This window comes from Pseudarthrobacter sp. NPDC058196, from assembly GCF_042882685.1.
Lineage (GTDB): Bacteria > Actinomycetota > Actinomycetes > Actinomycetales > Micrococcaceae > Arthrobacter.
The window spans coordinates 115344-172058 of sequence record NZ_JBHVVN010000003.1 but is presented as its reverse complement, the minus strand read 5'-3'; the positions used below and the strand labels follow the sequence as shown (position 1 = coordinate 172058).

55 protein-coding genes (2 of these 55 running past the window's edge) are annotated in these 56715 nt (G+C 66.8%); 47 read left to right on the top strand and 8 right to left on the bottom strand.

Annotated elements, in window-relative coordinates; genetic code table 11:
- The 26 genes from argS to ACFVVC_RS05720 all read left to right on the top strand — a co-directional run.
- Nucleotides 1–1072, top strand: the 3' portion of a protein-coding gene (gene argS / locus ACFVVC_RS05845; RefSeq protein ID WP_387450123.1) for an arginine--tRNA ligase. Its footprint begins 593 nt before the window's first position; 1072 of the gene's 1665 nt are visible here — the last part of the coding sequence; its start codon lies beyond the left edge, outside the window; its stop codon occupies nt 1070–1072.
- The gene (gene lysA, locus ACFVVC_RS05840) at nt 1069–2547 is read left to right on the top strand and encodes a diaminopimelate decarboxylase (RefSeq protein WP_387450120.1); all 1479 of its coding nucleotides are present in this window, start codon (nt 1069–1071) and stop codon (nt 2545–2547) included. The genes argS and lysA overlap by 4 nt, the downstream gene beginning before the upstream one ends.
- On the top strand, nt 2548–3864 hold the full coding sequence (locus ACFVVC_RS05835) for a homoserine dehydrogenase (protein ID WP_018760135.1): 1317 nt from the start codon (nt 2548–2550) through the stop codon (nt 3862–3864).
- A complete protein-coding gene (gene thrC / locus ACFVVC_RS05830; protein WP_018760134.1) occupies nt 3865–4971 on the top strand; it encodes a threonine synthase in 1107 nt (368 codons plus the stop codon).
- Between the two features lie 2 nt (nt 4972–4973).
- A complete protein-coding gene (thrB, locus tag ACFVVC_RS05825) occupies nt 4974–5948 on the top strand; it encodes a homoserine kinase (RefSeq protein ID WP_387450118.1) in 975 nt (324 codons plus the stop codon).
- Nucleotides 5949–6245: 297 nt separating this feature from the next.
- On the top strand, nt 6246–8390 hold the full coding sequence (rho, locus tag ACFVVC_RS05820; protein ID WP_387450116.1) for a transcription termination factor Rho: 2145 nt from the start codon (nt 6246–6248) through the stop codon (nt 8388–8390).
- A 233-nt stretch (nt 8391–8623) separates the two neighbouring features.
- Nucleotides 8624–9697, top strand: a complete 1074-nt coding sequence (prfA, locus tag ACFVVC_RS05815; RefSeq protein WP_387450114.1) for a peptide chain release factor 1 — start codon at nt 8624–8626, stop codon at nt 9695–9697.
- 14 nt (nt 9698–9711) lie between these two features.
- Nucleotides 9712–10611: a peptide chain release factor N(5)-glutamine methyltransferase gene (prmC, locus tag ACFVVC_RS05810; RefSeq protein WP_387450112.1), complete on the top strand. Its 900-nt coding sequence runs from the start codon at nt 9712–9714 to the stop codon at nt 10609–10611.
- Nucleotides 10608–11360: an L-threonylcarbamoyladenylate synthase gene (locus tag ACFVVC_RS05805; RefSeq protein ID WP_387450111.1), complete on the top strand. Its 753-nt coding sequence runs from the start codon at nt 10608–10610 to the stop codon at nt 11358–11360. The genes prmC and ACFVVC_RS05805 overlap by 4 nt, the downstream gene beginning before the upstream one ends.
- 1 nt (nt 11361) lies before the next feature.
- Entirely contained in the window at nt 11362–12273 is a 912-nt protein-coding gene (locus ACFVVC_RS05800) for a glycosyltransferase (protein ID WP_387450109.1), read from the top strand.
- Between the two features lie 6 nt (nt 12274–12279).
- Nucleotides 12280–13242 (top strand): glycosyltransferase, encoded by a 963-nt coding sequence (locus tag ACFVVC_RS05795; protein ID WP_387450107.1) that lies wholly within the window; start codon nt 12280–12282, stop codon nt 13240–13242.
- A gap of 99 nt (nt 13243–13341) precedes the next feature.
- Nucleotides 13342–15210: a polysaccharide biosynthesis protein gene (locus tag ACFVVC_RS05790; protein ID WP_387450105.1), complete on the top strand. Its 1869-nt coding sequence runs from the start codon at nt 13342–13344 to the stop codon at nt 15208–15210.
- Nucleotides 15207–16232, top strand: coding sequence for a glycosyltransferase family 4 protein (locus ACFVVC_RS05785; RefSeq protein WP_387450103.1), 1026 nt, complete (start codon nt 15207–15209; stop codon nt 16230–16232). Before ACFVVC_RS05790 ends, ACFVVC_RS05785 begins: the two co-directional genes overlap by 4 nt.
- A 99-nt stretch (nt 16233–16331) precedes the next feature.
- A complete protein-coding gene (locus ACFVVC_RS05780; protein ID WP_387450101.1) occupies nt 16332–16814 on the top strand; it encodes a hypothetical protein in 483 nt (160 codons plus the stop codon).
- Nucleotides 16807–17145, top strand: coding sequence for a hypothetical protein (locus tag ACFVVC_RS05775; RefSeq protein ID WP_387450099.1), 339 nt, complete (start codon nt 16807–16809; stop codon nt 17143–17145). The genes ACFVVC_RS05780 and ACFVVC_RS05775 overlap by 8 nt, the downstream gene beginning before the upstream one ends.
- A gap of 81 nt (nt 17146–17226) precedes the next feature.
- Nucleotides 17227–18027, top strand: coding sequence for a F0F1 ATP synthase subunit A (gene atpB, locus ACFVVC_RS05770; RefSeq protein WP_026264239.1), 801 nt, complete (start codon nt 17227–17229; stop codon nt 18025–18027).
- 109 nt (nt 18028–18136) lie between these two features.
- Nucleotides 18137–18355, top strand: a complete 219-nt coding sequence (gene atpE / locus ACFVVC_RS05765; RefSeq protein ID WP_003804776.1) for an ATP synthase F0 subunit C — start codon at nt 18137–18139, stop codon at nt 18353–18355.
- 55 nt (nt 18356–18410) lie between these two features.
- Nucleotides 18411–18962, top strand: coding sequence for a F0F1 ATP synthase subunit B (locus ACFVVC_RS05760; RefSeq protein WP_387450096.1), 552 nt, complete (start codon nt 18411–18413; stop codon nt 18960–18962).
- Nucleotides 18962–19789 carry a F0F1 ATP synthase subunit delta gene (locus ACFVVC_RS05755; protein WP_387450094.1) on the top strand — a complete coding sequence of 276 codons (828 nt, stop codon included), beginning with the start codon at nt 18962–18964 and terminating at the stop codon, nt 19787–19789. Before ACFVVC_RS05760 ends, ACFVVC_RS05755 begins: the two co-directional genes overlap by 1 nt.
- 78 nt (nt 19790–19867) lie before the next feature.
- Nucleotides 19868–21505 carry a F0F1 ATP synthase subunit alpha gene (atpA, locus tag ACFVVC_RS05750; RefSeq protein WP_387450092.1) on the top strand — a complete coding sequence of 546 codons (1638 nt, stop codon included), beginning with the start codon at nt 19868–19870 and terminating at the stop codon, nt 21503–21505.
- Nucleotides 21506–21578: 73 nt separating this feature from the next.
- Entirely contained in the window at nt 21579–22469 is an 891-nt protein-coding gene (locus ACFVVC_RS05745; protein WP_141942080.1) for a F0F1 ATP synthase subunit gamma, read from the top strand.
- Nucleotides 22470–22551: 82 nt separating this feature from the next.
- Nucleotides 22552–24006 (top strand): F0F1 ATP synthase subunit beta, encoded by a 1455-nt coding sequence (atpD, locus tag ACFVVC_RS05740; protein ID WP_018760118.1) that lies wholly within the window; start codon nt 22552–22554, stop codon nt 24004–24006.
- A 1-nt stretch (nt 24007) separates the two neighbouring features.
- A complete protein-coding gene (locus ACFVVC_RS05735) occupies nt 24008–24292 on the top strand; it encodes a F0F1 ATP synthase subunit epsilon (protein ID WP_018760117.1) in 285 nt (94 codons plus the stop codon).
- Between the two features lie 10 nt (nt 24293–24302).
- The gene (locus tag ACFVVC_RS05730) at nt 24303–24734 is read left to right on the top strand and encodes a DUF2550 domain-containing protein (RefSeq protein ID WP_387450089.1); all 432 of its coding nucleotides are present in this window, start codon (nt 24303–24305) and stop codon (nt 24732–24734) included.
- 4 nt (nt 24735–24738) lie between these two features.
- Nucleotides 24739–26067 carry an alpha/beta hydrolase gene (locus tag ACFVVC_RS05725; RefSeq protein ID WP_387450087.1) on the top strand — a complete coding sequence of 443 codons (1329 nt, stop codon included), beginning with the start codon at nt 24739–24741 and terminating at the stop codon, nt 26065–26067.
- Complete coding sequence (locus tag ACFVVC_RS05720; RefSeq protein ID WP_387450085.1) at nt 26049–28634, top strand: phosphatidylglycerol lysyltransferase domain-containing protein; 2586 nt, start codon at nt 26049–26051, stop codon at nt 28632–28634. The genes ACFVVC_RS05725 and ACFVVC_RS05720 overlap by 19 nt, the downstream gene beginning before the upstream one ends.
- Nucleotides 28635–28778: 144 nt before the next feature.
- Here the strand turns inward: ACFVVC_RS05720 and ACFVVC_RS05715 are convergent, their stop codons facing one another.
- The gene (locus ACFVVC_RS05715; RefSeq protein WP_011692441.1) at nt 28779–28982 is read right to left on the bottom strand and encodes a cold-shock protein; all 204 of its coding nucleotides are present in this window, start codon (nt 28980–28982) and stop codon (nt 28779–28781) included.
- Between the two features lie 305 nt (nt 28983–29287).
- Nucleotides 29288–29983, bottom strand: a complete 696-nt coding sequence (gene nucS / locus ACFVVC_RS05710; RefSeq protein ID WP_026264238.1) for an endonuclease NucS — start codon at nt 29981–29983, stop codon at nt 29288–29290.
- Between the two features lie 103 nt (nt 29984–30086).
- On the opposite strand from nucS, the gene ACFVVC_RS05705 reads away from it, so the two are divergent.
- Together ACFVVC_RS05705 and ACFVVC_RS05700 are read left to right on the top strand one after the other, a co-directional pair.
- On the top strand, nt 30087–30434 hold the full coding sequence (locus ACFVVC_RS05705; RefSeq protein WP_387450082.1) for an ATP/GTP-binding protein: 348 nt from the start codon (nt 30087–30089) through the stop codon (nt 30432–30434).
- A 71-nt stretch (nt 30435–30505) separates the two neighbouring features.
- Nucleotides 30506–31303 (top strand): alpha/beta hydrolase, encoded by a 798-nt coding sequence (locus ACFVVC_RS05700; protein ID WP_387450080.1) that lies wholly within the window; start codon nt 30506–30508, stop codon nt 31301–31303.
- A gap of 47 nt (nt 31304–31350) precedes the next feature.
- Here the strand turns inward: ACFVVC_RS05700 and ACFVVC_RS05695 are convergent, their stop codons facing one another.
- The gene (locus tag ACFVVC_RS05695) at nt 31351–32664 is read right to left on the bottom strand and encodes an AI-2E family transporter (protein ID WP_387450078.1); all 1314 of its coding nucleotides are present in this window, start codon (nt 32662–32664) and stop codon (nt 31351–31353) included.
- 234 nt (nt 32665–32898) lie between these two features.
- Here ACFVVC_RS05695 and ACFVVC_RS05690 point away from each other — a divergent pair, with 234 nt between their 5' ends.
- Genes ACFVVC_RS05690 through ACFVVC_RS05675 form a run of 4 tightly spaced genes read left to right on the top strand, consistent with a single transcriptional unit; the run spans nt 32899 to nt 37007 of the window.
- Entirely contained in the window at nt 32899–34560 is a 1662-nt protein-coding gene (locus tag ACFVVC_RS05690; RefSeq protein WP_387450422.1) for a hypothetical protein, read from the top strand.
- A gap of 52 nt (nt 34561–34612) precedes the next feature.
- The gene (locus ACFVVC_RS05685) at nt 34613–35617 is read left to right on the top strand and encodes a co-chaperone YbbN (protein ID WP_387450076.1); all 1005 of its coding nucleotides are present in this window, start codon (nt 34613–34615) and stop codon (nt 35615–35617) included.
- Nucleotides 35617–36714 (top strand): NADH:flavin oxidoreductase/NADH oxidase, encoded by a 1098-nt coding sequence (locus tag ACFVVC_RS05680; RefSeq protein WP_387450074.1) that lies wholly within the window; start codon nt 35617–35619, stop codon nt 36712–36714. The genes ACFVVC_RS05685 and ACFVVC_RS05680 overlap by 1 nt, the downstream gene beginning before the upstream one ends.
- Before the next feature lie 14 nt (nt 36715–36728).
- On the top strand, nt 36729–37007 hold the full coding sequence (locus ACFVVC_RS05675) for a DUF3253 domain-containing protein (protein WP_387450072.1): 279 nt from the start codon (nt 36729–36731) through the stop codon (nt 37005–37007).
- Between the two features lie 21 nt (nt 37008–37028).
- On the opposite strand, the gene ACFVVC_RS05670 is transcribed toward ACFVVC_RS05675, so the two are convergent.
- Nucleotides 37029–38906 carry a Na+/H+ antiporter gene (locus ACFVVC_RS05670; protein ID WP_387450070.1) on the bottom strand — a complete coding sequence of 626 codons (1878 nt, stop codon included), beginning with the start codon at nt 38904–38906 and terminating at the stop codon, nt 37029–37031.
- Between the two features lie 52 nt (nt 38907–38958).
- Between ACFVVC_RS05670 and ACFVVC_RS05665 the strand changes: the two genes are divergently transcribed.
- The 5 genes from ACFVVC_RS05665 to ACFVVC_RS05645 all read left to right on the top strand — a co-directional run bounded on the left by ACFVVC_RS05665 (nt 38959) and on the right by ACFVVC_RS05645 (nt 44329).
- A complete protein-coding gene (locus tag ACFVVC_RS05665) occupies nt 38959–39753 on the top strand; it encodes an ABC transporter ATP-binding protein (protein WP_387450068.1) in 795 nt (264 codons plus the stop codon).
- Entirely contained in the window at nt 39735–41303 is a 1569-nt protein-coding gene (locus ACFVVC_RS05660; protein ID WP_387450066.1) for a transporter, read from the top strand. The genes ACFVVC_RS05665 and ACFVVC_RS05660 overlap by 19 nt, the downstream gene beginning before the upstream one ends.
- 20 nt (nt 41304–41323) lie before the next feature.
- Complete coding sequence (gene nagB / locus ACFVVC_RS05655; protein ID WP_387450064.1) at nt 41324–42103, top strand: glucosamine-6-phosphate deaminase; 780 nt, start codon at nt 41324–41326, stop codon at nt 42101–42103.
- 109 nt (nt 42104–42212) lie between these two features.
- Nucleotides 42213–42551 (top strand): DUF3039 domain-containing protein, encoded by a 339-nt coding sequence (locus ACFVVC_RS05650; protein ID WP_110541018.1) that lies wholly within the window; start codon nt 42213–42215, stop codon nt 42549–42551.
- Nucleotides 42551–44329 (top strand): DEAD/DEAH box helicase, encoded by a 1779-nt coding sequence (locus ACFVVC_RS05645; protein WP_387450062.1) that lies wholly within the window; start codon nt 42551–42553, stop codon nt 44327–44329. The genes ACFVVC_RS05650 and ACFVVC_RS05645 overlap by 1 nt, the downstream gene beginning before the upstream one ends.
- Before the next feature lie 3 nt (nt 44330–44332).
- Here the strand turns inward: ACFVVC_RS05645 and ACFVVC_RS05640 are convergent, their stop codons facing one another.
- Nucleotides 44333–44965: an isochorismatase family protein gene (locus ACFVVC_RS05640; RefSeq protein ID WP_387450060.1), complete on the bottom strand. Its 633-nt coding sequence runs from the start codon at nt 44963–44965 to the stop codon at nt 44333–44335.
- A gap of 9 nt (nt 44966–44974) precedes the next feature.
- The gene (locus tag ACFVVC_RS05635) at nt 44975–46303 is read right to left on the bottom strand and encodes a nicotinate phosphoribosyltransferase (protein WP_387450058.1); all 1329 of its coding nucleotides are present in this window, start codon (nt 46301–46303) and stop codon (nt 44975–44977) included.
- A gap of 126 nt (nt 46304–46429) precedes the next feature.
- On the opposite strand from ACFVVC_RS05635, the gene clpS reads away from it, so the two are divergent.
- The 6 genes from clpS to rdgB all read left to right on the top strand — a co-directional run bounded on the left by clpS (nt 46430) and on the right by rdgB (nt 50732).
- Nucleotides 46430–46813 carry an ATP-dependent Clp protease adapter ClpS gene (gene clpS, locus ACFVVC_RS05630; RefSeq protein ID WP_387450056.1) on the top strand — a complete coding sequence of 128 codons (384 nt, stop codon included), beginning with the start codon at nt 46430–46432 and terminating at the stop codon, nt 46811–46813.
- Nucleotides 46806–47372 carry a DUF2017 domain-containing protein gene (locus tag ACFVVC_RS05625; RefSeq protein ID WP_387450054.1) on the top strand — a complete coding sequence of 189 codons (567 nt, stop codon included), beginning with the start codon at nt 46806–46808 and terminating at the stop codon, nt 47370–47372. The genes clpS and ACFVVC_RS05625 overlap by 8 nt, the downstream gene beginning before the upstream one ends.
- Nucleotides 47373–47477: 105 nt before the next feature.
- Nucleotides 47478–48506, top strand: a complete 1029-nt coding sequence (murI, locus tag ACFVVC_RS05620; protein WP_387450052.1) for a glutamate racemase — start codon at nt 47478–47480, stop codon at nt 48504–48506.
- Nucleotides 48503–49300, top strand: coding sequence for an MBL fold metallo-hydrolase (locus ACFVVC_RS05615; RefSeq protein WP_285247583.1), 798 nt, complete (start codon nt 48503–48505; stop codon nt 49298–49300). The genes murI and ACFVVC_RS05615 overlap by 4 nt, the downstream gene beginning before the upstream one ends.
- A 29-nt stretch (nt 49301–49329) precedes the next feature.
- Nucleotides 49330–50088, top strand: coding sequence for a ribonuclease PH (gene rph, locus ACFVVC_RS05610; protein ID WP_387450050.1), 759 nt, complete (start codon nt 49330–49332; stop codon nt 50086–50088).
- Nucleotides 50085–50732 carry an RdgB/HAM1 family non-canonical purine NTP pyrophosphatase gene (gene rdgB / locus ACFVVC_RS05605; protein ID WP_387450047.1) on the top strand — a complete coding sequence of 216 codons (648 nt, stop codon included), beginning with the start codon at nt 50085–50087 and terminating at the stop codon, nt 50730–50732. Before rph ends, rdgB begins: the two co-directional genes overlap by 4 nt.
- Nucleotides 50733–50810: 78 nt before the next feature.
- Here the strand turns inward: rdgB and ACFVVC_RS05600 are convergent, their stop codons facing one another.
- Nucleotides 50811–51605 (bottom strand): VTT domain-containing protein, encoded by a 795-nt coding sequence (locus tag ACFVVC_RS05600; protein WP_387450420.1) that lies wholly within the window; start codon nt 51603–51605, stop codon nt 50811–50813.
- Between the two features lie 83 nt (nt 51606–51688).
- On the opposite strand from ACFVVC_RS05600, the gene ACFVVC_RS05595 reads away from it, so the two are divergent.
- Nucleotides 51689–52756 (top strand): exonuclease domain-containing protein, encoded by a 1068-nt coding sequence (locus tag ACFVVC_RS05595; RefSeq protein WP_387450045.1) that lies wholly within the window; start codon nt 51689–51691, stop codon nt 52754–52756.
- Nucleotides 52757–52834: 78 nt separating this feature from the next.
- Nucleotides 52835–53314 (top strand): DUF4395 domain-containing protein, encoded by a 480-nt coding sequence (locus ACFVVC_RS05590; RefSeq protein ID WP_387450043.1) that lies wholly within the window; start codon nt 52835–52837, stop codon nt 53312–53314.
- Here ACFVVC_RS05590 and ACFVVC_RS05585 read toward each other — a convergent pair.
- Nucleotides 53295–54380 carry an ADP-ribosylglycohydrolase family protein gene (locus tag ACFVVC_RS05585; protein ID WP_387450041.1) on the bottom strand — a complete coding sequence of 362 codons (1086 nt, stop codon included), beginning with the start codon at nt 54378–54380 and terminating at the stop codon, nt 53295–53297. The genes ACFVVC_RS05590 and ACFVVC_RS05585 overlap by 20 nt on opposite strands.
- A 209-nt stretch (nt 54381–54589) precedes the next feature.
- Here ACFVVC_RS05585 and ACFVVC_RS05580 point away from each other — a divergent pair, with 209 nt between their 5' ends.
- Both ACFVVC_RS05580 and ACFVVC_RS05575 read left to right on the top strand, forming a co-directional pair.
- Nucleotides 54590–55618, top strand: coding sequence for an aquaporin (locus ACFVVC_RS05580; RefSeq protein ID WP_387450039.1), 1029 nt, complete (start codon nt 54590–54592; stop codon nt 55616–55618).
- 57 nt (nt 55619–55675) lie between these two features.
- Nucleotides 55676–56715 carry the 5' portion of an exonuclease SbcCD subunit D gene (locus ACFVVC_RS05575; protein ID WP_387450037.1) on the top strand. The gene runs 139 nt beyond the window's last position, so 1040 of the gene's 1179 nt are visible here — the first part of the coding sequence; its start codon is at nt 55676–55678; the stop codon falls past the right edge of the window.

Here is a 56715-nt window from a genome sequence, read left to right as displayed (position 1 = left end):
CGGGCAGTACATCGCCGACCTCGGCCACGAGGTCCTCACCGCGCACCCGGACATCCGGGAACTCACTGAGGTGGCCGCGCTGCCCGTCATCCGCGCCGCGGCCTACGAAGCCCAGATGAAGGACATCAAGGTCACGCTGGCGGACTTCGGCGTCGAGTTCGACGTCTTCTTCTCCGAGCAGGAGCTGCACGACGCCGGCGCGATCGAGAGTGCCGTGGCGCGCCTGCGCGAACAGGGCCACGTGTTCGACGACGGCGGTGCGGTCTGGCTGCGGACCACGGACTTTGGCGACGACAAGGACCGCGTAATGGTCCGCGCCAACGGCGAGCCCACCTACTTCGCCGCCGACGCCGCCTACTACCTGTCCAAGAAGGACCGCGGCTTCACCGAGAAGATCTACCTGCTCGGTGCCGACCACCACGGTTACATCAACCGGCTCAAGGCGATTGCCGCGGCCGCGGGCGACGATCCCGAGGTCAACATCGAGGTCCTGATCGGCCAGCTGGTCTCCGTCAACGGAGCCAAGCTGTCCAAGCGCGCGGGCAACATCATCGAGCTCAAGGACCTGATCGAATGGCTGGGCAAGGACGCAGTCCGCTACTCGCTGGCCCGGTTCCCGGCCGATTCACCGCTGACCCTGGACCCCGAGCTGCTCAAGAAGCACAGCAACGAGAACCCGGTGTTCTACGTCCAGTACGCCCACGCCCGTTCCCGCGGCGCTGCGCGCAATGCGGTGGCCGCCGGCGTGGAACGCCAGGTGGACGGCCGCGACAGCTTCGAGGCTTCGCTGCTGGACCACGCCACGGAAAACGAACTGCTTTCCTACCTGGGCAGCTACCCGTCCATCGTGGCGAAGGCGGCGGAACTTCGCGAACCGCACCGCGTGGCACGCCACCTCGAAGCCATCGCCGGAGCATACCACCGGTGGTATGACGCGTGCCGGATTGCGCCCATGGGCGACGAACCGGTCACCGACCTCAACCGCACCCGGCTGTGGCTCAACGACGCCACCAGCCAGGTGCTCGCCAACGGACTGGACCTCCTGGGCGTTTCGGCGCCGGAGCGGATGTGAGCACCGTGCCAGTATCCTCGAACACCGCGTCCCCGCTGGCCCCCGAATGGCTGCAGGTCCCGGCCGACCTGAACGCGCTTCACCAGCCCATGTGGGCCGGCAGCGTGGTCCGGAACGCCGGCGGCGCCCTCACTGTAGGGGGAGTGGACGTCCATGCCCTGCAGGAGCAGTTCGGGACCCCGCTGTTCGTCATGGACGAGGCTGACTTCCGCTCCCGAGCCCGGGCCTTCAAGGATTCCTTCGACGCCGCCTTCGCCGATATCTGCGGCGGCGTGGACGTCTACTACGCAGGGAAGTCCTTCCTGTGCACCGCCGTGGTGAAGTGGGTCGAGGAGGAAGGGCTGCGCCTTGATACCGCATCGGGCGGCGAACTGGCGGTGGCAGCACGCGCCGGAATTCCCGGCGAACGGGTGGCACTGCACGGCAACAACAAATCCGACGCCGAGATCCACCGGGCGCTGGACATGAAGCTCGGCCGCATCGTGGTGGACAGCCTGGACGAGCTGGTCCGCGTCGGGGCCATCGCGCAGGCCCGCGGTGAACAGGCCAAGGTCATGCTCCGGCTCACGCCCGGCGTGCACGCCCACACCCACGAGTTCATCGCCACCGCGCACGAGGACCAGAAGTTCGGCCTCTCGATGGCTGCGGACACCACCGCGGAAGCAGGCGTCTCCGCAGCCGAAGAAGCAGTTGCCGCGGCGGCAACCCACTCCGGCATCGAATTGCTGGGCCTGCACTGCCACATCGGGTCGCAGATCTTCGAACCCGACGGCTTCGCGCTGGCCGCCGAAAAACTGCTGCGCTTCCTGGCGGCCATGCAGGACAAATACTCCATCACCATGCCGGAACTCGACCTCGGCGGCGGCTACGGCATCGCCTACACGCCGGTGGACACCCCCCGCCCCGCAGCGGAGATCGCGACCGCGATGGCCGCCGTCGTACGTTCCACCTGCGCCGAGCTGGGCATCGACGCGCCGCGCATCTCGATCGAACCCGGCCGCGCCATCGTGGGCAGCACCACCTTCACCCTGTACGAGGTGGGTACGCTCAAGACGGTTCGCGTGGACGCTCCGGCCGGGTCCGGCGGTGACGGCGGCAACAACGTTACGTATCCGCGCCGGTATGTTTCGGTGGACGGCGGCATGAGCGACAACGCCCGCCCGGTGCTGTACGACGCGGATTATTCGGCCGTCCTGGCCTCCCGGACCTCCGGCGCGGCCCCGCAGTTGTCCCGCGTGGTGGGCAAACATTGCGAGAGCGGCGACATAGTTGTTAGAGATGTATATCTGCCCGGGGACGTGGCAGCCGGTGATCTGCTTGCCGTACCGGGGACCGGCGCCTACTGCTGGGCCCTCTCGAGCAACTACAACTATCTGGCCCGGCCGGGCGTTGTCGCGGTGCGCGACGGATCTGCCCGGCTGATTGTCCGCGGGGAAACCGAAGAAGATCTTTTGAACCGCGACATGGGAGCCTGAATGACGGAAATGCGAACCCTGAAAGTGGCCCTGCTGGGCTGTGGCAACGTAGGGGCCCAGGTTGCGCGGATCCTGCTTGAGGACGCCGACGCCCTTGCCGCCCGCGCCGGGGCACGCCTTCAGCTCAGCGGCATTGCCGTGCGCAACGTCAACGGCCACCGCGACGTCGAACTGCCCCAGGAACTCTTCACCACCGACGCCGGGACCCTGGTCAAGGACGCGGACCTGGTGATTGAACTGATGGGCGGCATCGAACCGGCGCGCACCCTGATCCTCTCTGCGCTGCAGAACGGCGCCTGCGTGGTGACCGGGAACAAGGCCCTGCTGGCGCAGGATGGCCCAACGCTCTACGAAGAGGCAGACAAAGCCGGCGTCCAGCTCTCCTATGAAGCCGCCGTCGCCGGAGCCATCCCGATCCTCCGCCCCATCCGCGACAGCCTCTCCGGCGACCGGATCACCCGGGTGCTGGGCATCGTCAACGGCACCACCAACTTCATCCTCGACCAGATGGATTCAACAGGTGCCCAGTTCGCGGACGCCCTCGCCGAAGCCCAGCGCCTCGGCTACGCCGAAGCGGACCCCACCGCCGACGTCGAAGGGCACGACGCCGCGGCGAAGGCCGCCATCCTGGCGTCGCTGTCGTTCCACACACGGTTCGCGCTGGAGAACGTCCACTGCGAAGGGATTTCCGCCGTCACGGCCTCTGACATCGCCGCGGCCAAAGACGCCGGCTTCGTCATCAAGCTGCTGGCCATCGCGGAGAAACTGACCGGTGCCGACGGCAAGGAAGGCGTGTCCGTCCGGGTCCACCCCACCCTGCTGCCGCGCGAGCACCCGCTGGCGGCCGTGCGCGGCGCCTTCAACGCCGTCTTCATCGAGGCCGAAAACGCCGGCGAGCTGATGTTCTACGGCCAGGGCGCCGGCGGTACTCCCACCGCGTCCGCCGTGATGGGAGACCTCGTTTCCGCCGCACGCCGACTGGTCCTGGGCGGACCGCAGCGCACCGAGACCACCACCGGCCACGTCCCGGCGCTGCCCATCGAGGCGGCAACCACCAGCTACTACATCGGGCTGGACGTCGCCGACCAGCCCGGCGTACTGGCCCGGATCGCCCAGCTCTTTGCCGAGCACGGCGTGTCCATCGAAATCATGCGGCAAACCATCCACCGCGACGCCGAATCCAACGTGGAGTCGGCCGAGCTGCGGATCGTCACCCACCGCGCGTCAGAGGCTGCCCTCGCAGCCACCGTCGAGGCCGTGAAGGGCCTGGACGTCATCAATTCAGTTACATCCGTTCTGCGGGTAGAAGGAGTCTAAGTGGCTCACCAATGGCGCGGCGTCATCCGCGAATACGCTGACCGTCTGCCCGTGACGGAGTCCACCAGGGTCATCACCCTGGGCGAGGGCGGCACCCCGCTGGTGCACGCGCAGAAGCTGTCCGAACTCACCGGCTCCCAGGTCTACCTGAAGGTGGAGGGGATGAACCCCACCGGATCCTTCAAGGACCGCGGCATGACCATGGCCATGACGGCGGCCGTGGCTTCCGGCGCCAAGGCCGTGGTGTGCGCCTCCACCGGCAACACCTCCGCTTCCGCTGCCGCCTACGCCACCGCCGCCGGGCTGAAATGCGCCGTCCTGGTGCCCGAAGGCAAGATCTCCATGGGCAAGCTCAGCCAGGCCATCGCGCACGGCGCCACCTTGCTGCAGGTTGACGGCAACTTCGACAACTGCCTGGACATCGCCCGCAAGCTGGGGGAGTCCTACCCCGTCTTCCTGGTCAACTCCGTCAACCCTGCCCGCATCCAGGGCCAGAAGACCGGCGCCTTCGAAGTGGTGGACGCCCTGGGCGACGCACCGGACATCCACGTCCTGCCGGTGGGCAACGCCGGCAACATCACCGCCTACTGGAAGGGCTACAAGGAGTACTCCGCACCGTTTGAGTCGGAGACCGCCGGGACGCTGCCCGCCGTCTCCACCAAGACGCCTGCCATGTGGGGCTTCCAGGCTGCCGGAGCCGCCCCCTTCGTCGCCGGGCACCCCATCACCGAGCCGGACACCATCGCCACTGCCATCCGCATCGGCAACCCCGCATCCTGGGACGGAGCGGTAGGCGCACGCGACGAGTCCGGCGGACTCATCGACGCCGTCACGGACGAGGAAATCCTGCACGCCCACCGCTGGCTGTCGGCAAAGGAGGGCGTCTTCGTGGAGCCCGGCTCCGCCGCCGGCGTGGCGGGCCTGCTCAAGAAGCACGCCGCAGGTGAAGTCCCGGGTGGGAAGACCATCGTCATCACCGTCACCGGGCACGGCCTCAAGGACCCGCAGTGGGCCCTGCGCACCGAAGACGGCAGCGACGTGCAGCCAGTCAAGGTGCCCAACGACGTCGTCACCGTAGCCGCTGAGCTGGGACTGGAAGAAAAGTAGCCTTGGACGCCACCTCGCAGGCCGCCGTCGGGCTGCACCTCATCGAGCCGGGCCAGCGCGTCACCGTCCGCGTCCCCGCGACGTCGGCCAACCTTGGCCCCGGTTACGACAGTCTGGGGCTTGCCCTGGCCCTGCACGACACCCTCACCGTGGAAAGCCTGGACACGGACGAACTGTTGTTCGAGCTCCGCGGCGAGGGTGCCGAAACGCTGCCCCGCGATGCCAGCCACCTGGTCATCCGCGCCATGGATGCGGCGTTCGAGCGGCTGGGTTACCGCCACGGCGGCCTGAAGGTGACCGCCGAGAACGTCAACCCGCACGGGCGCGGGCTCGGTTCCTCCGCCTCTGCCGTGGTGGCCGCCGTCTCTGCCGCCAACGCCATGGTGCCTGCCGGCAGCCGACGCGGAAAGGACTGGATCCTCCAGCTCACCAGCGAACTGGAGGGCCACCCGGACAACGTCGCACCCGCGATATTCGGCGGACTGGCGCTGTCATGGCAGGACAGTGAGCAGTACAGCAGCACCAGTGCCGCCGTGGCCGGGGACGTCATTCCCATCGTCGCCGTGCCGGACTTCGAACTGTCCACGGAAGCGGCCCGGGCACTGCTCCCGGCCTCCGTGGGACACCACGCTGCGGCGATGAATTCCGGCCGTGCAGCGCTGCTGATCCATGCGCTTACCCAAAAACCTGAATTCCTGTTGCCGGGCACCGAAGACTACCTGCACCAGAGCTACCGTGCAGAGGCCATGCGGCCCAGTGCGGCGCTGATCGGCGCCCTGCGCAAAGCGGGCTACGCCGCGGTGGTCTCCGGTGCCGGCCCCACCGTGCTGGTGCTGGCGAACGGCGGGGCCCAGGCAGGGGACGCACTGGCCTTCATCGAGTCCTTCACCGCAAACAACACGCCGGATATTGGCTGGCGCGTACTGAAGCTCGCGGTGGACGTTGAAGGTGCTAAGGTGGACATGCACCGGCGGTAATTCCGCCTATCTGATCTGCTCGTGCATTCAGTTGCTGTTTTGATCTACCGACTGTGAATGTATTCCGGTGCCGCCTGCTTGGTCTGTCGCAGGAAATTGCAGCATCCAACTGCCCCTGAACCGTCAGCCCGGCGTTGCTCCATGAGTGCAGCGCAAGGTGAATCAGTATCCGGCCCTGCTGGCCGAAATCCATCCGGCAAGGCCGAAAAATCCCGGCTGCAGATCTGAACTGCAGCCCAGATCAAATCATCGCGTCCAGCTCCTCGTCTGGACGCCGTCGAGGGGGAAGGATCCTTCGTGACCGAAACCACTGAGCTGTCACCAGCTGTGGACCACACAACTTCTGCTGCCGAATCATCGGCTGCACCCGCCAAGAGCAGCGGCCTTGCAGGCCTGAAGCTCGCCCAGCTGCAGGCCCTTGCCAGCCAGCTCGGTATCTCCGGCGGCTCCCGCATGCGCAAGGGGGACCTGGTCTCGGCCATTTCCGCCCACCGTGCCGGAACCCTCACCGCCAAGGCTCCTGCCAAGGCAACCGTCAAGGCCCCGGAGATCGCCGTGGCCCCGGCCACCGCAGCCGCCCCGGCGGCCGCTTCGGAAGCTCCCGCCGCTGAGGCCCCCGCCGCAGAAGGCACCCGGGCCCGTGGCCGTGGCCGCAGCCGCCGCGCTGTCAGTGACGGCGTGGTTGCCCCGGCAGCCGCGGCTCCCGTCGTCGAAACCGCTGCTGCGCCTGCCGCCGAGGCGCCGTCGGCCGTGTCCGCCGAAACCACCGAGGGCACGGAAAGCGCCACCGAGCGCCGCCAGCCCCGCACCCGCAACCGCCGCCGCAGCGAGGCCGCTGCAGCCTCCGTCCAGGAAGCTCCGGTGGAAACCCCGGCAGAGCAGCCGGCCACGGAACAGCGTTCGGGCGAGCAGCGCACCGAAGCCCCCGCAGCCGACTCCGGCGACGCCGGCCAGCGCACCGAACGCCGTGACGGCGGCCGCACCCGCGGCGGCCGCGACACCACCTCCCGGGATTCCGACGGCGGCCGGGACAACGCCGGCAGCCGCGACGCCGGCCAGCGTGACGGCAACCGCGACAGCGGCCGCGACAACGACGACACCGACGGCGGCAGCCGCCGCAACCGCCGGAACCGCCGCGACCGGAACGACCGCAACGACCGCTCCGGCGGCCAGGACCGCGACAACTCGCGCAACGACCGCTTCCGCGACCGCAACGACCGCCGCCGCGGGCGCAACCAGGGACCGGACGTCGACGACGTCGAGGTCACTGAAGACGACGTCCTGCTTCCGGTCGCCGGCATCCTGGACGTGCTGGAGAACTACGCGTTTATCCGCACCTCCGGCTACCTTCCGGGTCCCAACGACGTCTACGTCTCGCTCGCCCAGGTCAAGAAGTACAACCTGCGCAAGGGCGACGCCGTCGTCGGCGCCATCCGCGCCCCGCGCGAAGGCGAAGACCGCAGCAACCAGCAGTCCAACCGCCAGAAGTTCAACGCCCTGGTCCGCGTCACCTCCGTCAACGGCAAGACCGCCGAAGAACTCAAGGACCGCGTCGAGTTTGCCAAGCTGGTGCCGCTCTACCCCTCCGAGCGACTCCGCCTCGAGACCGACCCCAAGAAAATCGGTCCCCGGGTCATCGACCTGGTCGCCCCGATCGGCAAGGGCCAGCGTGGCCTGATCGTCTCGCCGCCGAAGGCCGGCAAGACCCTCATCCTGCAGTCCATCGCCAACGCCATCACCACCAACAATCCTGAGGTCCACCTCATGATGGTGCTCGTTGACGAACGTCCTGAAGAAGTCACGGACATGCAGCGCACCGTCAAGGGCGAGGTCATCGCCTCCACCTTCGACCGTCCCGCCGACGACCACACCACCGTGGCCGAACTCTCCATCGAACGCGCCAAGCGCCTCGTGGAAATGGGCATGGACGTGGTGGTCCTCCTTGACTCCATGACCCGCCTGGGCCGCGCCTACAACCTGGCAGCACCGGCCTCCGGCCGCATCCTGTCCGGTGGTGTCGACTCCGCCGCGCTCTACCCGCCCAAGCGCTTCTTCGGCGCCGCCCGCAACATCGAAAACGGCGGCTCGCTCACCATCCTGGCCACCGCGCTCGTCGAGACCGGCTCCAAGATGGACGAGGTCATCTTCGAAGAGTTCAAGGGCACCGGAAACATGGAACTGCGCCTGTCCCGCCAGCTGGCAGACAAGCGCATCTTCCCTGCCGTGGACGTGAACGCCTCCGGTACCCGGCGTGAAGAGAACCTGCTCTCGCCCGAAGAAGTCAAGATCATGTGGAAGCTGCGCCGCGTCCTCTCCGGACTCGAGACCCAGCAGAGCCTTGAACTGCTCACCAACAAGATCCGGGAAACCCAGAGCAACGTCGAGTTCCTCATGCAGGTCCAGAAGACGACGCTTGGTGCGAAGTCGGATAACGACAAGTAGCTGAGTTAGGGGCGGGTGCTGGTGCGTTCGTGCGGTGGGTGCCGCGCGGATGTTCCGCCCCCGCCCCTTCGCGTTGTAGCTGACGTACTGCGTACGTCAGCTACAACGCTCCGACAGGCCCGATGCCACTCCCTGGGCGGAACATCCGCGCGGCAGTTGCGGGGTTCGCTCACCATGGCGCGCCGCTTCTTGTGCCTGATTTAAAATGGGCACAGAACGAAAGGTTTTGAAAAATGTTTGAGTCCGTACAGGGCCTGCTTGATGAGCATGACGCTATCCAGGCGCAGCTGGGGGATCCTGCTGTTTACGCTGACCAGCGGCTTGCCCGGAAGCTGGGGCGTCGGTCGGCTCAGCTTAATGGCATCGTCGAGGCCTACCACAAGTGGGAAGGCATCCGGGATGACCTTGCTGCCGCCAAGGAGATGGCTGCGGAGGATCCCGAATTCGCTGCCGAGGTCCCTGAACTGGAAGCCTCGCTGGAGACCGCTGCCGCCAAGTTGCGGCGCCTGCTCATTCCGCGCGATCCCGACGACGCCCGCAACGTGATCCTCGAAGTCAAGGGCGGCGAAGGCGGCGACGAGGCCGCCCTGTTCGCCGGCGACCTGCTGCGCATGTACACCCGGTACGCGGAGTCCCGCGGTTGGAAGACCGAAATCATCTCCGCCACGGAATCCGACCTTGGCGGGTACAAGGACGTCCAGGTGGCCGTCAAGGGCAACTCCAACGACCCCGCCGAGGGCGTGTACGCCCGGCTCAAGTTCGAAGGCGGCGTGCACCGCGTCCAGCGCGTGCCCGTCACCGAGTCCCAAGGCCGCATCCACACCTCGGCCGCCGGCGTGCTGGTACTGCCCGAGGTGGACGAGCCCGAAGAGCTCGAGATCAACCAGAACGACCTCAAGATCGACGTCTACCGTTCCTCCGGTCCCGGCGGCCAGTCCGTCAACACCACGGACTCGGCCGTCCGCATCACCCACCTTCCCACTGGCATCGTGGTGGCCATGCAGAACGAGAAGTCCCAGCTGCAAAACCGCGAAGCCGGCATGCGCGTGCTCCGCGCCCGCATTCTTGCGCACCAGCAGGAGCAGATTGACGCCGAAAACTCGGCCCAGCGCAAGTCCCAGATCCGCACCATGGACCGCTCCGAGCGCATCCGCACCTACAACTACCCGGAAAACCGGATCGCGGACCACCGCACCGGCTACAAGGCGTACAACCTGGACCAGGTGATGAACGGTGACCTCGAACCGGTTATCCAGTCCGCCATTGAGATGGACGAGCAGGCGCGGCTGGACGCCATCGGCGACTGACCGGAAGCCTACCCATGAGTGAGCCCACCCAGACGGCCCCTGCCCAGTCCCTGGCCGCAGCGGTCCGAGAGGCCGCGGAACGCCTGGCCGAGGCCGGTATCCCCAGTCCCCGGGCCGACGCCGAGCTGCTGGCGGACCATCTCCTCAACGTTGGGCTGGGACGCCTCCGGGCCCTGATGCTCGGCGATACGCCTGCTCCCGCGGGCTACGCCGAGCTGGTGGCTGAACGCGTCCGCCGCACGCCGTTGCAGCACATCACCGGGGTGGCGCACTTCCGCTACCTTGAACTGGCGGTCGGTCCCGGCGTCTTCATCCCTCGGCCGGAAACCGAATCCGTGGTCCAGCTGGCCATTGACCATGTCAAGGGCATGCAGGCTCCCCGGATCGTGGATCTGGGCACCGGCTCGGGCGCCATCGCAGGGTCCGTCGCGCACGAGGTACCCGACGCCGAGGTGCACGCCGTTGAGTTCAGCCCGTTTGCGCACGCCTGGGCAGCGAAGAACCTGGCACCCCTCGGCGTCAACCTCGTCCTGGGGGACCTGCGCAATGCGCTGCCGGAACTCAACGGAACAGTCGACGTCGTGATCTCCAACCCGCCGTACATCCCCGCCGCGGCCACCCCGAATGAACCCGAAGTGGCCCTGCATGACCCGCCCGAGGCGTTATACGGCGGGGGAGCGGACGGCATGGAACTTCCGACGGCGGCAGCGGCCTCGGCCGCCCGGCTCCTGCGCCCCGGGGGCTACTTCGTCATGGAACACGCTGAAGTCCAGGCCGGCTGGATTGCCGCCGTGCTCGACCGGACCGGCGCCTGGACAAGCATCAGTACGCACCTGGACCTCAACGGCAAGGAGCGCGCCACCAGCGCCGTGCTCGCGGACCAGGCCACACGGAATGAAAGAATGGGCCAGTGACCACAACCTACAACTGCACCATCGACGACGAGCGGGCACAGGGCCTGGAACACGCCCAGCGTGCCATCAGCGAAAAGAAGTGCGTGGTTCTCCCCACGGACACGGTCTACGGGATCGGTGCAGACGCATTCTCCCCGCAGGCCGTCACCATGCTGCTGGTCTCAAAAGGCCGCAGCCGGACCATGCCGCCGCCCGTCCTGATTCCGCGTATCAATGCACTGGACGGCCTGGCCACAGAAGTGTCAGCTGACGCGCGCAAGCTCGCCGAGGCTTTTTGGCCCGGCGGCCTCACCCTGATCCTGCATGCCCAGCCCTCCCTCGACTGGGACCTCGGCGAGACCAGGGGCACCGTGGCGCTGCGGATGCCCGCTGACGAGGTGGCCTTGGAACTGCTGACACTGACCGGCCCGCTCGCCGTCTCCTCTGCCAACCGCACCGGCCAGGCACCGGCGCAAACCGCGGCAGCGGCGCGCGAACAGCTGGCAGACTCCGTCGAGGTGTACCTGGAAGGCGGGCCGCGCCCGCTTGAAGGTGAAGCGGGCGTCCCGTCAACCATCGTGGACGCCACCGGGCCCATCCTCCGCGTGGTCCGCAACGGGTCGGTCAGCCTCGACCGGCTGCGCGAGCACGTCCCCGGCGTCCTGGGGCTCGGCGAAATCCCGATGGCGGCGGAAGAACCGCACACCGAAACCGCCGGTGGGCCGGACGCCACCGTTGCGGGCGACTCCGACGCCGCTCCGGAAAACTGACATGCAGCCCAAAGTCGCCGTAGCGGCCGTCACCTTCGACCGCCACGAGGAGTTGGCCCTGCTCCTGGCAGGCCTGGCCGCCCAAACCGCTCCCATCCATTCCATCGCCCTGGTGGACTCCGGCACCGTCCCCGCCACCGACGTCGTCAACGCCGTGGGCGCGGACAACATCAACTACCTGCGCTCCGAAGCAAACCTTGGCGGCGCCGGCGGGTTCGCCTACGCCATCCTCGCCGCCATGGCCAGTGGCGCCGAATGGATCTGGATGATGGACGACGACGGCCACCCGGAGGACGCCACCTGCCTGGCCGAACTGCTCCACACCGCCGACGAGCACCAGCTGGACATCATCAGCCCGCTGGTAGCCGCCACCGCCGATCCCAACCGGCTCTCCTTCAATTTCCGCATCAACGGCCTGCTGACCAACGACAGGTCCCGGCTCGCGCCCATGGGCTACCTCCCGGACATGGTGCACTTCTTCAACGGCGCGCTGATCCGGACCGAGGTCTTCTACAAGATCGGCATCCCTGACGTGAAATTCTTTATCCGCGGGGATGAAGTCGATTTCCTGTCCCGGGTGAAGAAGGCAGGCCTGAAATACGGCACCCTGGCCACCGTCGCCGTGCAGCACCCCGCCACGTGGACCGAGATGAAGCCGGTGTTCGGCGGCTTCATCACGCCCGTCATCCCGGAGGGCGAGTTCAAGCGCTACTGCTATTTCCGCAACCGCGGCTACCTGACCCGGAAATACCGCAACCTGCGCTGGTTCAGCGCCGACATCGTCGGTTTCCCGTACTACTTCCTGAAGAACGGTGACTTCAAGGGCCTGGCACACTGGTTCGGCGCCTACTCGACGGGCTTCCGCGGCAAGGGCTTCGGCTCGCCCGCGGAACTGATGTCCGCCAGGAACTAGGCCGCCGTGGACAACCTGTACGCCGTCGTCGTCACATTTAACCGGGCCGACTTCCTGCGCAACCTGCTCCACTCCTTCACCGGGCCGGGCAGCGCTCCCGCGCAGGTCCTGGTGGTGGACAACGCCAGCACCGACCACACGGCCGACGTCGTGGCGCAGGCGATGTCCGCCGGCGGACCGCCCATCCGGTACGTGCGGCTGGACCGGAACGTCGGCGGCGCCGGCGGCTTTTCCCGCGGCGTCGAACTCGCACTGGAGTCGGGGGCCGAGTGGCTGTGGCTGATGGACGACGACGTCGAGGTCCTTCCCGGCGCCGTGGACGCCTTCGACAAATTCACGCCCGAGTATTCCTGCATGATCGGCCGCCGGTACGACGCCAACGGCAAACCCTTCTTCTGGCAGCACCATTTCGTGGAATCGCTGGGCGTCTTCCTGCCGGTCTCGCGGGACGTGTTCAAGAACTCGGACGTGTTCCGCACCAACGTGGGGAATTTCGAGGGCATGCTGGTCAAGGCCTCGGTGGCCCGGGAGATCGGACTGCCGGACCCGCGCTTCTTCATCACCTGGGACGACCTCATCTACGGCTGGCTCGCGGCACAACGGACGCCGGTGGTGTACGTGAACGCCTTCGTCATCAAGAAGGTCCGTGCCCAGCGGCAGGTGGACCTGGGGCTGCGCCACCTCAATGATTCCTCCGACCTCAGCCGGCGCTACGTGATGCGCAACCGAGGACACGTGGCGCACTACCTGAAGGCGTACGGCAAGTACAACCGGGCCGGTTTCGCGGCGGGGACGGCCTTGACTTTCCTCAAGGAAGTAGCCCGGCTGGTCCTGGTGGAACGCACCCTTGAGGGCTCCGGCGCGCTGTGGCGCGGATGGCGCGAATCACGCACGATCCTCTCGGACACCGGGTGGAATCCCATGCCTCCGGTGCCCGCGCATCCGGGAAGTGGTAGCCGAAGAGATTAGTATCGTTCTAGGTCCCGACGCCGTCCGACGGTTTTGCGGCGGGGCATTTTGCAAAAAGGCGCTGGCCGCCGTGGTAGTGGAAGTCGGTTGCATCTTCTGTTGAGTACAAAATCTGAAACGCGCGCACCCGCCGCCGTACGGGACGAGAAACCCGCCATCTGGATCTGGATCCAGATGTTCCTCGACTCCATGTCGTGGGTTGTGGCCATCGTCCTGGCGCTGCTGCTGCGCTATGAGATGGGTATCCGGGTGGAGCAGTTCGCCGGTGCCTTTGCCATCGCTGCCATCGCCGTCGTCGTCCAGATGCTGGCAGGATACTCACTGGCCTTGTACCGGGGCCGCTATCCGTTCGGCAGCTTCCAGGAAGCCCGGGCACTGGTGTTCGTCACGGTCATCGTGGCCGCCTCCATTACCGCCAGCCTGCTGGTCCTCTATGAGGCCATCAACATCGGCCGCAGCGTCGGCCTGATCGCTTTCCCGTTCGCCTGCCTGTTCATGGGCGCCGCGCGCTACGCCAAGCGGCTCTACGCCGAAAGCAAGACCCGCCCCGGAGACGGGGCACAAAATACGCTGGTCTACGGCGCGGGGTTCCTCGGCAATTCTTTGGTGACCCGGATGCTGCAGGACCCGGACTCGCCCTACTTCCCTGTGGGCCTGGTGGATGACGACCCCGCCAAGAAGCACCTGCGCCTCTCCGGTGTCCAGGTGCAGGGCCGCGGGGACGACCTCCCCGCCATCATCCGGCGCACCCGGGCAACCGTCCTCGTGGTTGCCTTCGCCAACGTCGAGGCCGGCCTGGTGCGCCGTATCTCCGACGCCGTAGCCGGGCTCAACGTCCGCGTCCTGGTCCTGCCGCCGCTGCGGGACATGCTCGGCAGCGGTGCGCCCGCGGGATTCTCCGATTTCCGCGATGTGGCAGTTGAAGACCTGATCGGCCGGCGCCCCGTGGACATCAAGGTCGACGAAATTGCCGGCTACATCACGGGCAAGCGGGTGCTGGTGACCGGCGCCGGGGGTTCCATCGGCTCGGAACTCTGCCGCCAGATCGTGCAGTTCGACCCGGCGGAACTGATCATGCTGGACCACGACGAAACCGGGCTGCAACAGACCCAGATATCCATCACCGGCCGCGGCCTGCTGGCCGGCCGCGACACAGTCTTGGCCAACATCCGCGACGGCGAGGCCCTCCAGGAGATCTTCGCTGACCGGCGGCCCGAAGTGGTGTTCCACGCGGCAGCACTCAAGCATGCTCCGCTGCTCCAGCAGTACCCCGTGGAGGCCTGGAAGACGAACGTGTGCGGCACGTTGAACGTGCTGCGCGCTGCCCGCCGGGCAGGCGTCTCGAACTTCGTTAACATTTCCACCGACAAGGCCGCCAACCCCACCACAGCCCTTGGCCACTCCAAGCGGGTGGCCGAAAAGCTGACCGCCTGGATGGCCGGGCAGACCCATAAGAAGTTCGTCTCCGTCCGCTTCGGCAACGTCATGGGCAGCCGAGGCTCCATGCTGCCGCTCTTCACCGAACAGATTCGCGTCGGAGGTCCGGTCACAGTCACCGACCCCGATGTCACGCGCTTCTTCATGACCATTCCCGAAGCCTGCCAGCTGGTGATCCAGGCCGGTGCGATCGGTGCCGGCGGCGATGTCCTCATCCTTGACATGGGCGAACCGGTCCGGATCCTCGATGTTGCACAACGCATGATCGCCATGTCCGGCAAGGACGTGGAGATCATTTACACCGGGCTGCGGCCGGGGGAGAAGCTGCACGAGGAACTGGTGGGTGCCGGAGAATTGGACAAGCGCCCCCTGCACCCCAAGATTTCGCACACCCGGGCGACCGAGCAGGATCCGGACAAGCTCGACCTCAACGTCTGGCTGGCCCGCTGTGAAGCGGAACAGGGCGTCAGCATCAGCGACATTCCCGACGACGAGGCCGATGACACGGGCGCCATCAGGGTTGCGTCATGACGCCGCTGCTGCTGGTGGCACTGGCAACCCTGCTGGCCAGCCTCCTCCTCCCGTTCGCGGTGAAGCCGTGGTTGGTCCGGATGGGGGTGGTGGACGTCCCCTCCGCCCGTTCATCGCACGTCAAGGCAACCATCCGAGGCATGGGTGTCGCTGCCGCACTCGCCACCGTCATCGGCTACGCGGCAGCTCTCCTCCTGGGCGTCGTCACCGTTGACCGTTCCGTGTCCGCCGTCGTCCTGGCGATCATTGTGGCTTGCGCCGTCGTCGGCTGGATCGAGGACCTGCGCGGCCTGTCCATCCGCGGCCGCGCGGCTGCCCAGCTAGGTATCGGAGCCGTCGGGTCCGTGGTCCTGATCGTGCTGACCGGGCAGTCCTTCTGGTGGCTGCCGCTCGCGGCGCTGGCGATCGCGGCGTACGTCAACATTGCCAACTTCATGGACGGCGTCAACGGTATCTCGGGCCTGCACGGGGTCACCGCCGGCGGGGCCTACGCGCTGGCCGGTATGCTGGCGGAACAACCGTGGCTCACGGCGGGCGGAGCCGTGCTTGCGATGTCCTTCCTCGGGTTCCTGCCATGGAACCTGGGCCGGGGCTCGGTCTTCCTGGGCGACGTCGGCAGCTACCTGCTCGGCGCATCCGTGGCCGCCCTCGCCGTAGCGGGCTTCCTCGGCGGGGTCTACGTGGAGTACGTCCTCTCGCCCATCCTGGTGTATGCCGCTGACACCGGCTACACGCTGCTTCGGCGGATCAAAGCGGGGGAGCGCTGGTACGCATCCCACCGTGAGCACGTCTACCAGCGGCTCACGGACGTCGGCTTCTCGCACCTGCAGTCGGCTGCCGCCGTTACTGCCTGCACGGTCGCCGTCATCATCCTCGGCTTTGTCGCCGCCACCGCGTCGTTGCCGGTGGTGGCCCTGTGCGTTGCCGGCACGGTCCTGGTCCTCGTGGTGTACCTGGCCAGCCCGGACCTGCTGGGACGTCGCCGCCGCAGGTCCAAAGTCACACGGCTGCCGGTGACCTAGCCATGTTCTATCTCGTGTAGAATTTAGGGGCAGCCCAAGCTGCTCCTCCACCCTTTACCTCCTGGCGCCCAGCCGTGGGGTGCCGACGATTGGGATCGAATGACCTCCAACGCCGAGTCCGGACCCGCGTCCGGCCATGGCCACGTTGGCTCTTCGGGTCCCACCCGCTCGCTCTGGCTGAACCTGCTAAAGCGCAGTTCGATTGCCGCCACGGCAGGACTTGCGCTATGCGCCGTTCCTGCCGCGCTCCTTAATGGAGCAAGCGGGGCAGTTTCCAGTTTCCTCGGTGGCCTGCTGGTGATGCTGTTCTTCGGAATCAGCCTGCTGGTTGGCCACTTCGTGGGACGCCGTAATCCGTCCGGCGCGATTGGCGTGTTCGTAGCCACCTACTTCATCAAAGTAGTTGGCTTCGCGGTCGTCCTGTTCGTGGTCGGGGCTCCGGCATGGCTCCACGGACGCTGGTTCGTCATAGGTGCCGTGGTCGCCGTCGTCCTCTGGCAGGCTGCCGAGATCCATGGCTTCAGCAAAGCCCGCCTCCAGATCTACAACGATCCGGAAGAGAAGGGACCCACCGATGCGTAACCCGAAGAAATCCGACGCTGCCGGAAACGGCAGGCGCCGATCCAACGGCTCCGCACCCGGTGAATCCGAGGCTTCGACGGACGGCGGCTACAACGCTGGAATGGCGGTGTTCAGCTACATCATTGGCGGAATCATCGTCTGGAGTTTGATAGGGTTGGGACTGGATTACGTGTGGGGAACGCGCTGGATCGTGCTCGCAGGCGCTCTGCTTGGAGCCGTCGGAGGTTTTTACCTTTCCCATATGCATGGCCTTACCAGTTCTCGCACAAACGCTGGTGATCGCCATGCTGCCAGCGGGCCGTCCCAGGACGGCAACACTAATGCCAAATAATTTCACAGGGGGAACAGCAGGCTGTCAGGCTGCCGGACCCCGCCCAACGCCCAATGATGGACACTGCAGAGAGGAAACGCGTTGATCGCGCTTGCGCTCCCGGCCCAAGATTCAGGAGAGTTCACTCCTCCTGGAATTAACGAAATGCATTTGCCGGCAATCCTGCCGTGGGGTGCCGCAGAAGGATTCTCCAAGCAGATGCTGCTGGTCCTCCTCTCTGTCGTCTTTATCGCCGTCTTCTTCGTGCTCGCCGCACGCAAGCAGCAGCTGGTACCCGGCAAGCTCCAGTTCGCCGGCGAGGCCGCCTACGGCTTCGTCCGCAACGGAATTGCCAAGGACATCATCGGCGGCAGGGACTTCATCAAGTACGTCCCGCTACTGTTCAGCCTGTTCTTCTTCATCCTGGTCAACAACATCTACGGCGCCATCCCGGTGTTCCAGCTCCCCACGTTCTCGCACGTGGGTGGAGCGTATGTGCTGGCCGGCCTCGTCTACGTGACCTGGATCGCCATCGGCATCAAGAAGAACGGCCTGCGCTACTTCAAGCTGGCAACCGTGCCCTCCGGTGTCCCGTGGTACATCCTGCCGATCGTCATCCCGATCGAGATCATCTCCAACTTCGTCGTCCGGCCCGTCACGCACAGCCTCCGTCTGTTCGCGACCATGCTCGCCGGCCACCTCATCGTGATGATCGCCGGTTCCGGCATCGAGTACCTGATCATGCAGGAGAACTTCCTGCTCAAGGGCACGTCGGTCCTTGTCCTGGCCGGTGCCATCGCCATGTACATGCTTGAAGCCCTGATCATGGTCCTCCAGGCCTACGTCTTCACGCTGCTGACCGCGATCTACATCGAAGGCGCACTCCACGCCGACAGCCACTAGGCACGCCGTCGGGGCGCCTGGTCCCTGACGGCACACACAGAATTCCCCTCGCGGGGATGAAGCAACCCAAACAACCTGCCACACAAGTGGCATCTTGAAAGGAAAAAAAATGGAAGGCTCCATCAACGGCTCCCTCAACCTCATCGGCTATGGCCTCTCGGCTATCGGCGGTGGTATCGGTGTGGGTCTCGTGTTCGCTGCCTACATCAACGGCGTTGCACGCCAGCCGGAAGCCCAGCGCGTCCTGCAGCCCATCGCATTCCTTGGCCTGGCGCTGACCGAAGCACTCGCCATCCTGGGCCTGGTCTTCGCTTTCGTTCTCAAGTAAACCCTGAGAACTTCAGCGAACATTCAGAACCGAGTAGATAAAGGACGGGTGAAATATGCATCAGCTGAACATCTCAGCCGCCGCTGAGGGCGACGTCAACCCCCTTATTCCCAATGGCTGGGAAATGCTGGTTGTCTTCGTTGGCTTTGCCATCCTCTTTTTCATCGTGGTCAAGTATGTTGTCCCGATGTTCGAGAAGACCTTCGCCGAGCGTGCCGAGGCCATTGAAGGCGGCATCGCCAAGGCTGAAAAGGCCCAGGCTGAGGCGTCTGCTGCACTCGAAGAGTACAAGCAGCAGCTGACCGACGCCCGCACCGAAGCAAACCGCATCCGTGAGGAAGCCCGCGCCGAAGGTGCCCAGATCCTCGCGGATCTCAAGGAAAAGGCGGCAGCAGAGTCTGCCCGCATCACCGCGCAGGCCCACGCACAGATCGAATCCGAGCGCCAGGCGGCCGTTGTGTCCCTGCGCTCCGAGGTTGGCACCCTGGCAACCACCCTGGCAGGCCGCATCGTGGGCGAGTCCCTCGATGACGACGCCCGTTCAGCACGGGTCGTGGACCGCTTCCTGGCAGATCTGGAGTCCCAGAACGCAGGTGCAGCTAAATAATGGCAGGCGTATCGAGCGAATCGCTGGCAACAGCCCTGGCCGCCCTGGAAGCGAAGCTTCCGACGGCATCACTGCAGCTGGCAAAGGAACTCTTCGGAATTCTGGGAACGGTGGACAGCTCGGCTGGTTTGCGCCGTGCCCTGACTGACCCCTCCCGCAGCGGCGACGAGAAATCGGCGCTGGTCAGGCAGCTGGTTGGCGGAAAAGTCTCCGCTGATGCGGCTGAGATCGCGGGCGGACTGGCCAGCTCACGCTGGGCATCGGCGCGCGACATCGGCGATGCACTCGAGACTCTTGCCGCAACGGTGGTCATTTCCGTTGCTGAAAACAAGTCGGCCGTTTCTGCCTCCGGAATCACTGGCCTGGAAGAACTGGAAAACGATCTGTTTTCCTTCAACCAGGCTGTTGCCTCCAGCCACGAGGTACAACGTGCTCTGTCCGAACCGCAGGCCAGTGCGGCAGCCAAGGCTACCCTCGCCGAGAGGCTGGCGCCTGGCGCCAGCGAAGAAGCCAAGGTGCTCATCACCCAGGCCGTCACCCAGCCCCGCGGCATCAAGCCCACCCGGCTGGTGGAACGGTTTGCCGAACTGGCGGCCAAGCGGCAGCAGCGCTGGATTGCAACAGTCAGCGTGACCCGGCCGTTGTCGCAGACACAGCTTGCGCGCCTCCAGGCGGGCATGAACGCACTGTACGGGCGGGAACTGAAGGTCAACGTCATTGTTGACCCGTCGCTCATTGGCGGAATCCGCGTCCAGGTGGGCGACGAGGTACTCGATGCCTCGGTCCTTACCCGGCTGGGAGAACTGCAACGCCAGCTGGCCGGCTAGCCGGACAAGCACAACCAAACTGATAGAAACCCCGGTCACCGTTTGCGGTGATCACAAACAGGAGAGCAGGGACTGCAGATGGCCGAATTGACCATCAACGCCGACGACGTCCGTAATGCGCTGAACGAGTTCGCGGCGTCCTACGAACCCGGGAACGCAGAGCGCGTAGAGGTCGGCCGCGTAACCGCCGCAAGTGACGGAATCGCCCGTGTTGAGGGCCTTCCCTCGGTCATGGCGAACGAGCTGCTGCGCTTTGAGGACGGCACCCTGGGCCTGGCCCAGAACCTTGACGTCCGCGAGATCGGCGTCATCGTCCTCGGTGACTTCACCGGCATTGAAGAAGGCCAGGAAGTCCACCGGACCGGGCAGGTTCTGTCCGTTCCCGTGGGCGACGCCTTCCTCGGCCGCGTTGTGGACCCGCTGGGCGTGCCCATCGACGACCTCGGCGAGATCAAGGCCGAGACCACCCGCGCCCTGGAGCTCCAGGCTCCCGGCGTGACCCAGCGCAAATCGGTTCACGAGCCGATGCAGACCGGCCTGAAGGCCATCGACGCGATGATCCCGATCGGCCGCGGCCAGCGCCAGCTGATCATTGGCGACCGCCAGACTGGCAAGTCCGCCATCGCGATCGACACCATCATCAACCAGAAGGCCAACTGGGCTTCCGGCGATGTCACCAAGCAGGTCCGCTGCATCTACGTCGCCATCGGCCAGAAGGCGTCCACGATTGCCGCCATCCGGCAGACGCTGGAGGACAACGGCGCGCTGGAGTACACCACCATCGTGGCTTCTCCCGCCTCCGACCCCGCAGGCTTCAAGTACCTTGCACCGTACGCCGGTTCGGCCATCGGCCAGCACTGGATGTACGGCGGCAAGCACGTCCTCATCGTGTTCGACGACCTGTCCAAGCAGGCCGAGGCCTACCGTGCAGTGTCCCTGCTGCTCCGCCGCCCGCCGGGACGCGAAGCCTACCCGGGCGACGTCTTCTACCTGCACTCCCGCCTGCTGGAGCGTTGTGCCAAGCTCTCCGACGAGCTCGGTGCCGGCTCCATGACGGGCCTGCCGCTGATCGAGACGAAGGCGAACGACGTGTCCGCCTACATCCCGACCAACGTCATCTCCATCACCGACGGCCAGATCTTCCTCCAGTCGGACCTCTTCAACGCCAACCAGCGCCCCGCTGTTGACGTTGGTGTCTCGGTGTCCCGCGTTGGCGGTGCAGCCCAGGTGAAGTCCATGAAGAAGGTCTCCGGTACTTTGAAGCTGGACCTGGCCCAGTACCGCGACATGCAGGCGTTTGCCATGTTCGCATCCGACCTGGATGCTGCATCCCGCCAGCAGCTGACCCGTGGTGCCCGCCTGATGGAACTGCTGAAGCAGGGCCAGTACTCACCGTTCCCGGTCGAGGACCAGGTTGTTTCCATCTGGGCCGGAACCAACGGCTACCTGGACGACGTTCCCGTCGAGGACATCAGCCGGTTCGAGGCTGAATTCCTGGAGCACCTGCGCCACAAGTCCTCGATCCTGACGACGCTGGCACAGACCAACGTCCTGGACGACGACACCGTCGCAGCTCTGAAGTCCTCGATCGTGGACTTCAAGAAGGGCTTCTTCGGCGAGGGTGACAACCACCTGGTAGGCGCCGGCCACGAGGAGCACGACGCTATCTCCGAGGGCGAAGTCGACCAGGAAAAGATCGTCAAGCAGAAGCGCTAGTTCCGCACTGCCGGGTGTGCCGGGCCGCCTAGGTCCGGCACACCCGGCGACGGAATGTTAGGAAAGGATAAGTATGGGAGCCCAGATCCGGGTCTACCGCCAGAAGATCAGCTCGACCACGTCGATGCGCAAGATCTTCAAGGCGATGGAACTGATCGCTACCTCGCGCATCGGGAAGGCCCGTGCGCGCGTAGCAGCTTCACTGCCTTACGCGAACGCGATCACGCGCGCCGTTTCTGCTGTCGCCAGCCAAAGCGAAATCGACCACCCGCTGATCACTGAGCCGGAGCAGATCCGCCGTGCCGCAGTCCTGGTAATCACCTCGGACCGCGGCCTGGCAGGTTCGTACTCGGCCAGTGTCCTCAAGCAGGCGGAAGGTCTCAACGAGCTGCTCCGCGCCGAAGGCAAGGAAGTCAAGACCTACGTCGTGGGCCGCAAAGCCCAGGCCTACTTCGATTTCCGGAACCGCGAGTACGCGCGGGTCTGGACCGGAGGTACCGACGCACCCGAGTTCGCTACTGCCCGTGAAATCGGCGCAGCGTTGCTGGCAGAATTCGCGACCGACTTCGAAGACGGCGGCGTGGACGAGATCCATGTTGTCTACACCCGCTTCAAGTCCATGGTCACCCAGGAGCCGACGGTCATCCGTCTGCTCCCGCTTGAAGTAGTGGAAGAGCAGGCTGAATCTGAATCGGATCTCCTGCCGCTGTACGAGTTCGAACCGGAAGCCGAGCGTGTCCTTGACGCCCTGCTGCCGCGCTACATCGAATCCCGTATCTTCGCAGCCATGTTGCAGGCAGCAGCTTCCGAGCTCGCAGCCCGCCAGCGGGCGATGAAGTCCGCAGGCGACAACGCAACGGACCTGATCAAGAAGTACACGCGTCTGCGCAACACGGCCCGCCAGGCCGAAATTACGCAGGAACTCTCCGAGATTGTTGCCGGTGCCGACGCCCTCGCGTCCTAGCCTGCAGTGCCCCGGTTCCGCGTAACCAGCACCACCACAGATAAACTTAACCCCACGCCATCTACTGAATGAAGTGAGAGAGATGACTGCCACTGCTACCGAACACGTAGCCGCAACGTCCGGTGCAACCGGCCGTATTGCGCGCGTAATCGGCCCGGTTGTCGACGTCGAATTCCCGGCTGACGCAATCCCGTCGATCTACAACGCCCTCACCACCGAGATCACTCTCAACGGTGAGACCAAGACCATCACGTTCGAGACCTCCCAGCACCTGGGCGACAACCTCGTGCGCGCCATCTCCCTGCAGGCAACCGACGGCCTGGTCCGCGGCACCTCCGTGGTTGACAGCGGCGCCCCCATCTCCGTGCCCGTCGGCGACGGAGTCAAGGGCCACATCTTCAACGTGCTGGGCCAGCCCCTGGACGTTGCCGAGTCGGAACTGGACATCAGCGAACGCTGGCCGATCCACCGCAAGGCTCCGAGCTTTGCTTCGCTCGAAGGTTCCACCGAGATGCTCGAAACCGGCATCAAGGTCATCGACCTCCTCACCCCGTACATCAAGGGTGGAAAGATCGGCCTCTTCGGCGGCGCCGGCGTGGGCAAGACCGTCCTGATCCAGGAAATGATCACCCGTGTTGCCCGCAACTTCGGTGGTACTTCCGTGTTCGCCGGTGTTGGCGAGCGTACCCGTGAAGGTAACGACCTTTGGGTTGAAATGGAAGAGGCAGGCGTCCTCAAGGACACCGCCCTTGTCTTCGGCCAGATGGATGAGCCGCCGGGAACGCGCCTGCGCGTGGCCCTGTCCGCCCTGACCATGGCGGAGTACTTCCGCGATGTCCAGAACCAGGACGTGCTGCTGTTCATCGACAACATCTTCCGGTTCACCCAGGCCGGCTCCGAGGTCTCGACCCTGTTGGGCCGCATGCCCTCGGCCGTGGGCTACCAGCCCAACCTTGCCGATGAGATGGGCCTCCTGCAGGAGCGCATCACGTCCACCAAGGGCCACTCCATCACCTCGATGCAGGCCATCTACGTTCCCGCGGATGACTACACCGACCCGGCTCCGGCAACGACCTTCGCCCACTTGGACGCGACCACGGAACTTTCCCGTGAAATCGCCTCCCGTGGCCTGTACCCGGCCGTTGACCCGCTGACGTCCACGTCCCGAATCCTGGATCCCCAGTACATCGGCAAGGACCACTACAACACGGCTGTCCGCGTGAAGCAGATCCTGCAGAAGAACAAGGAACTCCAGGACATCATCGCCATCCTCGGTGTCGATGAGCTCTCCGAAGAGGACAAGATCGTCGTGTCGCGTGCACGCCGCATCCAGCAGTTCCTCTCGCAGAACACTTACACCGCCAAGCAGTTCACCGGCGTTGAGGGCTCCACGGTTTCCATCAAGGACACCGTCGAAGGCTTCTCGGCGATCTGCGACGGCGAACTCGACCACATCGCGGAGCAGGCGTTCTTCAACGTCGGTGGCCTCGATGACGTTGAGCGCCAGTGGGCCAAGATCCAGGAACAGACCAAGTAGTATGGCTGAGCTTGAGGTTGAGATTGTCGCAGCGGACCACTTTGTGTGGTCCGGAGCGGCCAAGATGGTCAAGGCCCGCACCAGCGATGGTGAAATCGGAATCCTGCCCGGCCACTCGCCCCTGCTGGCGATCCTGGCCGAAGGTGAACTGGCCATCCAGCCAGTGTCAGGGGACCGCATCGCGGTAGATGTTGACGGTGGGTTCTTCTCCGTGGACAACAACCGTGTGGTCATCGTTGCTGACAACGCCCAGCTGGGCGGCTCGGCTACCGCTGGGATCCGCTAGCACGACCTTGATGGACGCGCCGGGTATTTCGTTCATCGCACTGGCAATCGTGTTCGGATTGCTGATTATTGCACTGTGCCTTTCGGGGGTGCGCCGTTTCAACTTGCGGCGCGCCCTCGGCACTGTGGACGCCTCCATTTGCGTTGCTGGTAACAGCTGGCAAATGGGGGTTTGTCGTTATCAGGACAACGACCTTGAGTGGTTTCGGTTGATCTCCCTGAGCGTTCGCCCGAAGTACACCTTCAAACGCAGTTCGCTGGAGCTCCTGGGCAGGCGCAAGCCCACAGAAGCCGAAGCAGTCAAGGTCCAGCCGGACGTGGTCATCGTCGAACTCCGCTACGAGGGACAGGACCTGCACCTGGCCATGAAGTTCGACGCATACACGGGACTTTCGTCATGGCTCGAAGCCGGTCCTGTCATCGGCGTAGGGACCTGGCGCTAGCCACGTGGACTGGCTTTCAGATATCCGGCTTACGGACGGCCCCCTGTTTGGGACTGTCCTGGTATTGGGATTGGGCGGCGCGGCCTACCTCCTGGTACCACCTTCCCGCGCCTGGGAAACTTTGGGCTTGCGTACGCGTGCCTGGGCAATCCGTGTTTTCATTGCCATCGCCGCAGCATTCGTTCTGGTAGCAACCGTCCACTGGGTCATGATCAACGTCCTTACCGTCTTTCCGGAGGACATCCCGGGCCCTGTTCTCCTGTGGTTCGTGCCGGGTGTTTCGGCCGTCATCCTGGGAATCCTGAGGCTGCCGCGGACCTCCTGGACCCATTATGGGAGCGGCTTTGTCGCAGCGCTCCTGGTGGTGGCCCTCTCTACCCTCCAAATCAATGCCTACTTCGGCCTGAACCGGACTGTCAGTGACTTGCTGGGGACCGCGCTGGCCCGAATTCCCGTCCTTGAACAGGAGCTTATGCGCCACCCCGGCGAATCCGACGGCGTGCCGCTCCAGGGCTGGAAGCCGGCTGGTGACCTGCCTGCCGGCGGTGTCCTGCGGAAGACAGCCATCCCGGGAACGTTGTCCGGGATGAGCAACCGGGATGCCTACATCTACCTCCCGCCGGCCTATTTCGCCGCCAACCGTCCCGCCCTGCCGGTGCTCGTCCTGGTGGCCGGCCAGCCCGGCGGTCCCGCGGACTGGCTTACCGGCGGTGCAATCCGTGGCCACATGGATTCGTTTGCCGCGGCGCACGGGGGAGTGGCACCGGTGGTGGTCATCCCCGACCCCAACGGATCACAGTCCGCCAACACCATGTGCATGGACAGCAAGATCGCGAAGGCGGACACGTACCTGTCGCAGGACGTGCCGCGGTGGATCAGTTCGACCCTGGCCGTTGACACCAACCACAGCCACTGGGCCGTGGGTGGATTCTCGTTCGGCGGCACGTGCGCCATCCAAATGGGAACCAGGCACCCGGACGTGTACGCGGACGTGCTCGGGTTCTCCAGCGAGGCCGAGCCCGCCGTCGCCAAGGAGCGGCAAAAGACCATCGACGCAGCTTTCCCCGGGAACCCGGACGAATTCATCAAGCAGACTCCACTGGAGATCATGAAACACCAACGGTTTGAGACCAGCGGCATGTACCTGACCGCGGGCCAGAACGATCCGGAGTTCGTGGGGAACCTCCATACGCTCGCCACGGCAGCCAGGGACGCCGGCTTCACCGTGCAGGCGCAGGAGGTTGAACGCACCGGACACTCCTGGGACACGTCGTCAAAGCGCTTCGGCGATGCCCTGACATTCCTTGGCAGCCAATGGGGGCTGCAGTGGTGAGCGCCAGGAAACCGGACCGCACAGCGGCGTTGATGTGGGCCACCGTTGGCCGTCCCGCCGTGCAGCAAACCCTTGACACGCTCAAATCCATGCCGTTCACCTTGGGTGTCGTGGCAGTGTTCCTGGTGGCAGCCGCCGCGACGGGAAGCTTCCTGGACGGCCCGCCGGAACAACTCCTGGGACTTGCCTCGGTCAGCGGGCCAGGCCTTCGTGCCGGCAAGTGGTGGTCCCTTTTCACCAGCATGTTCTTTGCCACCAACCCGTTGGCCTACCTCACGGCGTCTTTGATGATGATCCTGCTGCTGGGCCTGGCCGAGCGCAGGCTGGGACGCCGCGCCGCCGTCGGACTCTACTTTGGCGGGCAGTTCGCCGCAGTCACCGTCTTCCTCCTGGTCACCCAAGTGGCCGTGTATGTCGGCGACGGCTGGCTGGACCACATGGCGGGCGACATCCTGATCGGACCCTACGCCCCGGTCTTGACCGCAGGCCTGGCAGCCAGTGCCCGGATCACCCTGCTGTGGCAGCGCCGGCTCCGTACCGCGGTGTTGTCCGTGTCGATCCTGCTGGTCCTCTACGTTGGCCACGCTGAAACGGTGATCGGCCTCATCGGTGCCCTCCTTGGCCTCCTGGCGGGCTGGTGGATCCAGGGCGACCAAGGGCGGCTCCACCGGCACCGTTCCACCGGCCGCGAAACCAGGAACCTCCTGGCCCTCACGGTCGCAGTCTTTGCCGTGGGGCCGATCCTGACCGGTATTACACGGGCTCCCACGGGCCCGCTGGCACTGCTGCGCGACGTCGTCCTCAGCCCGATGCCTACGCTCAGCCAGCTGGTGTTCAACTGCGGGGCAACGGTGGACGCTTCCTGCCTGGAAACCGGCAGGGGCGGGTTTGCCGGGCCATTCGGCCTGGCGCTGGCAGTGGTGCCGGTCATCCTGCTGCTTATCTGCGCGGACGGCATGCGCCGCGGCCGCAGGCTGGCACTCAACATCGCCCTTGCCATCCAGCTGGCCGTGACGGCCCTGGCGGCTGTCTACCTGGCCCTGTTCGCCCTGGTCCCGTCACGCCTTCAGTCCACCCATTCGACGCCGTTGTCTTCGGCCTTCGCCCATGTTCTTCCCTTGGTGATCGTTCCGCTGCTGCTTGCGGTCGTCCTGTGGCTCAACCGCCGCCAGTTCCGTGTCCAGACCCGGCCCGGCGCACGGCGGACGCTCGCTGCGGTGGTCTGCGGCACGTGGCTTGCCCTGGCCGGTTCCTACACGGTGGCGTGGTTCCTGTCCGGCGGCCTTGCCCGGGACGGCGGTCTGCTGGGCCTCTTCGGCGAATTGGCGCGGCAGTACGTGCCCGTCCCCATTCCGCAGAATTTCCGCCGTGTTTTCGCGGAGCGGGACAGCGCCGAGGCGCTACTCTTCGCCTACTCCGGACCGGTGTTCTGGATTGTCGCCCTGGTGGCGGTGTGGTGGGTCCTCATCGGGCGGCACCATGGCCTGGGATTCGGCCGGCAGGACCGGGACCGTGCCCGCGAGCTGCTTCATCAAGGCGGCGGCCCGCTGTCCTGGATGGCGCTGTGGGAGCCCAACACGTACTGGTTCAGTCCGGACGGCGCCGGTGCCATGGCCTTCCAGCAGCACGGAACCGTGGCGTTGACCCTGGGGGGCGCCCTCGGCGACCGCCGGGTGGAGCAGCAGGTGACTGAGGGGTTCCTGGACTACTGCCGCACGCAGGCGCTGATCCCTGCGCTTTATTCGTGTGACGACACCCTGTGGCCGGCGTTGCGGGAACGGGGCTTTTCGCGGGTGGCAGTGGCGCAGGAGACGCGGCTGAGGCTGAATGAACTGGAGTTCAAGGGCAAAGAATGGCAGAACGTCCGGACCGCATTGAACCGGGCCTCGAAGCTCGGCGTCCATGCCGTATGGGGCTCCTACCATTCGCTGCCTGCTGCCCTGCGTTCCCGGCTTAACGAGGTATCGGAAGAATGGGCTGCCGGGAAGTCAGTTCCGGAAATGGGCTTCACGCTGGGGGGAGTGGACGAGCTCGACGACGCGGAGGTCCTGTGCTGCCTGGCCGTGGACGGCAACGGCACCGTCCACGGCGTGACCAGTTGGCTTCCCGTGTACGACGACGGCCGGCTGGTCAGCAGGACGCTTGACGTCATGCGCCGCGGCAGCGAGGGATTCCCCGGCGTGATGGAATTCCTGATTGCTTCCGCAGTCCTGGAGCTGAAGGATTCGGTGGACGTCATTTCCCTGTCGGGCTCACCGCTGGCCAGCCGGCCGGAGGAGCAGGCCGATGCGGGAGAAGACGCCGAAGGAGACGCCGGCGCCACCGACGAGGGGGCACAAAACCTGGTGCGCATCCTGGACCTGGTGGGTCACGCACTGGAGCCGGTCTATGGTTTCCGCTCGCTGGCAGCGTTCAAGTCCCGGTTCAAGCCGGAGTACCGCGCGCTCTATTTGTACTACCAGGATCCGCTCCACCTGCCGGTGATTGGGCGCGCACTGACCCGGGCTTACCTTCCCGGCCTCTCGCTTGCCCAGGGTGCACGCCTGGTCCGCAAACTGGTCACCTGACCGCGGAAACGGCGGTGGGCAGCCGGCCGCCGGGGATGGGCGCCTGCGGTGCTCTCCCAGCGGGCGCAAACACAAATGATCCCCGGCATTCCTGCCGGGGATCATATGCGTCGCTGACGGCCGCCGGGCGGCCGCGCAGGGTGACTAGACGAGCGTTACGCCGGTAGCCTGGGGACCCTTGGCGCCCTGGCCGATCTCGAACTGAACGCGCTGGTTCTCGTCGAGGGTCTTGAAGCCGCCGGTCTGGATCTCGGAGTAGTGAACGAAGACATCGCCATCGGAGTCATCCGGGGTGATGAAGCCGAAGCCCTTTTCAGCGTTGAACCACTTCACAGTTCCCTGTGCCATTTATTTCTCCTCATTGTGGAACTTTTTAAGACCGGCACACCTCGTGCCGACCTTGGTCACTCCGCGAGAAGAATCCTGGATTGCCTTGCCATAAAGGTCCGGCCCTGCAGGAGCTTCGCGCTCGCAACATGTCTTGCGAGCATGAAAAACACCTACACAAAGACTGAGACCAGAATTTCATGCCCATTCCCGCAGGTCAACGGCCCGAACACGAAAATGCATAAAATTTAGGTAAAAACCAGGTGACAATGATGCTCCGGGATTTCAGGCCAATTATTAGGTGCCCAAAGCAACGGGCCATCCGGTCAGAAAAGCCGGGATTCGCTGTCGTCCACGCCGCGCATCGCGTCATAGTCCAGCGTCACGCAGGCGATGCCGCGGTCGTTGGCGAGCACCTTGGCCTGTGGCTTGATCTGCTGGGCCGCAAAGATGCCGCGGACCGGCGCCAGCAGGGGATCGCGGTTAAGCAGCTCCAGGTACCTCGTCAGCTGCTCCACGCCGTCGATGTCACCCCGCCGCTTCAGTTCCACGGCCACGGTGGCGCCATCCGCGTCACGGGCCAGGATGTCCACCGGTCCGATCGCGGTGAAGTACTCGCGCCGGATCAGGGAATATCCCTCGCCCAGCGTCTCTATCTGCTCGGCCAGGAGCCGCTGCAGGTCGGCCTCGACGCCGTCCTTGATCAGCCCGGGATCCACCCCGAGGTCGTGCGAGGATTCGGTGATCTTCTCGTGGATGTTAATGATGAGCCGGTCATCGGTCTTGGCCGACTGCACGGTCCATTGCTCCACTACGCCAAGTTCCAGGTCCACCTCGTCGGGGGATGAAACCCGCAGTGTGGCAGGCGGGCTCATCCAGTTCAGCGGCTTGTAGGAACCGCCGTCCGAATGCACCAGCACAGAGCCGTCGGCCTTGACCAGCAGGAGCCTGGTAGCGAGGGGAAGGTGGGCTTTGAGCCGGCCAACGTAATCAACGGAGCAATGGGCTATGACGAGTCGCACGCCGTACAGACTACCGCGTGGAGCCGCAGGGGCCATGCCGACGACGGCCGGCCGGGAGTGCACGGAGGCGCCTGCCGGCGGGCGGCTGGGGCAGAATGGATGCATGCCGCGTTCGAACCGTCCCCGCCGTCCTGTTTCCGGCAAGGGCGCTTCCGGCAGGGGAGCGGGGCGCAAGGGCCAGGAGGTCCCGGAACTCGACCTGGAACGGGCCCGGGCCGGCATCGCACGCCGGGAGAGCGCCCCGGACGGCGAATGGATGGTCCGCACCATGACCGCCAAAAACGCGGAGAAGACCTACATTTGCCCGGAGTGCTCCACGGCCGTCATGCCCGGCGTTGCGCACCTGGTGGTCTGGAAGGACGACCACCTCTTCGGGGCGGCGGCCGGCCTCGCCGAACGGCGGCACTGGCACACCAACTGCTGGATGTCCCGCAGCTACCGGTACCACTGACCGGGCGGGCGGCGCTTGCGTGCCCGGCCCGTCCGGGCTTCGGCCACCCGGTGGTCGCTAAGCTGGAAACCATGACTTTTGATCCGGCGTCGTTCCACTTCACCCAAGCCCAGGGACCCGCTCCCATCCGTGCTTCCACCGTCCTGCCCGCCCGGCGCGAGAACATCGAGCTGCAGACGGAGGACGGCCACACCCTGGTGGGCGAACTGGCACTGCCGGAGAGCGGCCCGGTCATCGCCACGCTGATTACCCTGCACCCGCTGCCCACACACGGCGGCTTCATGGATTCCCACGTCTACCGCAAGGCCTCCTACCGCCTCCCTGCATTGGCCGGCATCGCCGTCCTCCGGTTCAACACCCGTGGCACTGCCTCACCCCGCGGCACCAGCAGCGGCGGCTTCGAGGAAGGCATTGGGGAACGGTACGACGTCGAGGCCGCCGTGCGTTTCGCCGTCGACCGCGGGCTGCCCAACCGGTGGCTGGTGGGTTGGTCCTTTGGAACGGAACTGGCGCTGATGTACGGCGCTGTTGAGCCGGTGGCCGGCCAGATCGAGGGTGCGGTGCTGCTCTCGCCTCCGCTGCACCGCGCCACTGACAAGCACCTGCAGCAATGGGCCGAATCCGGCAAGCCCCTCACCGTCCTGGTGCCGGAGCACGATGACTTCCTCCAGCCGGCCGAGGCCGCCGGGCGCTTCAGCCTGGTGCCCCAGGCGGACGTCGTGGGCGTGGCCGGCGCCAAGCACCTGTGGGTGGGCGAGAAGTACGCCGCACGGGTGTTGAACGACATCGTCGCCCGCGTCAGTCCCGAAGGATCCGGAAGGCCGCTTCCGCTGGAGTGGGACGGCCCGACGGCGACCGCCGCGTCCTGAGGGTGCGCCCACGGGGTTCCGTCCCCCCCGGGACGGGGCGGCGTCCGCTAGTGCTGGTCCTGGCGCGCGATGTAGATTTCGCGGACCAGGAGCAGTACGGCGGCCGCGGTGGGGATCGCAATCAGGGCGCCCAGGACACCCAGCAGGCTGCCGCCGGCGATGACCGAGATCACCGCCACCGCGCCCGGGACCGCCACTGCCTTCTGCATGATGCGCGGGGAGATGAAGTAGGCCTCGAACTGCAGGTACGCGAAGTAGCAGATCGCGTAAACCGCGGCCGTCTGCCAGCCCTGCGTGAGGGATACCAGCGTGACCACGATGCCCGCGATCATGCCGCCCACCAACGGAATGAAGGCGAGCAGCACCACCACGAATGCCAGCAGCAGGGCGAACGGTACGCCGACAATGGACATCACGATGAAGGCGAAGGTGGCGTTGAGCAAGGCGACGCAGGCCTGGCCGATGACGTAGTTGCCCACCGACCTGGTGATTTCCTCCGAGAGGGCGGCCACCCGCTTCCGGCGGGAACGCGGCGCCAGGCGGTAGCCCCACTTCTTCATGGCCGGCAGGGCCGCCAGGAAATACAGGCTCAGCACCAGCACGATCAGGGTGCCGAAAAGGCTGTTGGCAAGGGTTGAACCAAATCCGACGACGCCGCCGAAGATTCCGCCCATGGCTGCCGGATCGTTGACGAACTTGTTCAGTTCCTCGGTGATGCGGTCCCTGACCCCGAACTGGTCATCGACACTGCGGAAGAAATCCGAATCCATGAAGTTGCGCACCCAGTCCGGTGCCTGGCGCACGATTTCGGAGACCTGCTCAACGATCGTGGGGATCAGGGTGGCGAAAAACCCGACGACGGCGCCCATCAGCACGGCCACCGACACAAGGATTCCGGCGGGCCGGGGAATCTTCCGGTTCTCGAGCCAGCCCACCACCGGTTCCAGGCCGAGGGCGATGAACAGCGCGGCAACAATCCACAGCAACAGTTGCGTGGTGTGTGATCCGATCCAGTAGACCAGCAGCGCCAGGCCCACGCCCACCGTTCCCATGAATCCCATGTAGAGCGGATGCTGGGGGGACATGCGCGGCCCCGGATGCCCAAACTGTGGCTCATCCTCGCCGTCGTACTCCGTCTCGGGAGCCTGGCCGCCGAATTCCGGCGGCATTTCGAACCGAAGCCGCGGCTGGGCGCCGGGCAACGGCTGGCTGAGCCGGCGGACCACCTGGCCAAGGGCCGCCGCGGCGCCGCCCCGGCGTCGGGCAGCTGCCATGGCCTGCGGAGCCGGGGCCGGGACAGCCCTGCCCGGTTCCCCGGAATTTTCGGCTGCCGGGGAGGACGGGTCCGTCTTGTCAGTCACTGGTTTTTGGGGCCTGTTCCGTGCGTGGCACCGCCTTCGCGGGCCGGTGTGATGATCATCGCAAACACTATCAGCAGGCTTGTCAACAACAGCCGAAGGCGCCGCCGGTGGACCCTCGGGCTGCCCGCCCGGAGCCTGGATTCGGGGTCCCTGGTAACAAAAAGGTTACTATTGAAGGTAAACCCCCGCTGATGATAGGTGTTTCCCTTGCGTTTAAAGACTGCAGCCGCACTTGTGCTGCTCGGCCTCCTGACACTTTTGGCCGGCATCGGCCAGAGAACCATCTGGGCTCCCTCCGAGACGTTCACTGCGTCCGTACCGGCCGACGCCGCTGCGGCCCCCCTGACTGTCATTGACCAGAAGCTGCGCACACTGCACGGCGGAACCGTGAAGATCTCGGTTCAGGGCGACGGCAACTTCATGCTGGCAACGGGCCGGCCCGACGACGTCAACGCGTGGGTTGGAAAGACCGCCCATAACACCATCAACGGGGTGTCGGAGGACGGAAAGTCCCTCCAGGTAGAGCATGCCGACGGCGACGCCACGGCGCCCAACCCGGCGGGCTCGGACCTCTGGGCGTCAAATGAGAATGCCAGCGGCCAACTGGACTACACGTGGACCCCGCCGGCTGACGGCGACTGGAGCCTCCTGCTTGCCGCCGACGGCACCAAGGCGGCCCCCGCGTCGGTGTCCATCACGTTCCCGAACGATACGTCCACCCCGTGGGCTGTTCCGCTGATGGTCATCGGCGGATTGCTGGTGGTGGGCGGGGTCGTGCTCGCTTTGGTGTCCGCGCGGACCAAGGACGGCGAGGGCGGCGAGGGCGGCGGCAGCGGCTACGCCCGGCGGGCCCGGGCCCGTTCGCAGGCGCAGTCCCCAACCAAGGCCACCATGGTGGCCGCAGGTGTGGCGGCGGTGGTCCTGGCGGGATCCGGCACCGCTGCGCAGGCGGCAAGCCCCAGCCCGCAGCCTTCGGGCAGTGCGTCGTCACCGGCGGCCAAGGACGGAACCGGTTCTCCGGTCCTGTTGGAAGCCCAGTTCCGGCGGATCCTGGAGCAGGTCTCGAGCGCCACCGACGCCGGGGACGCCGCCAAGGATGCAGCGAAGCTCGCCGACCGCGTGGCCGGACCCGAGCTGGAAATCCGGACCCAGAATTACAAGATCCGTTCCCAGGTCGGCTCGTACGAGCCCCGCATGCCTGTCCGCTCCACGAAGCTGCTGACCACCGTGATCACCAGTGGCCGTGACTGGCCGAGGCAGGTGCTGGCCGTAACCCAGGGCGACGGCAACGTGGTACCGCAAATCCTGACGCTGGTCCAGCAGTCCCCGCGGGAGAACTACAAGCTGATGGAGACCACCCCCCTTCAGCCGGGCACCACGTTCCCCACCATCGGCCGCGGCGGTACGCAGACCCTGGCCGCCTCGGACAAGTCGGGGCTGCTCTACAGCGGCGAGGAAGCCATGTCCGGCCTGGCCGACAGGCTCACCTCCGCGGACTCGCCGTTCAAGGACAAGCTGGTGGAGGGTTCGTCCTCGCCGTACATCGCTGACACCCTGTCCTACCAGGCGGAGGTGGTGAAGGCCGGCGAGAACGGCAACTTCTCCTTCACCCACAAGGTGATGCCGGAAAGCACAGTGGTTTTCCGTACTTCCGACGGCGGGGCACTCGTCCTGGGCCGCATCAACTTCGGCTTCGAGGGCACCCCCAAGGCTGCCGGTGACAAGCTCAGCATTGGTGACGACGCCGCGGCCCTGGCCGGCGGCAAGGAAACCAGCACCGGCATGGTCCTGAGCTTCGCCGAATCCATGGCAGTGTACGTGCCGCCGGCGGGATCCACGGACCCGATGAAGCTCGTTGCCGCCACCCGCGGCCTGGTGGGGGCCACCTTCAAGTAGGCCCCTGACTGTATTACCACCGCCAGCGGCCGGAGTGGCTAGAGTGGGAAACATGAGTTCGCCAGCTTCCCGCCCAGTCCCTCCTGCCGCTGCCAACCTGCTTAACCTGCGCGGCGCCGTCGACCTTTCCTCGCTGAAGCGGCCCGCGGCTCCCGCCGGCGCCGCAGCTCCCGCGGCACCGTCCGGCCCGGCAGCCGCGCCGGGCCCGGTGCCTGGCCAGGAGGCACGGGAAGGCGGACCGGAGCTCACGGTCAACGTCACCGAGGCGAACTTCCAGCAGCTCGTTGAACTGTCCGCCCAGGTCCCCGTCGTGTTTGCCCTGTGGGCCTCCTACTCACCGGAGTCCGGCAGGATGCTGGAAACCCTCGAGCGCGTGGTTGCCTCTTATGGGGGCCGCCTGGTCCTGGGCGCGGCGGACATCGAAGCCTTCCCGCAGCTTGCCCAAGCCTTCCAGGTGCAGGCCGTCCCCACCGCCGTCGCCGTCCTGAAGGGGCAACCGGTGCCGCTCTTCCAAGGCGCCGCGGACGAGCAGCAGGTGCGCGGCCTGTTCGATGAGCTCCTCAAAGTGGCGGCGGCCAACGGTGTGACCGGAAGCCTCGACGGGGGGCCGGCCGGAGAGCAGGAACCCGCGCCGCTCCCGCCGCTGCACCAGGCCGCTTTCGATGCCATCGAAGCCGGCGACTACGCCGCCGCCGCGGAGGCCTACCGGCAGGCCTTGCGGGAAATGCCCTCGGACCACGAGGCGAAGGCCGGGCTGGCGCAGGTGGAATTGATGGACCGGCTGCAGCCGTTGTCCGCCCAGGACAGCGAAGCCCTCCGCACCCGCGCGGCGAACGAGCCGGACAGCCTTGACGCTCAACTGGCGGTGGCGGACCTGGACGTGGCGGGCGGCCATGTGGACGACGCCCTGAACCGCCTGGTGGCGTTCATCGGCAGGAACTTCGGCCCGGAGCGGGAAACAGCCCGCGTCCGGCTGCTGGAACTGTTCGACGTCGTGGGCGCCGGAGACGAGCGCGTGGCCAAGGCGCGCCAGGCGCTCGCACGGGTGTTGTTCTAGTGCCTGCCCTGTTCCAGCCGCTGGCCTTGAGGTCGCTGGAGCTGCAGCACCGGGGTTGGGTTTCGCCCATGTGCCAGTACAGCTGCGATCCCGACGACGGCCCGGGGGTTCCGAACGACTGGCACCTGGTGCACCTGGGCGCGTTTGCCACGGGCGGCGCCGCACTGATCCTCACCGAAGCGGCAGCCGTCAACGCCGAGGGCCGGATCAGCCCCCGCGATGCGGGCTTGTACAACGACGAGCAGGCCGGGGCCTGGCAGCGGATCACGTCGTTCGTCCACCGGAACGGGGCCGCCGATGCCAAGATCGGCGTCCAGCTGGCCCACGCGGGCCGGAAGGCGTCCACCTATTGGCCGTTCTCCGGCAAGCAGGGCAGCGTTCCGGCCGCCGAGGGCGGCTGGCCCACCGTCGGCCCGTCCGGAACCGCCTTCGAGGGGTATGCGGCCCCTGCGGCCATGACCCTGGAACAAATCCGCGGCGTCATCGCCGACTTTGCCGCCGCGGCGGTCCGCGCCGTGGACGCCGGTTTTGACACCGTGGAGATCCACGCCGCGCATGGCTACCTCCTGCACCAGTTCCAGAGCCCGCTGATCAACGAACGCGACGACGAGTGGGGCGGTGACGAAACCGGACGAAACCGGCTGACCATTGCCGTGATCGACGCCGTCCGGGCCGTCATTCCGGATTCCATGCCGTTGCTGCTCCGGATCTCGGCCACCGACTGGGCGCCCGGCGGAGTCGACCTGGCGGCTTCGGTCCGCCTGGCCCGTGAAGCTGCCGCCCACGGTGTGGACCTGGTGGACGTGTCCAGCGGCGGGGCTGTGGCGCACCAGCAGATCAAACCGGGCCTTGGCTACCAAACAGGTTTCTCCGCAGCCATCAGGCAGGAGGCGCACGTGGCCACCGGGGCGGTGGGACTCCTGACCACCCCGGGCCAGGCGGAGCACGCCATTGCCACCGGACAGGCGGACGGGGTCTTCATCGCCCGGGCGGCCCTCCGCGACCCGCACTGGTGGCTGCGCGCGGCCTTCGAACTTGGCTACGACATCAGCTGGCCGCCCCAGTACGAGCGCGCAGTGCCGCGGCGCACCTTCTGATGGCCGCCTGAGCCATGGACAACCGGCAACAGGACCACGGGCCGTCCTCCGTTGACGGTGAGCTCGAAGCCAGCATCCTGCAGCTGCTGGCATCACGGGCCGCGACGTCCAGCATCTGCCCGTCGGACGCTGCCCGCGCTGTTGGCGGGGCGGACTGGCGGGGACTGATGGAGGCTGCGCGCCAGGCTGCCCGCCGGCTGGTGGACGCGGGCGAGGTGGAGATCACCCAAGGCGGTGCCGTCGTGGATCCGGCAGCAGCCAAGGGCCCTATCCGCATCCGCAGGGCCCGGTAAGCGGAACCGGTCCGGTGCGGGTCAGCCCAGCAGGTCATCCACATAGCACCAGCGCCACTGTTCGCCGGGTTCGATGCTTCGCATGACGGGGTGCCCCGCCTCCTTGAAGTGGCGGCTGGCGTGCCGCCCTGCGGACGAATCGCAGCAGCCCACCTGCCCGCACGCCAGGCACATGCGCAGGTGCACCGGGGTGGTCCCCTCCAGTTCACAACCTGCGCAGGACGGGTTGTCGGGGACCGGGGACAGCATGGCCGCTGTCAGGTGGTCGCAGACGCCCCCGGGCTGGGCCAATCCTTCGCCGCCGCCGGCGTCCGCGGCCGAATCGAGCTCGTTGAGGGACGCGTCCAGCATGGACTCCTCTATATCCAGCCGTTCGAGGACTTCGCTGAGGACTTCATGGGCGAAGTCGCCGCCGCGGCGCAGCTCCAGGACCTTGTCCCGTTCGGCTTCCAGCATTGCCATCCGCAGCTGGGCGTAACGCTGGCTGGGTGTGCTTGACTCCGCCGCCGGCCGGCCCAGGCGTTCCCAGGCGGCCAGGCCGCGCTCCTGCGTCCGCCGCCGCAACATGTCCATGACCTCCGGGGGATCGCTCTCGCGCCGCAGCTGGTCCAGGCGGTCCATTCCCGCGGCGGTGGCCAGCTGCATCAGTGAGGCCTGGTTCAAAGCGTCTTCACGCCTGTCCGGCCCGGGCACACCCAGGGCACGGACCAGGGCGGGGAGCGTGAATCCCTGCAGCACCAGGGTGCCGGCCACCACCACCATGGCTGCCAGGACCAGCACGTTGCGGTGCTCCAGGCCATCGGGCAGTGTCAGGACGGCGGCCAGCGTGACCACGCCGCGCATGCCCGCCCAGGACACGATGGCCGGAAATTGCCAGGGCGGGGCCGGGTCCTTCCGCCGCACCGAGGGAATCAGCCGCGGCAGGTAGGTGGCCGGGAAGACCCAAACCGGGCGCAACACCAGGACGGCCAGCAGGATCACGGCGCAGCCAAGCCACACGCGGCCGGCACCCAGCGAGTCATCCTGGACGCTGTCGATGATGGTCCGTACCTGCAGGCCGATCAGCAGGAACACCGCGTTCTCCAGGAGGAACTGCACGGTGTCCCAGTTGCTCCGGGCACTTTGCCGCGCAGCGCCGTTGGGCATCGAGGGTGCTTTGGTTCCCATGGCCAGGCCGGTAACGACGACGGCGAGCACCCCTGATGCGTGGATGGTTTCGGCGGGGAGGAACGCAACGAACGGAGCCATCAGCGACGCCGAGGTGTTGATGGCGACGTTGCTGATCCGTTTCCGGATTTCGGTGAGGAGATACGCGGCGGCGAGTCCCACCACCAGGCCGCCGCCGGCGGCCAGCACGAAGCCTCCGGCCACATCCAGGGCCGAGACGGATCCGGCGATTGCCGCGACGGCGGCGCGGAGGCAGACCAGCGCGGTGGCATCGTTGAGCAGCGACTCGCCTTCGAGGATGTTGACGATCCGCCGGGGCATGCCCACCTTCCTGGCGATGGCGGTAGCGGCCACCGCGTCCGGGGGTGCCACCACTGCACCCAGTGCAATGGCGGCGGCCGGCGGGATTTCCGGGAACAGCAACCACACCACCAGCCCGACGGCCAGGGTGCCAAAGATGACGTACCCCACGGACAAGAGGCCAATGGACCGGCGGTTCGAACTGAAGTCGAACAGCGATGTCCGGAACGCCGCCGCATACAGCAGTGGAGGCAGCAGGCCCACCAGCACCAGTTCGGGATTCAGCTCAACAGGTGGAATGAAAGGCAGGAACGAGCCCGCCACGCCGGCCAGGATCAGCAGCAACGGCACGGGGATATTGAATCTGCGGCCGATGGCGCTGCCGGCGCACACCACAGCAACGATCACCAGCAGGCCCAGCGCAATGTCCATGACGATAGTCTCGCACCCCGCACGGCGCCGTTCCGCGGGCTAGGCTGGCACCATGACTGCTCCGATCCCTGACCAGGTGTCGAATTCCGGGCCCATCCCGGCCCTGTCCATCCGCGGGCTGGCCAAGAGGTTCGGCGGCAAGATTGCGGTGGACGGCATCAGCCTGGAGGTTCCGGCAGGCTCATTCTTCGGCATCGTGGGTCCCAATGGTGCGGGCAAGACCACTACGTTGTCCATGGCCACGGGGCTGTTGCGCCCTGACTTTGGCACGGCCGTGGTCCATGGGGTGGATGTCTGGCAGCATCCGCTGGAGGCAAAGCGGTTGATGGGGATCCTGCCCGACGGTGTCCGGCTCTTCGACCGGCTCACCGGCGAACAGCTCATTACCTACGCCGGGTTGCTGCGCGGCATGGACAAGGCCGTGGTGGCGGCCCGGGTGGCAGATCTCCTCGCGGCGATGGACCTGGCCCAGGACGCCGGGACTTTGGTGGTGGACTATTCCGCCGGCATGACCAAGAAGATCGCCCTTGCCTCCGCCATGATCCACGCCCCGCGGGTCCTGGTCCTGGACGAACCCTTTGAAGCGGTGGACCCGGTCTCCGCCGCGAACATCCGCTCCATCCTGGACCGGTACGTGGCTTCCGGGGGCACCGTCATCGTTTCCAGCCACGTGATGGACCTGGTGCAGCGCATGTGCGACCACGTTGCCGTGGTGGCCCGCGGCCGGGTCCTGGCCGCAGGGACCGTGGACGAGGTCCGGGCCGGCGCTTCCCTCGAAGACCGGTTCGTGCAGCTGGTGGGCGGTCACAGCCACACGGAAGGGCTCGAATGGTTGCGCACCTTCTGAGGCTTAAGCTCACGCTCCTGCGGAACGGACTGCGCCGCAGCCCCTGGCAGCTGGTGGGTATGGCCATCGCAGGGCTCTATGCGCTCGGGCTGGTGGCCGTGCTCATCATCGCCCTGGTCCTGCTGCGGAACGCCGGCACCGGAACCGCCCACACGGCGGTGGTGCTGGGCGGTTCCGCCGCCGTGCTCGGCTGGGGCGTCATACCGGTGGTGGCCTCCGCCACGGACATGACACTGGATCCGGCCCGCTTCACGACATTTGCCATTCCCATGAAACAGCTTCTGGCGGGCCTTGCCCTTGGCGGCCTGATCGGCATCCCGGGCCTTGCCACCGCCCTGGTCGCCCTGGCAACGGTAGCCACCTGGTCCCGCGGTGTCCTGCCCGCGCTCGCGGCCCTCGTGGGCGCGTGCCTGGGCGTCATGACGTGCGTCGTGCTGGCCAAGGTTGTCACCACCGCCACGGCGAGCCTGGCTGCGTCCCGGCGATTCAAGGACATCAGCGCCATCGCCTTCATGGTTCCCCTGGTCCTGCTTGGTCCCATCGTGGCGGCAGTGGGCCGCGGAGTGTCGGCATCCACGGGATTCCTGCCGGCTTTCGCCGGGACCCTGTCCTGGACTCCGCTCGGCGCGCCGTGGGCGCTCGGCGGTGACGTCGCTGCCGGCCGGCCCGGTGCGGCGGTCAAGCTGCTCGTGTCAGTGGCGGTCCTGGCCGGCCTGGCCTGGTGCTGGAAGCTGCTGCTGGTGAGGGCCCTCGTCACCCCGCCCTACGCCGGTGCCGGTAAACGGAAGGGTGGCCGCCTTGGGCTGCTCGGGGTACTTCCGGCTACCCCGGCGGGCGCGGTGATGGCGAGGTCCCTTACCTACTGGCTCCGGGACCCGCGGTATTCCGGTTCCCTCGTGGTGATCCCGCTGCTTCCCGTGATCATGCTGTTCCAGGGCGCGCAGACAGGCCATTACGAGGGCGTGGCCTTCCTTGCCCCGGTCTCGGCGTTCATCCTCGCCTGGTCCATCTCCGCGGACGTGTCCTATGACAACACCGGGTTTGCCTTGCACGTGGCTACCGGCGTCCGCGGCGTGGCGGACCGGCTGGGCCGGTCCCTTGCCTGCCTGGCATTCGCCCTGCCGGTGGTCCTGGTGTTCGCGGTGGGGGCTGCGGCGCTTACCCGCGACTGGGCTGCGTTGCCTGGCCAGCTGGGGCTCAGCCTGGGGATCCTCTTCAGCGGCCTCGGCTTGTCTTCGGTGGTATCTGCCCGGTACACGGTCACGGTTCCGCTGCCCGGCGACAGCCCGTTCAAGAAGCCGCCCGGGAACGTCGGCCAGACCCTCGCCGTGCAGTTTGTGGGAATGCTGGTCCTGCTGGTCCTGGTGCTCCCCGAGGCAGCCCTGCTGGTGGCACACGCCGTGACGGGCAGGGCCTTGTTCGGGTGGATCAACCTGGCCGTGGGCGTCATCCTGGGCCTGGTCCTCTTCGTGGCGGGTGTGCGCCTGGGCGGCAAATGGCTTGACGCCAGGGGCCCGGAACTCCTGGCGCAGGTTTCCGTCAACCGCTGACAAGCCCGGGAGGGAAGAGCATGGAAATCGTCATTCTCGGCGGCAGCAGGCAGGCCGGAAGGCTCGCGGCCGACGCCATCGAAAAACTGGTCAGGCACAAACCCGATGCGGTGCTTGGCCTCGCCACCGGCTCCTCACCCCTGCCCGTCTATGACGAACTCGCGGCCCGGCACCAGCAGGGCCTGGACTTCAGCAGGACCTCCGGGTTCGCGCTGGACGAGTACGTGGGCCTCCCCGAGGGCCACCCGGAGTCGTACCGGGAGGTGATCCGGCGCGAATTTACCAACCGGGTGAACATCGTGCCGGAGAACGTCCACGGACCGGACGGAACCGCCGAGGACATCCCGGCAGCGTGCGCCGCGTATGAGCACGCCATCGCCGCGGCCGGTGGTGTGGACCTGCAGCTGCTGGGCGTGGGGACGGACGGCCATATCGGTTTCAACGAACCGGGCTCGTCCTTCGCCTCACGGACCCGGATCAAAAGCCTGATCGAACAGACACGCCGGGACAACGCCAGGTTCTTCGACAGCCTCGCCGAGGTCCCGCACCACGTACTGACCCAGGGCCTGGGCACCATCATGGCAGCGCGGCACGTGATCCTCCTCGCCACCGGCGCGCAAAAGGCCAAAGCTGTGCGCGACTTCGTGGAGGGCCCGGTGGCGGCCATCTGCCCGGCCTCCATCCTGCAGTTCCATCCGCATGCCACGGTCCTGCTGGACGAGGCCGCCGCGTCGGCCCTGAAACTGGCGGATTTCTACCGCCACACCTACGAGAACAAGCCCGGCTGGCAGGGGCTGTAGCCGGCGTACGTCGCCCTCCGTTACGTGCTCAAAAGGCATGACCGCGGCCGGTGCCGTACCCAGGCGCGGGCGTGCCGCCGTCGAACGCCCGGCCGCCGGAAAGGCTAAGATGGATGCCATGACTAGCATGACGGACCCTCTCGAAAACGACCCGATGCGCGAGCTTTCCGGGGCTGGAACGTCCACGGCCACCATTGAGCGCGAGGAACTGCGCCAGGAGGTGGAACCGGGCGACCGGGAGCGCTTTGCCCACTACGTGCGCAAGGAAAAGATCATGGAGTCCGCGATGACGGGCGAGCCCGTCATCGCGCTGTGCGGCAAGGTCTGGACGCCGGGCCGGGACCCGCAGAAGTTCCCGGTATGCCCTGAGTGCAAGGAAGTCTATGAGGGCCTCCGGCCGGGCAACGACGGCGGGAAGGGTCCGGGAGACTCGGGCAACAACAAGTAGTGACGGAGACGCTCTTTGGCGGCCCCACCCTGCCTCCGGCTTATCCGGAACGTGCAGCCTGGGGAACCGCGCCCAAACTCCGTGCCTGGCAGCAGGAAGCCCTCGACCTCTACTTGGCGAACAGTCCCCGCGATTTCCTCGCGGTGGCAACCCCCGGCGCCGGTAAAACCACGTTCGCGCTCCGGGTTGCCTCGACGCTGATCGATTCCGGGGCCGTGAACCGGGTGACCATCGTGGCACCCACCGACCACCTGAAGCGGCAGTGGGCTGACGCCGCCGCAAAGGTGGGCATCGCCATCGACCCCAACTTCAAGAACTCCGACGGCCAGCACGGCCGCGGGTTCATCGGTGTTGCCGTGACGTATGCCCAGGTGGCCAGCAAGCCCATGCTGCACCGCGCCAAGACCGAGGCCGCCCGGACGCTGGTGATCCTCGACGAGATCCACCACGGCGGCGAAGCCCTGTCTTGGGGCGACGGCCTCCGCGAGGCGTTCGACCCCGCGGTGCGGCGGCTGTCCCTGACCGGTACGCCCTTCCGTTCGGACACCTCGCCGATCCCGTTTGTGGAATACGCGGAGGACCGCGACGGCATCCGCCGCTCCAAGGCGGACTACACCTATGGCTACGGCAACGCCCTGCGGGACCACGTGGTCCGGCCGGTGATGTTCATGGCCTACTCCGGCCAGATGCGCTGGCGCACCAGCGCGGGCGAAGAGATGGCCGCCTCGCTTGGTGAGGCGGCAGTCACCAAGGACATCACCAGCCATGCCTGGCGGACGGCCCTGAACCCGGCGGGGGAGTGGATCCCCGCTGTCCTGGCCGGTGCGGACAAGCGGCTCAGCGAAGTCCGGCGCACCGTACCGGACGCCGGCGGACTGGTCATCGCCACGGACCATGAAGACGCACGCGCCTACGCCGGGCAGCTGAAGAGGATCACCGGTGAGTCGCCCACCGTCATCCTGTCCGACGACGCCAAGGCGTCCAGCAAGATCGAGGAATTCTCCGCCGGCGAGAAGCGCTGGATGGTTGCCGTCCGCATGGTGTCCGAAGGCGTGGACGTGCCCCGGCTCTCCGTGGGCGTCTACGCGACGTCCACCTCCACCCCGTTGTTCTTTGCCCAGGCCGTGGGACGCTTCGTGCGTGCCCGCAAGAGGGGCGAAACGGCATCGGTCTTCCTGCCGTCCGTGCCGCAGCTGATGGCACTGGCCAACTCCATGGAAATGGAACGCGACCACGCGCTGGACCGGCCGGAAAAAGAGGACGGCGACGGACTCTTCAACCCCGAAGACTCGCTGATGGAGGAGGCCAACCGGGAAGAAAAGGCCTCCGACAGCCTCACCAAGGGCAAGTTCGAGGCACTGGACTCGCAGGCCTCCTTCGACCGGGTCCTCTTTGACGGCGGCGAGTTCGGCACCGGCGGCGAGGTGGGGTCCGACGACGAAATGGACTTCCTGGGAATCCCGGGCCTGCTTGACGCCGAGCAGGTGGGGACGCTCCTGCGCCAGCGCCAGCACGAACAACTCAACCGGAAGAACCGGAAGGCCCCGGCCGCCGAAAGCCAGGTTCCGGCCGTCCCGGACCACCGGATGCTGATGGACCTGCGCAATGAGCTCGCCAAGAACGTGGCCGCCTGGGCGGCCCGGACCGGCACCCCGCACGGCGTGGTCCATACCAAGCTGCGCACCGTGTGCGGCGGCCCCCCGGTGGCACAGGCCAACGAGGAACAGTTGCAGTCCAGGCTGCGGAAGCTTCAGGACTGGTTCATCGGCCGCAAATAGGGCTCAGGCGAAATCCACGCCGCCCAGTTCCATTTCGGCTACGGCGTCTTCGAGGTCCTCGGCAATCCCTGCCGTCAGGGACCGGACCACGGTGACGCCGTAGCCCGCCTGGACGGCGTCCAGCGAGGTGGCCTTCACGCAGTAGTCGGTGGCGATGCCCACCACCACCACGTCCTCGACGTCATGGCCCTGCAGCCAGTCATCCAGGCCGATCGCGTCTTCGTCCACTCCGGACGCGTCCGCGGAGCCGGCCATTCCGCCGGCCTGGCGCTCCCCGGTGGGAACGGCGTCCTCGGGAGCCAGCAGGCCCTCGAACCCTGAATACGCGGCCGCGAACTGCCCCTTCCGGAAGTACGCGTCGATGTACTCGGTGTCCAGGTCCGGGTGCAGCTCGGCGCCCCGGGTGCCCGCCACGCAGTGCCGGGGCCAGCTGTCCTTGAAATCGGGAGTTTCGGAGAAATGGCTGCCCGGATCGATGTGCCAGTCCTGGGTGGCCACCACATAGTCGAATTCGCTGTGGTGGGCGTCCAGGTACTCGCTGACGGCGCCGGCCACAGCCGCACCACCGTCCACGGCGAGCGAGCCGCCCTCGCAGAAATCGTTCTGGACATCGACGATGATCAGGGCGCGGGACATCAGTCCTCCTCAGTGGTCTTCATAGAAAGTGGGGATGGCGGGCTCGCCCCGCTGAAGGCGGTTCACCACCGGAGGCAGTTCCGCCATGGAATCGGCGTGGCGCTGCCGTGCGCGGACCACGCCTTCGTGCCCGGTCCAGCCCGGCAGCAGTTCACCGTTCTTCATGAACTGCTCCAGCAGCGGCCGGTCGTTGCCGTCATCCTCCGGCCGGTGGCCCACCCCCACCACCTCGGCGGTGGCGGTGCCGCGCTCGTCCAGCTTCCGCAGGGCATACTTCCGGCCGCCCACGCTGGCCTTGTTCTTGGCCGCCTTGGCCACGGACACGAAGGTTCCGGCGTCGTCCGTCCGGCTGACCAGTTTGTAGACCATGCTGGCGGTCGGTGCCCCGGAGCCGGTCACCAGGGAGGTCCCCACTCCGTAGGAATCAACGGGAGCGGACTGCAGCGCCGCGATGGCGTATTCATCGAGGTCGGACGTGACCACGATCTTCGTGTGCTCGTTGCCGAGGTCGTCCAGCAGGCGTCGCACCCACTGCGCCTGGGCCACGAGGTCGCCCGAGTCCAGGCGGACGGCACCCAGCCGGGGCCCTGCCAGGTCCACGGCCGTGCGGACCGCCTTTTCGACGTCGTACGTGTCCACCAGCAGGGAGGTGCCTTCGCCCAGCGAGGCTATCTGTGCCTCGAAGGCCTCCCGCTCGGTATCGTGCAGCAGCGTGAACGAGTGCGCGGCCGTACCCACGGTGCGGATGCCGTAGCGTGCGCCCGCCTCCAGGTTGGAGGTGCTGTCAAAGCCGGCGATCACCGCAGCCCGCGCGGCGGACGCTGCAGCTTCCTCGTGTGTCCGGCGCGAACCCATTTCAATGCACGGACGGCCGCCGGCCGCGCTGACCATCCGGGACGCGGCGGAGGCGATGGCGCTGTCGTGGTTCAGGACGGAGAGCAGGTAGGTTTCCAGCATGCAGGCCTCAGCGAAGGAGGCCTCAACGATCAGGATGGGGGAGTTGGGGAAGTAGGCTTCGCCTTCCGCGTAGCCCCAGATGTCCCCGGAGAACCTGTAGTTGGCCAGGTACTCCAGCGTCTCCTGGTTGACCACCCGGGTACGTTCCAGGAAGTCCAGCTCGGCCTCGCCGAACCGGAAGCTTGCGATGCCCTCCAGCAGGCGCCCGGTACCCGCCACAATTCCGTAGCGCCGGCCGTCCGGCAGCCGCCGGGCGAAGGCCTCGAACACCGATTTGCGGTGCGCCGCCCCCGAATGGAGGGACGCCTGCAACATGGTCAGCTCGTAATGGTCGGTGTAAAAGGACGTGCGGGGATGGTCCCAGCCGGCGGAGGTGCTCACGAAAGTCACTCTAGTCCCCGACGGCTCCCTCGTCTCGCTTCGCTTCGACGTGGGGCCCTCGCCGTCGTGGGCCCACCCACCGGCTCCCTCGCCGTCGTGGGCCCCTCCCGCCCATAGAATGGACAGATGACCATAAGCGTTGCGCCCGGCCCCGACACACGGGAGGGCATCCGGACCGGCACAGCGGAGTCCACCGACTCCCTCACCGCTCCGGACATCCCCTGGAACCTGGTGATCTGGAACGATCCCGTCAATCTCATGAGCTACGTGAGCTACGTCTTCCAAAGCTACTTTGGCTACTCCGAGACCAAAGCCAACAAGCTCATGATGGAGGTCCACAAGAAGGGCCGTTCGATCGTTGCCTCAGGCAGCAAGGAACAGGTGGAACGCCACGCGGTGGCCATGCACGGCTTCGGGCTGTGGGCCACGGTGGAAAAGGCCAGCGGCGGCCACGGCGGCAAAGCCGGAAAGTCCGGCGGTCCGGGCCAGGGTAAGGGGAAGCGTGGCTAAGGCATTCAAATACGGCCTCAAGGGCATCACCGGGTTCCTGGAACCTGCCGAACGGGACCTGCTGCGCAGCCTGATCGACGACGTCATCTCCATGCTCCAGCCGGAGGAGCGCGACGGACAGGATCCGCTGGCTGCCCTCATCGGCCTGGACATGGACGTTGCCGAACCTACGGACCGCGCGGTCAAGCGGCTCCTTCCCAACGTCTCAAAGAACGACGACGCCGCGTCCCTGGAGTTCCGCCAGCTCACCGAGCGTTCGCTGCGGGAAACCAAGATTGGCGCGCTCCGTGCGGCGGCATTGGACCTGGACAAGGACGAGATCGTCCTGACGCCGGAGGGGGCCAAGTACTGGTCCATGGCGCTCAATGACGTCCGGCTCGTCCTGGCAGAGCGTCTGGACATCCGCGACGAGGCGGACGCCGAACACGTCCACCGCATGCAGGACTGGTCCCAGGCCGAGGATGTGGAAAGCTACCTGGCGCTGGTTTACAACTTCACCACTTGGCTTCAAGAGTCCGTGGTCCAGGCCATGCTGCAGTCCCTGGAAACCCGCCGGTGAGCTGGGGCGGCCAGGGGGAGGCCCTTGGTTGTGACACATTCGACATGAGTCGCTGGACACAAGATGATGGCTGAGCCTTCCGGGAAGACCTATCCTCGAATAATCATGACAACAGCCTCGAGTACGGACCCGACGTTGGATGCGCAGCCTGCCGGCGACGGCGACCTCCCGGCCGCCGCACCGGAAACCCGGCCCATCGGCGTCTTCGACTCCGGTGTTGGCGGGCTCACCGTGGCCCGCTCCATCATTGACCAGCTGCCCAACGAGTCAATCCTCTACGTCGGCGATACCGCGCACGGGCCGTACGGTCCGCTGCCCATCGCCGAGGTTCGTGCCAACGCGCTGGGCGTGATGGACGAGCTGGTGGACTCCGGTGTCAAGCTGCTTACCATCGCCTGCAACTCGGCGTCGGCCGCGGTCCTTCGGGACGCCCGCGAGCGGTACACCGCCAAATACGGCATCCCCGTCATCGAGGTCATCCAGCCTGCCGTGCGGCGCGCCGTCGCCGCCACCCGCAGCGGGAAAATCGGCGTGATCGGCACCTCCGCCACGGTGGGCTCGCGCGCGTACGAGGACACGTTCGCCGCCGCCCCGGACCTGGACATCACGTCCGTGGCCTGCCCCGAATTCGTCAGCTATGTCGAGGCCGGCATCACCACCGGGCCGGCGCTGCTGGCTGTCGCAGAGGAATACCTGGCGCCCCTGAAGGCCGCCGGGGTGGACACTGTGGTTCTGGGCTGCACGCACTACCCTTTGCTGACCGGCGTCATCTCGTTTGTGATGGGCGGGGACGTCACGCTGGTCTCCAGCGCCGAGGAGACGGCCAAGGACGTCTACCGCGCGCTGGCCACCCATAATCTGCAGCGCCCGTCCGCCTCGCCGCCTGAGCACCACTTCGTGGCCACCGGCGACGCCGGCCAGTTCGAGGCGCTGGCCCGGAGGTTCCTGGGCCCCGAAGTCCTTTCGGTCCGGCACGTGGACCACGTCGCCGCGCAATACCCCACCGGCAGCCTGGCCCGAATTACACCGGAAATGATCGCCGCAGCCCAGGCCGCGCGCGGACGCCCCCGGATCTCCAACTTCGTGGGCGGCGGATTCGCCGACGCCGGCCGAGCCGGAGGGCCCCGGCCGTGAAGCTGACCATCGTGGGGTGCACGGGCTCGTTCCCCGGACCCGGCTCCCCGGCGTCATGCTACTTGCTGACCGCCACGGACGGCGACCGCACCTGGAAGGTGGTGATGGACCTCGGCAGCGGTGCGCTGGGCGCCATCCAGCGGTACACCGACCTTGAGGACATCGACGCCATTTTCCTCACCCACCTGCACCCGGACCACTGCATGGACCTGTGCGGGCTCCACGTCGCCATCCGCTGGAAGCCCGGCGGCTGGGGCCGCGGCCGCATCCCGGTCTGGGGCCCGGCGGCGACGGCCAACCGGATGGCCACCGCCTACGGCCTGGACCCGGATCCCGGCATGCATGAGGAATTCGACTTCAGCAACTGGACCGAGCGCGAACCCGTGACCGTGGGGCCGTTTACAGTTACGCCTTTCGCCGTCAACCATCCCATCGAGGAGGCCTACGCCCTGCGGGTGGAGGTGGTGGAACCCGGCAAGGACGGCGTCCCCGTCACCCGGACACTCACGTATTCCGGCGACACCGACTCTTGTGCCGGGCTTGAGGAAGCCGCCAAGGACGCGGACCTGTTCCTGTGCGAGGCAGCCTTCGAAGAGGGCCGCGACGACGGCATCAAGGACGTGCATCTGACCGGAAAACGGGCCGGGGAGACCGCAGCCGTGGCAGGGGCCCGCCGGCTCCTGCTGACCCACATTCCGGTGTGGACATCACCCACCACCGTCATGGCCGAGGCCCGCCCGGTTTTCCCCGGCGATGTGGCCGTGGCCGTCGCCGGTGTCCACTACACGATCTAGCTGCAAGCGGCACTCGATAAGCTAAAGGCATGACATCTGAAGCAACTGCAGTGCCCATTGTGCGCGCCGACGGCCGCGCCCCCGACCAGCTCCGGCCCATCAGCATTACCCGCGGATGGTCCAACCAGGCTGAAGGATCGGCGCTGATCGAGTTCGGCAACACCAGGGTGCTGTGCACGGCCTCCCTGACTGCCGGCGTTCCCCGCTGGCTCAAGGGCGAAGGCCGCGGCTGGGTCACCGCCGAGTACGCCATGCTGCCCCGCGCCACCAACACGCGCTCGGACCGGGAATCGGTCAAGGGCAAGATCGGCGGCCGCACCCACGAGATCTCGCGCTTGATCGGGCGTTCGCTGCGCTCCATCATCGACACCAAGGCGCTGGGCGAAAACACCATCGTGCTGGACTGCGATGTGCTGCAGGCCGACGGCGGCACACGCACCGCCGCGATCACCGGCGCCTACGTGGCGCTGGCGGACGCTATCCGGTTCGCCCGCGATACCAAGCTGATCTCCAAAAACGCCCAGCCCCTCCTGGACACCATTGCTGCCGTCTCCGTCGGCATCATCGACGGCGTTCCCATGCTGGACCTGCCGTATGTGGAGGACGTGCGGGCCGAAACCGACATGAACGTCGTGGTCACCGGATCCGGCAAGTTCGTCGAGGTCCAAGGCACCGCGGAAGGCGCCCCGTTTGACCGGGAGGAGCTGAACCAGCTTCTGGACCTGGCCCTGCTGGGCACCACGCAGCTTGCCGCCATCCAGCGCGAAACCCTCGCGGACACCCTGTGAGCACACCCGCACCCCGGCTCGTGCTCGCCACGCACAATGCAGGGAAGCTGCGTGAACTCCGTGAACTGCTGCGCGGCCAGGTGCCCGGGCTCGACGTCGACACCCAAGTGGTGGACGCGGCGGCGGCAGGTGCGCCGGACGTCGTCGAAACAGGCGTGACCTTCGCCGAGAACTCTCTGCTGAAGGCGCGCACCGTAGCCGGGGCAACCGGCCTGCTGGCCATCGCCGACGACTCCGGGCTTGCCGTGGACGTCATGGGCGGGGCGCCGGGCATCTTCTCCGCCCGCTGGGCGGGACGGCACGGCGACGACGCCGCCAACCTCGAACTGCTGCTGAACCAGCTGTCGGACGTTCCCGATGAGCATCGCGGCGCAGCGTTCGTTTGCGCGGCGGCCCTGGCGGTCCCTGCCGGCACCGCCGGACCGGGCCGTGAAGTGGTGGAGTACGGCCAGCTCGAGGGCGTCCTCCTGCGCGAACCCCGGGGCGCCGGTGGCTTCGGCTACGATCCCGTGCTGCGGCCGGCCGGCGAGAACCGCAGCTGCGCCGAGCTGTCCGCCGACGAAAAGAACGCCATCAGCCACCGCGGCAAGGCCTTCCGTGCCCTGCTCCCTTCCATCGTGGCTGCCCTGGAAGCGGCAGGCTGAAGGGAGCGGCAGGCGGCAGGACAGAAAAAGGTGCGCACCCCGGCCGGGGTGCGCACCTTTTCCGGACGTGCCGCCTGACTATTCGTGCCGGCCGCCGCGGAGCTTGCGGGACGTCTTCTGCTCCGCCTCCGGTTCGTGCTCTTCGATGAATTCGTCGACGGCGTCGGTGCCGTAGGCCTGCGCCTGGCGCCTCGCCGACATCCCGCGCAGGAGTTCAATGCCGATGGGCACCACTGAGACCAGCACGATGGCGATGAAGATGACGTCCAGGTTGTCCCGGACCCACGGAACGGTGTCGCCCAGCAGGAACCCGAGAAGGGTCACGCCGCCGCCCCACAGCACCGCTCCGATGACGTTGTAGATGAAGAACTTGCGCTTGCTCATCTGCGCAACGCCGACGATCACGGGGACAAAGGTCCGGATGATGGGAACGAAGCGGGCCAGGATGAGCGCCTTGCCGCCGTGCTTCTCGAAGAACGCGTGCGCGCTCTCGACGTTCTCGCGCTTGAACAGTTTGGAGTCGGGCTTGTTGAAGAGGGCGGGGCCGGCTTTGGAACCGATCAGGTAACCCGCCTGGTTGCCGATGATGGCGGAGACCACGATCAGCAGGGCCAAAAGCCAGATGTTGAACTTGATGGTGTCCGTAGCCACCAGCAGGCCCGCGGTGAACAGCATGGAGTCGCCGGGAAGGAAGAATCCCACCAGCAGGCCGGTCTCGGCGAAGACGATGCCGCACACCAGCAGGACCACCCACGGGGCGAGCGCAGGATCGGCCAGGAAGACCTGGGGGTTCAGCCAATCGGGCAGGAAGGAGGCCATTGGCGGCTGTACCGGACCTGCGCCGCCCAGCATGGACACGGCGAGGTGGTTCATCACAGGAAAGTTCACCCCTCAAGCGTACTTGACGGGCCTGTCCCTCCCGGGCCGGGGCAGCCGGCAGCGGTAAGGTGGGGGCCGTGGGTTTGGACTTTACGGCGATCGACTTCGAAACAGCCAACGGCTTCCGGGGCTCCCCGTGCTCCGTGGGCCTGACGAAGGTAAGGGGCGGCAAAATTGTTGCCGAGGCCTCCTGGCTGATGCGGCCCCCGGCCGGCTACGACCACTTTGACCACCACAACGTCCGGATCCACGGAATCACCCCTGCCGCCGTTGCTGTCCAGCCTCGGTTCGGGGAGCTGTTCCCGGAAATCGGGGCGTTCATCGGCGAGGACGTACTGGTAGCGCACAACGCAGCCTTCGACCTGGGCGTCATCCGATCGGCGCTGGAAGTGTCAGGGCTGCCGGGGCCGGCCTACGACTACGTGTGCACGGTGATGTTGTCACGCCGGTGCTATTCGCTGGTCTCCAATTCGTTGCCCTTTGCCGCGGAGGAAGCGGGCGTGCCGCTGGTGAACCACCACGACGCCGCGGAGGATGCCCGCGCCTGCGCCGGCATCCTGATCGACATTGCCGCCCGCAACGGTGCAAACAGCATCGCAGAACTGTATCTCTCCCTGGGTTTGGCCATGCCGCGCCAGCAAGCGTTTGACCCTGCCACCGGTGAACTGTCGAAGCCGAGCCTGGCTGCCATGTCCGGCGCCTCCGGCAACGGCGCTGCGCTGGTGCGGCGGTTCCAGTCCGGCTGGCCCGAGGAAGGGCTCAATCCCGAACCGAACGCCGACGCCGAGCCCGGCCACCCGCTGTACGGCCAGACCGTCGTGTTCACCGGGCAGCTGTCCATCGGCCGCCCGGACGCCAAGCTCCGGTCGGCGCATCACGGTGCCCGCACCGAAAGCAGGGTGACCGGCCGCACCACCGTCCTGGTGGTGGGGGATGGCTTTGTGGCCTCGGACTTGCGCAACGGGCGGCTCACCGGGAAGGCACGGCGCGTCCTGGAGCTCCATGAGCGGGGACAGGCCATCGAGGTGTTGTCCGAGGGCGAGTTCCTGCAGATGGTAGGCAGTGCGGCTGTGCCTGCCCCCGGCTTTGAAGCCCTGACCGGACCCACCGGAGCGGATGCCTTCGCGGCGGCTGTCAACGCCTGAGCGGCCTCGCGGTACCCGCCGGGTTCATCCGGCGCAACAAATCTTGGCCGCCGGGCCCGACGCTCCTAGCCTTGCGAGATGAGCTCCTTGTTCGCATTCCCCAACCCCGTCAACGAGTACGCGGCCCGCACCACGGCTGCCCTGGTGGTACTGCTCGCGGTGGTGACCGCCGTGACGGGTTCCGTGTGGGGCCTGCTGGCCCTCGCCGTCGGGTTTTGGCTGCGGCTGCTCTTCGGCCCGCGGATCTCCCCGTTGGCGGTCCTCTCCGTGAAGGTCATCACCCCGCGGCTGGGAAAGGTGAAACTGGTTCCCGGGCCGCCGAAGCGCTTTGCCCAGGGCATCGGTGCCGCCGTGTCCACCGCCGCCCTGCTGCTGCTCGCGTTCGGCCTGGGCGTGGCTGCGTGGCTGCTGCTGGGAATCCTGGTGGTGGCGGCATCGCTGGAAGCTTTTGCCGGGTTCTGCCTGGGCTGCACGATTTTCGGCTTCCTGCAGCGCCGCGGAGTGATCCCCGAAGACGTCTGCGAGGCCTGCAACAACATCAGCCTTCGCCGGTCGTGACCCCCACCAGCTGATCGGCCATCCCACGGATCACGTCGTGGCCTTCCAGGGCCTCGAGCCACGGGGCGGGCAGGCAGTCCTCCCCGTACCTGGCGCCCAGGATGTTGCCGGCCAGGGAGCCGGCGGTGTCGCTGCCGCCGCTGTGGTTCACCGCCACAGCTATGGCGTCCCGGAAGTGCTGTTCCGGCAACACCGCGGCGCCGTCGGCCGGAAGCGTGGCGAGAACGGCGTAGAGTGCGACCGCGAGTGCCTCCTCCGCGAACCAGCCCCCGCCCAGTGCCTGGATCAGTTCCTCGGGCGGAACAACCGCTGTGTCCGCGAGCCGCAGGGCGGCCCCAAGCCGGTCGGGCAGCTCCGGCGCCACGTGCGGAATGGCGGCCGCGTGGGCGGTCACGGCGGCGGCGGCTTCCCGCAGGTCCGCTCCGGCGACCAGGCGGTGGATCAGGAGGCTGAAAACACCGGAGCTTTGGCGTGCCGCCGGGTGGCCGTGGGTCAGTGACGCGGCATCGGAACTCATCTTGTAGGCAGCCTCGGGCGAGATGTGCGGGATCAGCCCGAACGGCGCCGAGCGCATCACCGTGCCGGCACCTTTCGAGTCCGGATTGACGGGCCTCACCGAGGTTCCCATCTCCCCGGTGGACAGGCCGCTGATGCAGTCCTGTTCCGGGTGCCGCTGCTGCCGCAGTACCTCATTGCCGTCGATCCAGCGGGGCTGGGGGGCCGGTGCGGACGGCCCGGCGTCTGCGCCCTGGGTGGCCAGCCAGCGCAGGTAGGCCAGCCAGACGCACGCATTCACGTCCGCGCCCACGCCGGAGTTGGCCCACTCCAGCGCCTCCACCAGGCCGTCCACGGTATACAGGGTCAATTGCGTGTCGTCGGAGAAATGGCAGCGACCGGAGAGGTCTTCGAAGCCTGCCAGGCCCTGGGCGCCGAAACGACGGCGGATCTCGTCGATGGAATCGAACTCCACGGCGTAGCCCAGCGCATCGCCCAGGGCCCCGCCCAGCAGGGAGCCATGGATCCGGGACTTGGGGGTGGGTGTAGGCGTGCCGTGGTCGATGCTCATGGAGACAAATTTACCGTCCGGACGTGCTCCGAACGGTCGGGCCCGCGGCCCGCAGGGAAGGGACCGCGGGGCGGGGGCGGACAGCAGGGGTCCAGCAAACGCCCAGACTGGGCTGGAATACTGCTCGGGTTGCCCGCGCTGCCCGCCGCACCTGCCGGCCGGCGCGGCTCCGGAACCCCACAGAGCACCCGACGAGCAAAGGTCCCACCATGAGCACCCCTGTCCCAGCCCGCGACGCACTGCAGCCCGGCGGCACGGATCCCGCCCGCCGGGGCCTGCTGCCCCGCCTGGCAGCCGAGGCTTTTGGCAGCCTTTTCCTGGCGGTGGCAGGGCTGGGCGTACCGCTGTTCAGCATTCCGCAGTCCAGCCCGGTGCCCTCGGCACTGGCTGCCGGCCTCGCCATCACGGCCGCCATGCTCGCGTTCGGGCATATCTCCGGTGGCCACTTCAACCCGGCCATTACCCTGGGCCATCTCCTGGCCGGACGGATCCGGGCCGGGGCTGCCGCAGCGTACGCCGCCGCCCAGGTCGTGGGAGCCCTGGTGGGTACGCTTGCCCTGTTCGGCATCCTGCGCACGCTCCCCAGCATTCCCGACAGCCGGACCGCCTTCGATACCGTGGCCGCCGGCTTCGGTGAACACTCCATCATCCAGGCGCCCCTTGCCGCGGTGGTGCTCCTCGAACTGCTGGGGGCCGCGATCATCGTGGCCATCTTCCTGGGCGCTGCAGGCCGGGACAACAGCGGCCTGCGCGAGAACGCCGGCGCGGACGGCAGCGGCCGGACAGTTGCGGCCGTTGCCGTGGGCCTGTCCTTCGCAGCGCTGCTCCAAGTGGGCCAGTCTGTCGGCAACCTGCCGTTCAACCCCGCACGGGCCCTCGCCTCGGCCGTCTTCAGCTCCGGCGCGGCGCTGGGACAGGTGTGGGTGTTCCTGGTGGCCCCGCTCGCCGGCGCCGCCATCGCGGGCCTGGTGTTCCGGATTTCAGGCACCCCTGACGCCATGCACAGCGCCGCAGCGGCGGACGCCGCTGCAGGCGACGAGGGCACCGCCAGCGCGGAAACAGGTGCCCGGGACGCCGGCCCGGAGGCCGGAGCTTCGCCAGTCCAGGCCCGGGACGACGACGGCGGCGAAGCCCTGGGGGCGGAGGCGCACCTTTCCCCGGCACCCACCGCCGCACCGGACAAGCAGGCGGGAAACGTCAGCGAGGCGCAGGAGTTCTTCGAGGGCAAGCGATCCTGAACAGTCCGCACCGCGGCGGTTTCCGCCGCTGTCGGTGGCTGCCGATAGCGTAGGAATATGCGGTTACTTCATACCTCGGACTGGCACCTGGGCCGGTCCTTCCACGGCGTTGGCATGCTGGATGCCCAGCGGGCCTTCATCGACCAGCTGGTGTCAACGGTGGAACGGGAGGGCATCGACGTCGTTCTGATCGCCGGCGATGTCTACGACCGGGCCCTGCCCGGGGTGGACGTCGTCCACCTGCTCGATGACGCCTTGGTCAGGATCACGTCCGCCGGGGCCAAAGTGGTCCTCACCAGTGGCAACCACGACTCCGCGATCCGGCTGGGTTTCGCCTCGCGGCTGCTGGAACGCGGGGGAGTCCACCTGCGCACCAAGGTGGCCGAGCTCGACCAGCCACTGCTGCTGCCGCTCGGAACGGACGCCGCCGGCCGGGAAGCGGTCCTGGCCCTGTACGGCATTCCCTGGCTCGAACCCCGGCTCGTTGCCGACCAGCTGGGTGTGGAGACGGCAAGCCACTTCGAGGTGACCCGGGCGGCCACCGGCCTTATCCGGGCAGACATCGCACGGCGCGCAGGCGCCGCCACCGTGCATTCGGTGGTCCTTGCCCACACCTTCGCCAGTGGCGGCATCAGCTCGGACAGCGAGCGGGACCTCAGCATCGGCGGCGTGGGTGCTGTTCCCCTGGACCTGTTCGACGGATTTAGCTACACAGCACTCGGCCACCTTCACGGACGCCAGGCGCTGTCCGAGCGCGTACGCTATTCGGGGTCACCGCTGGCCTATTCCTTTTCCGAGTCCACGCACCGGAAAGGTGCCTGGCTCGTGGACCTGGGGCCGGACGGAGTCACGTCGGTCCAGGACATCGCCTGGGATGCCCCGCGAACCCTTGCCGTGCTGCGCGGCACCCTGGCCGAGCTCCTTGAAGAGCCCGGGCATGCCTGGGCCGAGACCGCTTACTGCCAGGTCACACTCACTGATGCCCAGCGTCCCGTGCGGGCGATGGAGCGGCTCCGCGCACGGTTCCCCGACACCCTGGTCCTGGCTTTCGACCCGCAGGGCGGCAGCGACGCGGCCCAGGCCAGCTACAGCAGCAG

What these genes read in the sequence shown, in the direction of transcription:
- prfA (WP_387450114.1), top strand. Translation starts at nt 8,624, where the DNA reads ATGTTTGAGTCCGTACAGGGCCTGCTTGATGAGCATGACGCTATCCAG.
- ACFVVC_RS05705 (WP_387450082.1), top strand. Translation starts at nt 30,087, where the DNA reads ATGCCGCGTTCGAACCGTCCCCGCCGTCCTGTTTCCGGCAAGGGCGCT.
- ACFVVC_RS05720 (WP_387450085.1), top strand. Translation starts at nt 26,049, where the DNA reads ATGGGGGCTGCAGTGGTGAGCGCCAGGAAACCGGACCGCACAGCGGCG.
- ACFVVC_RS05580 (WP_387450039.1), top strand. Translation starts at nt 54,590, where the DNA reads ATGAGCACCCCTGTCCCAGCCCGCGACGCACTGCAGCCCGGCGGCACG.
- ACFVVC_RS05800 (WP_387450109.1), top strand. Translation starts at nt 11,362, where the DNA reads ATGCAGCCCAAAGTCGCCGTAGCGGCCGTCACCTTCGACCGCCACGAG.
- ACFVVC_RS05700 (WP_387450080.1), top strand. Translation starts at nt 30,506, where the DNA reads ATGACTTTTGATCCGGCGTCGTTCCACTTCACCCAAGCCCAGGGACCC.
- murI (WP_387450052.1), top strand. Translation starts at nt 47,478, where the DNA reads ATGACAACAGCCTCGAGTACGGACCCGACGTTGGATGCGCAGCCTGCC.
- ACFVVC_RS05685 (WP_387450076.1), top strand. Translation starts at nt 34,613, where the DNA reads ATGAGTTCGCCAGCTTCCCGCCCAGTCCCTCCTGCCGCTGCCAACCTG.
- ACFVVC_RS05755 (WP_387450094.1), top strand. Translation starts at nt 18,962, where the DNA reads ATGGCAGGCGTATCGAGCGAATCGCTGGCAACAGCCCTGGCCGCCCTG.
- ACFVVC_RS05780 (WP_387450101.1), top strand. Translation starts at nt 16,332, where the DNA reads ATGACCTCCAACGCCGAGTCCGGACCCGCGTCCGGCCATGGCCACGTT.
- atpD (WP_018760118.1), top strand. Translation starts at nt 22,552, where the DNA reads ATGACTGCCACTGCTACCGAACACGTAGCCGCAACGTCCGGTGCAACC.
- ACFVVC_RS05785 (WP_387450103.1), top strand. Translation starts at nt 15,207, where the DNA reads ATGACGCCGCTGCTGCTGGTGGCACTGGCAACCCTGCTGGCCAGCCTC.
- ACFVVC_RS05600 (WP_387450420.1), bottom strand. Translation starts at nt 51,605, where the DNA reads ATGAACCACCTCGCCGTGTCCATGCTGGGCGGCGCAGGTCCGGTACAG.
- clpS (WP_387450056.1), top strand. Translation starts at nt 46,430, where the DNA reads ATGACCATAAGCGTTGCGCCCGGCCCCGACACACGGGAGGGCATCCGG.
- ACFVVC_RS05760 (WP_387450096.1), top strand. Translation starts at nt 18,411, where the DNA reads ATGCATCAGCTGAACATCTCAGCCGCCGCTGAGGGCGACGTCAACCCC.
- atpE (WP_003804776.1), top strand. Translation starts at nt 18,137, where the DNA reads ATGGAAGGCTCCATCAACGGCTCCCTCAACCTCATCGGCTATGGCCTC.
- ACFVVC_RS05775 (WP_387450099.1), top strand. Translation starts at nt 16,807, where the DNA reads ATGCGTAACCCGAAGAAATCCGACGCTGCCGGAAACGGCAGGCGCCGA.
- rph (WP_387450050.1), top strand. Translation starts at nt 49,330, where the DNA reads ATGACATCTGAAGCAACTGCAGTGCCCATTGTGCGCGCCGACGGCCGC.
- nagB (WP_387450064.1), top strand. Translation starts at nt 41,324, where the DNA reads ATGGAAATCGTCATTCTCGGCGGCAGCAGGCAGGCCGGAAGGCTCGCG.
- prmC (WP_387450112.1), top strand. Translation starts at nt 9,712, where the DNA reads ATGAGTGAGCCCACCCAGACGGCCCCTGCCCAGTCCCTGGCCGCAGCG.
- ACFVVC_RS05675 (WP_387450072.1), top strand. Translation starts at nt 36,729, where the DNA reads ATGGACAACCGGCAACAGGACCACGGGCCGTCCTCCGTTGACGGTGAG.
- ACFVVC_RS05640 (WP_387450060.1), bottom strand. Translation starts at nt 44,965, where the DNA reads ATGTCCCGCGCCCTGATCATCGTCGATGTCCAGAACGATTTCTGCGAG.
- ACFVVC_RS05735 (WP_018760117.1), top strand. Translation starts at nt 24,008, where the DNA reads ATGGCTGAGCTTGAGGTTGAGATTGTCGCAGCGGACCACTTTGTGTGG.
- ACFVVC_RS05585 (WP_387450041.1), bottom strand. Translation starts at nt 54,380, where the DNA reads ATGAGCATCGACCACGGCACGCCTACACCCACCCCCAAGTCCCGGATC.
- ACFVVC_RS05590 (WP_387450043.1), top strand. Translation starts at nt 52,835, where the DNA reads ATGAGCTCCTTGTTCGCATTCCCCAACCCCGTCAACGAGTACGCGGCC.
- ACFVVC_RS05715 (WP_011692441.1), bottom strand. Translation starts at nt 28,982, where the DNA reads ATGGCACAGGGAACTGTGAAGTGGTTCAACGCTGAAAAGGGCTTCGGC.
- ACFVVC_RS05660 (WP_387450066.1), top strand. Translation starts at nt 39,735, where the DNA reads ATGGTTGCGCACCTTCTGAGGCTTAAGCTCACGCTCCTGCGGAACGGA.
- ACFVVC_RS05835 (WP_018760135.1), top strand. Translation starts at nt 2,548, where the DNA reads ATGACGGAAATGCGAACCCTGAAAGTGGCCCTGCTGGGCTGTGGCAAC.
- ACFVVC_RS05665 (WP_387450068.1), top strand. Translation starts at nt 38,959, where the DNA reads ATGACTGCTCCGATCCCTGACCAGGTGTCGAATTCCGGGCCCATCCCG.
- ACFVVC_RS05650 (WP_110541018.1), top strand. Translation starts at nt 42,213, where the DNA reads ATGGATGCCATGACTAGCATGACGGACCCTCTCGAAAACGACCCGATG.
- ACFVVC_RS05670 (WP_387450070.1), bottom strand. Translation starts at nt 38,906, where the DNA reads ATGGACATTGCGCTGGGCCTGCTGGTGATCGTTGCTGTGGTGTGCGCC.
- ACFVVC_RS05745 (WP_141942080.1), top strand. Translation starts at nt 21,579, where the DNA reads ATGGGAGCCCAGATCCGGGTCTACCGCCAGAAGATCAGCTCGACCACG.
- atpA (WP_387450092.1), top strand. Translation starts at nt 19,868, where the DNA reads ATGGCCGAATTGACCATCAACGCCGACGACGTCCGTAATGCGCTGAAC.
- ACFVVC_RS05730 (WP_387450089.1), top strand. Translation starts at nt 24,303, where the DNA reads ATGGACGCGCCGGGTATTTCGTTCATCGCACTGGCAATCGTGTTCGGA.